The organism is Mitsuaria sp. MSU3D (genome assembly GCF_056867975.1).
This window is the reverse complement of record NZ_CP200314.1, coordinates 4,707,362-4,764,599: the sequence shown is the minus strand read 5'-3', so window position 1 is coordinate 4,764,599 and position 57,238 is coordinate 4,707,362. Positions and strand designations below refer to the sequence as shown.

Here is a 57,238-nt window from a genome sequence, read left to right as displayed (position 1 = left end):
GGCGTCATGTCCGGCTGCTCGCCCAGCACCGCGGCGATGCCCTCCCGCATCAGCGGGTGGTCGTCGACCGTCAGGACGCGGATGGGATCGGACGCGGGCACCATGGCGGCGATCATAGGGGCGCCCCCTCGCCACCGTCCCCGTTCCAGGGGGCCGATACCCTTTCGGGTAGGCGTTGTCGACTCGACCGGGGCTATCGCAGTGCAGCATCGCTTCCGATGATCGGCGCAGTCCTTCGAGAGAGCGCTTTCAGCGTCTCCCAGCGGCCCTCCTCCGGTCCGCCTTCGCCATCACCGCCCTTCAACGCCCTGGGAGCCGTCCATGTCCCTGATCGAGCGCCTTCATGCCGTCCCGGATGCCGTCCTCGACGCGATCGTCCTCCACCGCAATCCGCTGCTGCGCGCCGGCATCGCCGCCGCGTTGTCGCCGTTCTTCCGCGCCCATGACGCGGGGGATGACGCCGGCCTGATCGCCGAGTCCGGTGTGCTGCCGACACTCGCCGCCGGACCGTCCGGCCGCGCCGAGCCGATCCGGCTCGTCGTCGCCGACCACGACGGCGCGCTGCAGGCGCTGGCCGGCGAGCCACGCCGGGCCCCGGTCGGCGGCGCCGGCGCACTCGGGCGTCATGCCGGCGCCGGACTGCCCGGGCCGCATTGGCTCGTTGTCAGTCCCGTGGTGCACGGCGGCCGGGTCCGCCAGGCCATGGCCGCGGGGGTGCTCGGCTACGTGCATGCCGCCTGCGCGCTGGAGGAATTGCGCGACGCCGCGCGCGCGGTCGCGGCCGGCCGTCGCCACCTCTGCCGCACGGCGGCCGCCGCGGTCGCCGAAGGCTGGCTCGGCGACGACCTCACCCCGCGTGAGCGCGACGTGCTGCGCATGCTGTGCCTCGGCCTGGACAACAAGTCCATCGGCCTGCGGCTGGGCGTCGCGGCCGGCACGGTCAAGACGCATGTGAAGACGCTGCTGCAGAAGCTTGGCGCGCGCAGCCGCACGCAGGCGGCCACCGAGGCGCTGCGCCGCGGGCTGCTCGACGACGAGCCGCTGATCGACGACCCCTTCCCGCATCCGGTGCGCGTCGCCGTGCGCGGGGCGGCTCACGGCCTGTACGGGCTCCGTCCGCTGCCGGCCGCATGAACGGTCCAGCGCGCGCTTGACCCCGGGCGGCGCACAGGGTCACAGTCGGTGCCGGACCGGCATCGGAACAGGGAGGACGCGTGTGGCGAGGTGGTGGGCGGGACTGATCCTGGCGGCGGCGAGCCTCGTCGGCGCGGACCATGCGCCGGTGCGCGCGGCCGAGGGCGGCCTGGCCGATTTCTCCCACCGCTCGTGGAGCGTCCGCGAAGGCGCGCCGCCGGACGTCTGGACGATGGGCGGCGGGCGCGAGGGCGAGCTCTGGCTCGGCACCGGCATGGGCCTGTACCGCTTCGACGGCCTGCGTTTCGAGCGCTACCGGCCCGGCGATCCGTCGCTGCCGGCGGTCAACATCAACGCGCTGCTGGTCGACGACGACGGCACGCTGTGGCTGGGCCTCTTCGAAGGCGGCGTGCTGCAACTGCGTGAAGGGTCCGGCGCGCGCGAGGGTCAGGTCGTGCGTCACGGCGCGGCCCAGGGACTGCCGGGCGGCCGCGTGCTGCGCCTGGTGCGGGCGTCGGGCGCGCTGTGGGCCGCGACGGGCAAGGGGCTCGCGCGTTTCGACGGCCGGCGCTGGTCCCGCATCGGCGAGCAGGAGGGCTATCCGGAGCCCGCCGCCGAATACCTGTTCCGCGATCGGCAAGGCACGCTCTGGGTCAGCTCCGGCGAGCGGCTCTACCGCCTGGCCGCCGGCGCCGAGCGTTTCGAGTTCACCGGCGTGCGGACGGGGCGCTCCGCCGTGATGACGCAGGACGTCCAGGACCGGCTCTGGCTGGCGGACGGGCGCGGCGGCGTGCGGCCGCTCGGACTGCCGGGCTCGTGGCGTGCGTGGACGGCGCTGCCGGGCACGGCGCCGGCGCCGGGACCGCTGCGGGCCGACGATCTCGCCGCGGCGCCCTTTTCCCCCAGCGTGGTGTCCTCACGCGACGGCCAGCCGGTCACGCTGGTCAAGCAGATGCTGTTCGCCAGCGACGGCGGGCTGTGGGTCACGGTGAATGGCCGCGGCGTGTTCCGGACCGATGCCGCGGCCACGGCGCGGCTGCTGGCGGGCGAGCAGCTCGACTGGACGCGCGGACGCTGGTTCACCGTGGCGGACGGGCTGGGATCGTCGATCACCGTGCCCTTGCTGGAGAGCGACGACGGCGAGATCTGGGTCGGCACCAACGTCGGCGTGAGCAGCCTGCGCCAGCACCGCATCCAGCGCGTCACGCGCCTGGAGGACGCGGCCGCCACCGGCTTCAGCGTGCAGCCGGACGGCAGCGGCGTGCTGCTGTCGAGTTCCTCCGCCAGCTGGCGCGTCGACCCGCCCGGCGGCCCGGTGCGCGACAACGGCGTCGATCCCCGACCCTTGTCGCGGCGGCCGGCCACGCAGGCGATCCGCGCCACCGACGGCGCCCTCTGGCTGTGGGACAACGAGACCCTCTGGCGCTCGCTGCCCGGCGGACGCTGGGACCGCTGGGACCTGTCGCTGCCCGCCGGCGCGATGGCGGCCGCGAATGCCATGGCGGCCGATCCCACCGGCGGGCTGTGGCTGTCACTGCAGGACGTCGGCGTGTTCCACGCGACCCGCGCCGGCGTCGAACGGGTGAAGGACGCGGAACTGGACGGCGCTCCGCCGGCGGCCTTGGCGGTCGATGCGGACGGTGCGGTCTGGTTCGGACACAACGGCGTGCTCACCGGCATCGACGACCGCGGCCGACGCCTGCGCTTCGGTCCGGAGCAAGGGCTGCGGACCGGCCGCATCCACACGATGATCAACACCCGCCACGGGCTGGTCGTCGCCGGCGAGAACGGCGTGGCCCTGGGCAGGAACGGCGGCTTCGCCACGATCACGCTCGCCCGCGATCCCGCCTTCGCGCGGGTGTCCGGCGTCGTCGAGTCCCTGGACGGCGACCTCTGGCTCAACGGCGCGCGCGGGCTGGTGCGGCTGGCCGCGGCGGAGGTGCCGTCGCTGTTCGACGAGTCCGCCCATCCGCTGAGCTATCAACTGCTCGACGCCGCCGACGGGCTGCCGGGCATCGCGCGGCAGGCCTCGGCGACGCCCACCGCCGTGCGCGACGCCCGCGGCCGGTTGTGGTTCGTGACCAACCTCGGCGTGGTCTGGCTCGATCCGGCGCGGACGCCGCGCAGCTCGCGCGAGGTCCGTGTCGACGTGCAGGCGCTGATGGCCGGCGGGCAGAACTATCCGGCCGCGCAGGGCCAGCAGCTGCCCAGAGGAACCAACGCGCTGACCTTGCGCTACGCCGCGCGCGTGCTGAGCAAGGCCGAGCAGGTCCGCTACCGCTTCCGGCTGGTCGGCGTCGACGCCGACTGGCGCGACGCCGGCACGCAGCGCGAGGCGACCTACGCCAACCTCGGTCCCGGCGACTACCGCTTCGAGGTGCTCGCCTCGAATCCGGACGGCCTCTGGAGCCGCCAGCCGACGGTGCTGGCCTTCCGCATCGCGCCGATGCTCCATCAGCAGCCGGCCTTCCGCTGGGCGGTGGCGCTGGCGCTGATCGTGGCCGTCTGGGGCGGCTACCGGCTGCGCGTCCGGTCGCTGCAGGCCCGGCTGCGTCTGCGCCTGGCCGACCGCCACCGCGAGCGGGAACGCATCGCCCGTGACCTGCACGACACCCTGTTGCAGGGTTTCCAAGGCTTGTTGCTGGGCCTGGATGCGAGCGTGCGGCGCGTTGCCGACGCGGCATTGCGCCACAAGATGGAACGCGATCTGACCCGCGCGGAGGCGCTGCTCGCGGAAGGCCGCGATCGCGTCGGACAACTGCGGCAGCGCATCGACGACGAGGATGCCGCCGAGCGGCAGGAGCGGCGAGGTCGTGACCGCGATGACCGCGATGACCGCGACGACGGTGGGAGCGATGACGGCGCCGATCGCCACGGCGGCGGCGGTCATGGGGGCGGCGATGGCGATGGCGATGGCAGGCGTGATGGCCGTGCCTTGGCCGACGGTCTGGCGCGCGCCGGGCAGGATCTGATCCGCCCGCCAGGCCAGTTCCGGATCCGGGTGAGCGGAACGCCGCGCGCACTGCCGGCGCCGGTGGAGGATGAGCTGCTGCTGATCGCGCGCGAAGGCCTGACCAATGCCGATCGCCACGCCCGGGCGACCGAGGTGACGCTGGCGCTCGACTACCGGGCCGACGTCGTGCTGCTGACCGTGCGCGACAACGGCATCGGCCTGGCGCCGGACTGGGAATCGCGCCAGGCGCGAGGCGTGCGTTACGGCATGTGCGGGATGCGCGAGCGGGCGCGGCTCATGGATGCGAGCTTTACCGTGCACAGCGTGCCCGGTGCGGGCACTGAGCTGGTCCTGCGCGTGGCCGATCCGCGACACGCGGGCTGGCTCGAGCGCTGGCGGCAGGTGCGCGCGCCTGTCTCCCCGTGAAGTCCCGAAGGGTCAGGGCAAAACCCGCTCCCTAGAATCGGCCGCGCAGTCGAAGTCCGACGCATGACGAGGGAAGAGAGATGAAGAAGTTCGCCGCGCTGTCCGCGCTATGCCTGTCCTTGACCGCCGCGCTGCCGGCCTTCGCCGATCCGGCGCCGGTGCCCGACACCGCGCAGGCCCAGTCGCTGCGCGACGCCGTCCGTGCCGACCGCAAGGGCGTCGTGCTGAAGGCGCTGGCCCTGGACGAGGCCCAGACCAAGAAGTTTGTGCCGGTCTATGAGGCTTACGAGCGCGAACTCGCCGCGCTGAACCGTCAGTTCACCCGCATGTCGGTGGAGTACGTGCAGATCGGCGACAAGCCGACCAATGCGCAGTCGAAGTACTTCTCGCGCGGCTACCTCGGTTACGTCGACGCCGAGCAGAAGCTCTACAAGAAGTACCACCCGCGCGTCGTCAAGGCGATCGGCGAAGTGGGCGCCGCCCGCTTCCTCTCGGTCGAGCGCCGCATCCGCGCCCTCCAAGACTACGACCTCTGGATCTGAGAGCGGGGGCTGCTGCGCGAACGTCATGCGTCGTTGGTCGGATGCTCGGAATCCTCACGTACAGGAAGTACGTTCCGGTTCCTCCGCTCCGCCCGCCTAGCCTGACGTCCGCTCGCGACGCCCCGAGAGACCGAGCCGGATTCAAATCCAACCGAGGTCGATGGCTCTGAGGACCGCCTGGGTGCGGTCTCTCACGCCCATCTTCGCGAACACTGCCGAGCAGTGGTTCTTGATCACGCCCTCGCTGTTGCCCAGCAACGCGGCGATCTCGGTGTTGCTGCGGCCGCTGGCCACCAGACGCAGCACCTGAAGCTCCTTGGGGCTGAGCGTCTCGGGCTCGGGCGTCGCGGCGAAGGCGCGCTCGACCGGCGCGCGCTCCATGCGCTCGGTCAGCAGCGGCCGCAGCGCGGTCGATCCGCCGACCACGTCGCGCAGCGCCTGCACCAGCGTGTCCGGGCTGATCGCCTTCAGCAGGAAGCCGCGCGCCCCCGCCCGCACCGCCTCGTCGAAGGCGGCCGTGTCGTCGAAGGTCGTCAGCAGCACCACCGGGATCTTCAGCGCCCGCGCCGCCAGCGCGCGGATCAACCCGATCCCGTCCAGCCGCGGCATGCGCATGTCCGACAGGATCACGTCCGGCTGCTCGCGCGCCAGCAACTCCAGCGCCTCCGCCCCGTCGGACGCCTCGCCGATCAGGCGGATGTCGTCGTGCAGCGCCAGCAGGCCCTTCAGGCCCTCGCGCACCAGTTGCTGATCTTCCACCAGCAGCAGCTTGATCGTGTTCTCGCTCATGTCGTCTCCTTCCCTGGATGGCGCCGGCCCGCTTCAGGCGCGCCGCGGGCAGTTCAGTTCGATCAGGAATCCGGGGTGATGCCGCAGCACCTGCATCGTCCCGCCCAGTTCGGCCATGCGCTCCTGCATGCCCTTCAGACCGTTGCCCTCGCGCAGCTTGCGCGTGCCCCGGCCATTGTCGTCAACCCGCACGCGCACCTGTGATCCCGCGGACAGCAAGGCGGCCGGGCCAGGATGACCGCCGACGAAGGCCGTCTCGCCGGCCCTGACCGGTGCGACCGGCGCGGCCGACTCCACCGCTTCCAGCGTCACCCGCACATGCGTCGCGCCGGCGTGGCGCACCGCGTTGGTCACCGCCTCCTGCACGCAGCGCAGCAGCGCGTGCGCGCAGCGCGGGGTCAGGTCCTGCGCGACCGGGTCCAGCGCCAGCTCGATCTGCGTGCTGGCGATGCCGTCCGCCAGCGTGCGCAGCGCCGCCTCGAGGTTGATGCGCTGACTTTCGCGCTCGCGCGACACGGCGGCGCGGACTTCCGCCAGCAAGCCCGCCGCGCCGAGCCTGGCCTTCTCCACCGCCTGCGCCGCGCCCGGCTCGTCGTGGCGCTTGAGCAGCGCCTCGCTGAGCTGCAGGTGCAGGTTGAGCGCGGTCAGGTGGTGGCCCATCACGTCGTGCAGCTCGCGCGCCATGTGCAGGCGCTCGGCATAGCGCAGCTGCTCGATCTGCAGGCGCTCGCCGGATTCCTTCTCGGCCAGCATCGCCTGGAACCAGCGCCGGCGTTCGCCTTCAGCCGCGGCCAGCCGCCCCAGCCCGAAGGCCATGCCGTGCAGCGCTACCATCGACATCGACAAGCCCACGCTGTTCAGCCACCAGGGCATGTCGGGCTGGATCTGTTCCAGCCGCTGCGCCTCGCTGGGCAGCAGCCAGTACAGCGCGACGTTGATGACGACCTGCGCCAGCGCGAAATTGAAGGCGCGCCGCACGTTGAGCAGCAGCGCCGCCAGCACCGTGACCAGGAAGGGGAGCCCCGGCGTCACCAGCAGCGCCAGCAGGTTGAGCAGCACCACGCGGGAGAGCGCGTTGCGCGGCGGCAGGTCCAGGTGTTGCTGGCGCGCCAGGCGCCAGAAGTGCCAGGCGAACACCATGACCAGCGCCAGGCAGGTGAGGACGAAGGGTGCGTCGTGCGTGGTGCCGCCGGTGCGGCGGTAGAGGCTGGCCAGGACGCCGTCGTACGGCTCCGTCTGGTTGCCCATCAGGCCCCAGATCGCCGAGCCCAGCTCCAGCAGGCAGATCGCCAGGGCGGCGATGCGCAGCACGAAGGCGGGCTGGGCGATGCGGGCGAGGAGACGATCGAGGGGGCGATCCACAGGGCGATCCAGACGAAGCAGACACGGAGCGACAAGCCGCCAGCGTGCCACAGGCGACGTCCGGCAGGGAAGGTGCGCATTGTCATGGGACACCCACGGGGCGGTTCCGCCCATGCGACGAGTGCCCCGAATCGCTGGATGAGTTGCGGAGGTCTACGCGATCGCTTCCGCGATGACGCCGCCGCCCAGGCAGACGTCGCCGTCATAGAGCACGGCGCTCTGGCCCGGCGTGACCGCCCATTGCGCCTGCGGGAAGTCGAGCCGGATGCTGCCTTCAGCCGGACCACCCGGCTCACCCGGCGTCATCGCGCAGGCGGCGTCGGCCTGCCGGTAGCGGGTCTTGGCGCCGAAGCCGCCGAAGGCCGGCGCCTCGTCGGTCCAGCTCAGGTCCTGCGCGACCAGGCCGCGGCTCTGCAGCAGCGGGTGATCGTGGCCCTGGACGACGACCAGCGTGTTGGTCTCCAGATCCTTGCGGGCGACGAACCACGGCGCGTGCTCGCCGCCGCCGCGCGGGGCGCCCTTCTCCTTGATGCCGCCGATGCCCAGTCCCTGGCGCTGGCCCAGCGTGTAGAACGACAGGCCGACGTGCTCGCCCACCTTGCGGCCGCGGTCGTCCTTGATCGGACCGGGCTTCTGGGAGAGATAGCGGTTGAGGAACTCGCGGAACGGGCGCTCGCCGATGAAGCAGATGCCGGTCGAATCCTTCTTCTTCGCGTTCGGCAGGCCGATCTCCTCGGCGATGCGGCGCACCTCGGTCTTGGGCAGGTCGCCGACCGGGAACATCGTCTTGCGCAGCTGCGCCTGGTTGAGCCGGTGCAGGAAATAGCTCTGGTCCTTCAACGGATCGAGCCCCTTGAGCAGTTGCACGCGGCCGTCGACCTCGCGCACCCGGGCGTAGTGGCCGGTGGCGATCTTCTCCGCGCCCAGGCGCATCGCGTGGTCGAGGAAGGCCTTGAACTTGATCTCGGCGTTGCACAGCACGTCCGGGTTGGGCGTGCGGCCGGCCTGGTACTCGCGCAGGAACTCGGCGAAGACGCGGTCCTTGTACTCGGCGGCGAAGTTGACGTGCTCGATCTCGATGCCGATGACGTCCGCGACGGCGGCCGCGTCGACGAAGTCGATGTTGGAGGAGCAGTACTCGCTGTCGTCGTCGTCTTCCCAGTTCTTCATGAAGATGCCGACGACCTCGTGGCCCGCCTGCTTCAGCAGCCAGGCCGTCACGGCGGAATCAACGCCGCCGGACAGCCCGACGACGACGCGTTGCTTCTTGGGATTCATGGGGCGGCATTGTCCCAAAGGTGGACATCACCCGTCCCCCGCGGGGTTGACCCGAGCCCCGAGGCGCGGTGGTCTCCGATCCGTGACGCAGTCCTCGCCACGAGGGGCGACCCCCGATTCGCGTGTCAGGGATGGCTGACAAGGGATTGCGCCAACGCTGACAGGGGCTCGCGGCAACGCCGGCTCCACCGCCACGCGGGGCGGGAAGAAACTGGATGAAACAGGGAGCACAAGGTCATGAACATCGTCATCGTCGATGGATCCATCACGGCACGGGCGCAATGGCAGGCGCTGCTGGCACGGGAGCGCCAGATCCACGTGGTGGGAGAGGCCGGGTGCGAGCGCTCCGCCATCGAGGTGATCGCCCGGGCGCAGCCGGACGTGGTGCTGATGGACCTGGCCTTGCAGCCGGGCAGCGGGCTGCGGGTGCTGCGGGCGATCCGGCAACTGGGCGTCGGCGCGCGGGTGATCGTGATGACCCACAGTTACTACGAGGAGATGCGGCGGGCCTGCGCGGAGCACGGCATCTCGGGCTTCTTCGACAAGGGCCGCCAGACCGACGAGGCGCTGGCGATGCTGCGAGGCTGGCGCGCGCCGCTGCCGGTCGACGAGGACGAACGCCAGGCCGCCGTGGACGGGCTGGACCTGCAGTCGCGGGTGCACGTCGCCTTCGACGAACTGGCCGATCTGGCCTGCGACATCAGCGGCGGCGCCATGGCGGCCGTGGGCCTGGTCGACGGCGACCAGTTGCGGCTGATCGGCACCTCGGGCCTTCACCTGCGGCTGATGCCGCGGGCCCGGGGCCTGTGCACGCACGTGATGCACCACGGCAGCCTGCAGGAAGTGCCGGACACCTGGCATGACCAGCGATTCCTCGATCACCCGCTGGTCCAGGGCGCGCCCTACGTGCGCTTCTATGCGTCGGTGCCGCTGTCGCTGTCGACCGGCGAGGTGGTCGGCAGCCTGTGCGTGATGGACCGGCTGCCGCGCCGCCTGCGGGACCGGCAGCGCGAGTCGCTGACGACGCTGGCGCGCTGCGCGGTCAACGAGCTGGAAGCCTGCCGGCGCGAACCCCGCCACAGCCAGCAGGCCATCAGCGCCGCGATGACGCTCTGAAGCCGGCGCCGATCGCTACGACCGCGCGTGACGACAGGCCCTCCGGGGCCTGTCGGCGTTCCGGGGCCGCTCAGTGCGGCCAGGCCCGGGGCGCGTAGAGCGACGGGTGGCCGCTCACCGCCTCGATCGGCAGGCGGCGACCGGCGGCGTGATCCTCGATGCACTGCAGGATCAGCGGGCTGCGGTGGCGGTCCTGGCTGGCGCGGATCTCGTCCAGCGTCAGCCACAGCGTGCGCTGGATGGGCTCGTCGAACGGGCGGCCCGGGATCTGTTCCCCGACCCGGCCGGTGAAGGCGAGCCGGACATAGGTGACATCGTCGTTGCGGTCGGGCCGCAGGAAGCGCGACATGTAGACGCCGAGGAAGGCGTCCGGCGTGAACGGCCGGGCGGTTTCCTCGAGGACTTCGCGCACGACGGCGTCGATCGCCGATTCCGCCTGCTCCAGGTGGCCGGCGGGGTTGTTCAGCAGCAGTCCGTCGCGGGTGAGTTCCTCGACCAGCAGGTAACGGCCCTCCTGTTCGATCACGGCGGCGACGGTGACGCTGGGCTTGAATCGTTCGGTCATTGGTCCTTCCTGAAAGGGCGGCTCGAGCCGCGGCGCCAATGCCGGGAACGGCCACCTCGATGGGTGCGGGCCGCATTGTGAACGCCGAAAATGAAAAACCCCGGCAAGCCGGGGTCTTGTCATCGGGACAGGGGATCAGCGACGGCCGCGGTCGTGGTCATCGCGGTCGCGATCGGGACCGCGTCCGTGATCCCGGTCCGGGCCGCGGTCATGGTCGCGGTCATGGCCACGGCCATGACCGTGGTCGTCGCGCCAGTCGCGGCGGCCGTCCGGGCGCCAGCGGTACTCGGTGTGTTCGCGACGATATTGCGGCGCGTAGACGTCGCGATACCAGGTGTCGCGAACGAAGTACACCGGGCGGCCGCAGGCGTTGTAGCGCGCGCAATGACGCGCCCAGTTCTTCTGGTGGCCCGGGGGCACCAGCAGGTAGACGGCGGGCTGTGGCGCCGGGACGCGCTCGACCAGCACCGGCCGCTCGTACACCACCTGCGGGCGGACGTTGCCGATGTCGATCTGGCCATAGAAGCCCGGCTCGCCGATGCTGACCGACACGCCGACATCGGCCGCCCGGGAAGTCATCGGCACCAGGGCCGCGATTGCCAACGCACTGCTGAAAACCATCTTCTTGATCATGGGTGACTCCTTTCGGGGGTCATTGGACGCCCCAATTTAACGCTGCTTTCACCCCTGCGGACGACAGCGGTTCACCTTTCGAAACAGCATTGCCCCCACGTTGCGGGGTGGCGTCTCCCTGGTGAAAACCCCTGTCGCGGGCGAGGCTCGCCCAGGGCGGTCGCCCGGTTAAGCTCGCCTCGACCCGGATTCGGACGGAGGGACTCCAGATGCTGATCGGTGTGCCGCAGGAAACCGCGGCGGGAGAGACGCGCGTCGCCGCGACGCCGGAAACCGTCAAGAAGCTCGTCGCGCAGGGCCATGTGCTGCGCGTGGAGCAAGGCGCGGGCCTGAACGCCAGCGCCACCGACGAGGCCTATGCCGCCGCCGGGGCGGAGATCGTCGCCCGGGAGGCCGCCTTCGGCGCCGACCTGGTGCTCAAGGTGCGGTCCCCGGACCCCGGCGAACTGCCGCTGTTCAAGCCCGGCGCGGTGCTGGTCGGCATGCTGAACCCGTTCGACCGGGACGGCCTGGAGCGTCTGGCCGGGGCCCGCCTCACCGCCTTCGCGCTGGAGGCCGCCCCGCGGACGTCCCGTGCGCAGAGCATGGACGTGCTGTCCAGCCAGGCCAACATCGCCGGCTACAAGGCCGTGATGCTGGGCGCCTTCCACTACCAGCGCCTGTTCCCGATGCTGATGACCGCCGCCGGCACGATCAAGGCCGCGCGGGTGGTGGTGCTCGGCGTGGGCGTCGCCGGTCTGCAGGCGATCGCGACGGCCAAGCGGCTGGGCGCGGTGATCGAGGCCTCGGACGTCCGGCCCGCCGTCAAGGAGCAGGTCGAATCGCTGGGCGCCAAGTTCATCGAGGTGCCCTACGAGACCGACGAGGAACGCGAGGCGGCCGTCGGCGTCGGCGGCTACGCCCGCCCGATGCCGCCGGGCTGGCTGCAGCGCCAGCAGGTGGAGGTCGCCAAGCGCGTCGCGCAGGCCGACGTCGTCATCACGACCGCGCTGATTCCCGGCCGCCCGGCGCCGGTGCTGGTCACCGAGGAGATGGTCCGCGCGATGAAGCCCGGCTCCGTGATCGTCGACATCGCCGCGCCCGCCGGCGGCAACTGTCCGCTGACCGAGCCCGGCCAGACCGTCCGCAAGCACGGCGTCACGCTGGTCGGCGAGACCAACCTGCCCGCGCTGGTCGCGGCGGACTCGTCCTCGCTGTACGCGCGCAACCTGCTGGACTTCCTGAAGCTGGTGCTGACGAAGGAGGGCGGCTTCGCGCTGCCCGCCGACGACGACATCGTGACCGCCTGCCTCGTCGCGCACGAAGGCCAGGTGCTGCGCAAGGCCTGACCCCGGATCCGCGCCCCGTTCCCGCTGTTCCCGCCGTTCCCGTTTCCCCGGAAGGAGCTCTCCGCATGGACGCCGTCTCCCCCACCCTGATCAACCTGACGATCTTCGTGCTGGCCATCTACGTCGGCTACCACGTCGTCTGGACCGTCACGCCCGCGCTGCACACGCCGCTGATGGCCGTGACCAACGCGATCTCCGCGATCGTCATCGTCGGCGCGATGCTCGCCGCCGCGCTCACCGAGACCACGCTCGGCAAGGGCCTGGGCACCTTCGCCGTCGCGCTGGCGGCGGTCAACGTCTTTGGCGGCTTCCTCGTCACGCGACGGATGCTGGAGATGTTCAAGAAGAAGGAGCGCAAGTGACCCACCGCCGCATCGACGTGGACCGGGCCGAGCGCCGGGCCGCTCCCAAGCCGGCCCGAATCCCCTCGTGGGATCGGGCGACGTACCCATCGACCGGGGGGGCCACATGACGATGAATCTCGTCACCCTGCTGTATCTGATCGCCAGCGTCTGCTTCATCCAGGCGCTGAAGGGCCTGTCGCATCCGACGACCTCGATCCGCGGCAACCTCTTCGGCATGGTCGGCATGACCATCGCCGTGCTGACGACCGGCGCGCTGATCCTCAAGCTCGCCGGCGGACAGACGCTCGGCCTGGGCTACGTGCTCGGCGGCCTGGTGATTGGCGGCGGCATCGGCACGGTCATGGCGCAGCGCGTCGAGATGACCAAGATGCCGGAGCTGGTCGCCTTCATGCACAGCATGATCGGCCTGGCCGCCGTGTGCATCGCCGGCGCCGCGGTCGTGGAGCCGCATGCCTTCGCCATCGCGCCGCGCGGCGAGCCCATCCCCGGCGGCAACCGCATCGAGCTCGCGCTCGGCTGCTTCATCGGCGCGGTGACCTTCTCCGGTTCGGTGATCGCCTTCGGCAAGCTCAGCGGCAAGTACAAGTTCCGGCTGTTCCAGGGCGCGCCCGTCACCTTCCCCGGCCAGCACTGGCTGAACGCGCTCCTCGGCCTGGCCGCCGCGTTCTTCATCTTCGGCTTCTGGCATTCGCAGAGCTCGATGGATTTCATCCTCGTGGCGCTGCTGGGCTTCGCGCTCGGCGTGCTGCTGATCATCCCGATCGGCGGCGCCGACATGCCGGTGGTCGTGTCCATGCTCAACAGCTACTCCGGCTGGGCGGCGGCGGGCATCGGCTTCTCGCTCAACAACAGCATGCTGATCATCGCGGGATCGCTGGTGGGCAGCTCGGGCGCGATCCTGAGCTACATCATGTGCAAGGCGATGAACCGCTCGTTCTTCAACGTGATCCTGGGCGGCTTCGGCGCCGAGGCCGGCGCGGCGGCCGCCACCACGCAGCAGCGCAACGTCAAGAGCGGCAGCGCCGACGATGCCGCCTTCATCCTCGGCAATGCCGAGAGCGTCATCATCGTCCCCGGCTACGGCCTGGCGGTGGCGCGCGCGCAGCACGCGGTGAAGGAGCTCGCGCAGAAGCTCATCGACAAGGGCGTGACGGTCCGCTACGCGATCCATTCGGTCGCCGGCCGCATGCCCGGCCACATGAACGTGCTGCTTGCCGAAGCCGAGGTCCCCTACGACCAGGTGCACGAGATGGAGGACATCAACGCCGAGTTCGGCCAAACCGACGTCGCGATCATCCTCGGCGCGAACGACGTGGTGAACCCCGCCGCGCTGCAGAAGGGCAGCCCGATCTTCGGCATGCCCATCCTCGAGGCCTACAAGGCGCGAACCATCATCGTCAACAAGCGCTCGATGGCCGCGGGCTACGCCGGCCTGGACAACGAGCTGTTCTACATGGACAAGACCATGATGGTCTTCGGTGACGCGAAGAAGGTTGTCGAGGACATGCTCAAGGCCATCGAGTAGCACATCCGCGGGGCGGAGCTCGCGCGGCTCCGGTCATCTTCCAGCCTTATTGGTAGCTGGCCTACCGACTTGGGTGGGAGCTGTCGCCATTTGCTGCAAATCGAGGCTGGTGCGGGCGGGCGCTGACATGAAGAGACTGCAGGGTCCTTTCTTCTGCTGTGTCCATGATGTCCGCCAACCTAGATCTGTTGCCCGGCGCGCCTGCGCCATTGACCTCGAAGGGCAATCCTGCGCCACGCGCGCACGACCGCCGTGTCCGACCTGACGAGGACGAACGTCTGGACGAGGCAGCCACCGAGTCCGGCAGCGCCCCGCCGGACTCGCCCGCCGCCAGCACGCTGGAAACCGCGGCCACTCCGGACGCCCCTGCGGTGTCGGACGTCCCTGCGTTGCCGGACGCCGCCGCGATGCCGGATGGCGACGCCGGTGCTGCCGAAGCACTCCCCGCCGCCGCCTCGGCCAGCGGCGAACGCCATGACGACCGCTCCTCGGCGCTGCTGGCCGCGGGCCTCGGTCTGCTGGGCATCGGCGGCGCGGCGGGCCTCGCGGGTTCGTCGTCCGCAGGGGACTCGAAGCCGATCGGCGCCATCGATCCTCCGAAGTCCGATCCTCCGAAATCCGATCAACCGAAGTCGGATCCGCCCGTGTCGGAACAGAAGCCGGACCCCGGAACGTCGACGCCGGGCACGGATCAACCTTCAGCGGACCATCCGCCGGCAGATCAGTCCCACGCGGGTCAGTCTCAACAGCCGGACCCTGGCAAGTCGGATCCCGACCCCTCGCCGCCGGCCGATCCCGCTCAACAGCCACCCGCGCCCGTGCCGGTCGCACCGACGCTGTCGCTCGCGGTCGACACCGGTCGCAGCGGGCAGGATCACATCACGTCCTCGGGCGCGGTGAACGTGTCGGGGCTGGCGCCGGGGGCCACGCTCGCGGTCAGCCTGGACGAGGGCAAGACCTGGACCTCGCACAGCGGCGACGAGCAGTTGCCGGAAGCGCTGTTCGGCGCGGACGGGATGAAGCATCTGGAGGTCAGGCAGATCGACGCGAAGGGCAACGCGGGCGAGGTGGCTGAACTGTCCTTCACGCTCGACCGGACGGCGCCGGACGCGTTGCATTGGTCGATGCCGACCGACAAGACCGCGCTGGGCCTCGCTGACACGATCGCCGTCCAGGGCGTCGAAACGGACGCGATCGTCCAGTACCGCCCCGACGCGCAGACGCCGTGGCTCGCCGCCGCGGGCGGCCTGATCCCGGTCTCGATGTTCCAGCACGACGGCGCCGGGCAGGTCGAAGTGCGCCAGATCGATGTGGCCGGCAACGAGAGCGCAAGCACCACGCTGGTCGCCCGTGTCGATGTGACCGCGCCTGCGACTCCGACGCTGTCGCTCGCGGTCGACACCGGTCTCGACCGTCACGATCGCGTCACTGCTGCCGGCCCGGTGAACATCGAAGGACTGGAGCCGAACGCCACCCTCGCCATCAGTCTCGACGGCGGCCAGACCTGGACCCCGCGCAGCGGCGACGCGCAGCTGCCGGAGGCGCTGTTCGGTGCCGACGGATTGAAGCAACTGCTCGTCAAGCAGATCGACGCGAGCGGCAACGAGAGCGACGCCGCCCAGCTGTCCTTCCAACTCGACCGGACGGCGCCGGGCGAGTTGCAATGGACGATGCCGGCCGGCAAGCCCGCGCTGGGCATTGACGATGCCATCCAGGTCCACGGCGCCGAAACCAATGCGCTGGTGGAATACCGGCTTGATCCGGCGGCACAGTGGTTCCCCGCCAACAACGGCCGCATTCCGGTCTCGGAGTTCCACCAGGACGGGACGCAGCAACTCCAGGTGCGCCAGTCCGATCTGGCGGGCAACGACGGCCCGGTGACGACGTTCAACGTCCCTGTCGACGTCACCCCGCCCACCATGCCCACGCTGAAGCTGCTCAACGACACGGGTGTCAGCAGCACCGACGGGATCACGTCGTCGGGCAAGGTTCATGTCGACGGTCTGGAAGGCGGCGCGACGCTGCTGGTCAGCACGAATGGGGGCGACTGGCAGGCGTTTGCCGAGGGCACGACCGTGGTGGATTCGGATTGGCTCTTCCCCTTCGGCGTCGGCAAACCGAGCTTGCTGGTCAAGCAGGTGGACACCGCTGGCAACGCCAGTGACGCGGCCAGCTTGAGCTTCACGCTGGACAACCAGGCGCTGAATCCCAGCTGGATGTCCTCCGGCAAGGACCACAGCGGGGGAGAAGGGCCGGCGCAGGTCACCCTCGGTGCGCAGGACTTCTTCCAGGTGAATCGCTACAGCGGCTGGGACGCCCGCCAGGACGTCGTGTCCTACCGCGTCGATGGCAGCACCTGGAAAGAGGTGCCCGCCGACGGTCGTCTGCCATTGAGCGCCTTCGGCGCCGACGGCAAGCACCAATTGGAGATGCGCGAGACGGATCTGGCAGGCAATGTCGCCATCAGGCCGGTCGAGATCACCCTCGACACGTCGCCGCCGAGTGCACCGAAGCTCTCGCTGGAGCACGACGACGGCGCGAGTTCGACGGACTTGATCACTTCCAATCCGATCGTCCTCGTCGGCGGCCTGCAACTGGGTGACACCTTCCGGTCTCGAACGAACGGAGGCGAATGGGGGCCCAGCGAGCCATGGGTCCCGGGTGTCGGAACGGGTGGATGGGTCATCGGTTCCAACACGGTCGAGGTCTACGCGATCGATGCCGCCGGCAACGCGGGTCCGAGCAGCCAACTGACCTACCAGTACCAGTTCGCCGGCGCCGTGATCTGACCTGAGACGCCCCCTAGGTCCGAGGTGTCGCCCAGACCCGTGATGACCTAGCATCTCCCGCGGCCGGTTCCTCGCGGAGCCGGCCGTTCCCTTTCATGTGCGGCGTGGGGGTGATTTGGCGGTATTCACGCGATCGATGGAGGTCCGTCCGGCAGCGGCGATGGTGTCGATCCGGCGGCTGGCGCTGCTGGTGGCGCTGCCGTTGCTGATGCTCGGCGTCGTTCATCTGTTCTCCCAGCAGTACGGCACGGCGACGCCGCCGCAGGTGCTGCGACTGACCGAAGCCCGCCTGCTGCCAGGCGATGCGCTCGATCCCGCGCAGATTCCCGGAGCATTGCCCGATGCGCGGTCGGGCGCGCGACTGCGGACCGGGCCGGCCTCCGCGGACTCGGCCGCGTCGTCCGTCGTGTCCCGGCCGTTGAGTCCGACGGCCACCCCGACGCCGATGCCCTCGACGATGCCGACCACGCCCGCCGTGCCCCTCGCACCGGGCCACGTGGTCGCGCTGCCGGTCCAGATCCACGACACCGACGCGCCGGGCCCGCTCTGGCTCGCGCTCGATTTCCACCTGGACCGGTCCGCCGAGGCGCCGTACTGGCTCGTGATCCAGCACCGGCCCGCGGCGACGGTCTATCTGGACGGGCAGTTGATCGCAACTTCCAGCCCGGGCAGCGGTTATGCGTCCGAGGACGAGGACGATCTCGCGCAACGCGGCCTGCTGCTCGCAGGTCGCCGGCTGCAGGTCAGCATCCCGCCCGCGATGCTGCCGGCCGGCGAGCATCGGCTCAGCCTGCGGCTCGCACGTCCGGGCTTCGAAGGCGCGGGGCTGTCAGCGCCGCTGCTGGGCCCGTCCGCGCAGATCCGCGCCTTGCAGGAGGGGCGCCGCTTCTGGCAGGTGATCCGCGTCACCACGGCGTTGGCCGGCATCGTCATCGGTGCGTTCATGCTGATGGTGTGGCTCGCGCTCCGCCAGGAATGGCTGTATGGCGTCACCGGCCTGTTCTGCCTGTGCACCGCGCTGCTGCTGTCGCCCTACCTGCTCAACGGCGCGCTGTTCCCCGCGCCGTGGTGGCGCGTGACGCTGGACCTGGCCGACGTGCTTTCGAAGGCGGGCCTGCTCTTCCTGGTCGCGCGGCTCTCGGGCATCGGGGCGCGCTGGCCCGAGAAGATGGCCATGGCCTACCTGGTGCTCGGCACCGTGATCGACGGCGCCGCCGCCTTCCTGGGCTGGAGCTGGACCGACTTCCATCACCCCTGGCCGTGGTGGGCGCTCGGCAGTCGTGCCGTCGTGCTGGGCGCCGCGGCGGTCCTGGCGGCCCGGGCCGCGCTCGCGACGCCGCGTTACGCCCACCTGGTCGGCGCCTGCGCCGTGGCGCTGTCGGCCTGGGTCTGGCTCTATGTGAGCTGGTTCGCGCTGGTGTTGTCGAAGCAGATGAGCGTCGTCGACATCAACGTCGTGGGACACGCCGTGCTGATCGCGATCGCCGGCGTGGCGCTGCAGCGGCGCTTCGTCGGGTCGCTGCGCGACGAGGCGATGGCGCGCATCCGGCTCGAGCAGGCGCTCGATGCGCGCACCCGCGAGCTGCAGGATCGCTGGGAAGACCTGCAGGACAGCGAGCGTCAGCGCACGGCCGCGCAGGAACGCGAGCGCCTGCTGCAGGAGATGCATGACGGTCTGGGCTCGCAGCTCGTGACCGCGCGGCTGTGCGCCGAGCGCGGCGTGACTTCGCAGTCGCTGGTCGGGCTGCTCGACGAGTGCATCCGCGAGATGCGCCTGACCGTCGACGCGCTCGCCGTCACGGACGGGGATCTCACGCTGCTGCTCGCCAACCTGCGGCACCGGATGGCGCCGCGGCTGCAGGACGCGGGACTCGAGCTCGACTGGCAACTGACCGACATCCCGCTGCTGCCGACCTTGCGCGGCACCGGCGGCCGCGAGTTGATCCGCATCGTGCAGGAGGCGCTCAGCAACGTCATCCACCATGCCGGCGCGACGCGGGTCCGCTTCTCGACGCGCGTGGACGAGGCGCGGGGACAGGTCTTGCTGTCCATCGTCGACAACGGACGCGGCATGGCGGCCGACCTGCGCCAGGGCAACGGCCTGCGCGGCATGCGCCGCCGCGCCGAGCGGATCTCCGCCGACATCGACTGGCGCGCGCCGGAAGAGGCGCCGGTCGAGGGCGGCACCGAACTGCTGCTGTGGCTGCCACTGCACGTCGACCCGTGAGCGCAACGCGCGTGCGCGGGCACGTCGCGGGCCCGCAATCGCGTGGCATTCAAGCCGCATTCAAGCCGTTCCCGATGCGTTCTGGAGTCATCTCTCCACTTTGTGCGGTCTATCGAATCCCCTGATGGGGCCCCGATGGCGATCGGCGAGAATCCGCGCCGTACCTTGGAGACAGAACAATGGAGAAGAACTGGCTGAAGCACTATCCGGCGGGAGTGCCTGCCGAGATCGATGCGGACGTCTATCCCTCGCTCGTCGAGCTGATGGAAGCGGCGTTCAAGCAGTTCCCGGAGCGCGCCGCCTACAAGATGCTGGGGCGCTCGATCAGCTTCGAGCAGATCGACGAGGCCTCGCGCGCGTTCGCCGCGTACCTGCAGGGCCTGGGCCTGGAGAAGGGCGATCGCGTCGCGATCATGATGCCCAACGTGCCGCAGTACCCGGTCGCCGTCGCGGCGGTGCTGCGCGCCGGTTTCGTCGTGGTCAACGTCAACCCGCTGTACACGCCGCGCGAGCTGGAACACCAGCTCAAGGACGCCGGCGCGAAGGCGATCGTCATCATCGAGAACTTCGCCGCCACGCTGCAGCAGGTGCTCGCGAACGTGCCGACGAAGCACATCGTCCTGGCCGCGATGGGCGACATGCTGGGCTTCGCCAAGGGCATGGTCGTCAACTACGTCGTGCGCAAGGTCAAGAAGCTGGTGCCGGCGTTCGAGCTGCCTTCGGCCGTGCGCTTCAACGACGTGGTCTCGAAGGGCCGCGGTCAGACCTACAAGCGTCCGACGGTCGGCCCCAACGACATCGCGGTGCTGCAGTACACCGGCGGCACGACCGGTGTCTCCAAGGGCGCGGTGCTGCTGCATCGCAACCTGGTCGCCAACACGCTGCAGTGCGAGGCCTGGTACCAGCCCGCGCTGAAGAAGAAGCCCGCCGATGAACAGCTGATGAGCGTCTGCGCGCTGCCGCTGTATCACATCTTCGGATTCACCACCAACCTGATGCTGTCGATGCGCGTCGGCGGCTGCAACGTGCTGATCCCCAATCCGCGGGACCTGCCCGCGGTGTTCAAGGAACTCAGCCACCACAAGATCCACAGCCTGCCCGCGGTCAACACGCTCTTCATGGCGATGGCCAACCACGCGCAGTTCAACACGGTGGACTGGAGCGGGCTGGTGATCTCCGTCGGCGGCGGCATGGCCGTGCAGCAGGCCACGGCACGGCTGTGGCTGGAGAAGACCGGCTGCCCGATCGTCGAAGGCTACGGCCTGTCGGAAACGTCCCCGGTCGCGTGCTGCAACCCGACGGACAGCACGGCCTATACCGGCTCGATCGGTCTGCCGCTGTCCGGCACCGAGGTGACGCTGCTCGACGACGACGGCAACGAAGTGCCGACCGGCAGCAGCGGCGAGATCGCGATCCGCGGTCCGCAGGTGATGGCGGGCTACTGGCAGCGGCCCGACGAGACCGCCAAGGTCATGACGGCCGACGGCTACTTCCGCACCGGCGACATCGGCACGGTGGACGAGCGCGGCTTCTTCCGCATCGTCGACCGCAAGAAGGACATGATCCTGGTCAGCGGCTTCAACGTCTATCCGAACGAGATCGAGGACGTGCTGACGCAGATGCCGGGCGTGGCCGAGTGCGCCGCCGTGGGCGTGCCGGACGAGAAGGCCGGCGAGGCGGTGAAGGTCGTGATCGTGCGCCGCAATCCGGCGCTGACCGAGGCCGACGTCAAGGCCTTCTGCGAAGCGAACCTGACCGGCTACAAGCGCCCCCGGGTCATCGAGTTCCGGACCGAACTGCCAAAAACTCCGGTCGGCAAGGTGTTGCGCCGTGAATTGCGCGACAAGAAGTAGCAGTCGGTAGCAGTTTTAGGGATTGCACTTGGGCGAAACCCGCCCTTGACACCCTAAAGTTCGCCCTCCTGAGGAGGAGGCAAGGCCGTGCTCGAAGAACGTTACGAAAAGACCGAGGCCGGGCGTGCGGAAATCAAGTCGCGCGCGCTGGTGCAAGCGCGCGTGGCGCGCAACCTGCTGCTGGTGATCGACGCCAGCAAGACCGGCGGCGACTGGGTGGGGGTGGTGCAAGGCGCCACGTCCGCCGATCTCGAACTGCTGGTGCAGCATCAGCTCGTGAAGGTGACCGCCGGTGCGCCGCTGTCGCGGCCCATGGGCCCGGCATCGATCGCGACCCCGCTGGGATCGGGCGGGCCGTCGTCGCGCATGAGTGGCGCCTCGGCGTCGCGACCCGTGCCGTCGCGGCTGGCGGGCGCGCCCACCTCGTCGCTGCCCTACCAGGAGCTGTACACGGCGCTGAGCACCTTCGCCAAGCAGCAGGGGCTGCTGAAGGGCTACAAGATCGCGCTGGAGGTCGAGCAGTGCGCCGACATGAGCCAGCTGCAGACCCTGGCGCTGGACATCATCGACCGCGTGCGCGCCGCCAAGGGCGACGCCGCGGCGCACGAACTGCGTGCGACACTGGGGTTCAACTGAACCGGACCGCCTGACATCCTGGAGGCGGTCCTTCCATTGTTGGGAGCCCCTCCATGTCCACGTCCTACCGCGTCGCGGTACTGGTCGGCAGCCTGCGCAAGGCGTCGTTCAACCGCAAGCTGGCCCTCGCGCTGGCAAACCTGGCCCCCGCTGAGCTGAAGCTCGAGATCGTCGAGATCGGCGCGCTGCCTTTCTACAACGAAGACGAGGCGGCCGAGCCGCCGGCGGCGTGGGTCGACTTCCGCAAGGCGGTGAAGTCCGCGGACGCGCTGCTGTTCGTGAGCCCCGAATACAACCGCTCGATCCCCGGCGTGCTGAAGAACGCGCTGGACGTGGGATCGCGGCCCTACGGTCAGAGTGCCTTCGACGGCAAGCCGGCCGCGGTGATCACGCTGTCGCCGGGCGCGCTGGGCGGCTTCGGTGCGAACCACCATCTGCGCCAGGTGCTGGCCTGCCTGAACACGCCGCTGTTGCCGTCGCCGGAGGTCTACCTCGGCGGCGCGGCCGACATGTTCAAGGATGACGGCAGCGTCGCGAAGCCGGAGACGGAAGCCTTCCTGCGCAAGGTCCTGACGGCTTTCGCCGCCTGGGTGGGCAAGAACAAGGGGTGAGCGTTGGCGGCGAGGTTGTTTGTCGAGCAGCCGCTGGGTGCGGTGGGGCTCGACGCTGAACTGGCGCTGCCCCCCGGGGCGGCGCGTCATGTGCAGGTGCTGCGGCTGCAGCCGGGGGACGAGGTCACGCTGTTCGATGGCAGCGGCGACGAGTGGACCGCGGCGGTCACGGCGATGGGGCGCAGCGAAGTCCGCGTCGCGCTGAAGGCGCGTCAGGCGGTCGATCGTGAGCTCAAGCGCGCGGTCACGCTGGCTGTCGTGATGCCGGCCAACGACCGGATGGACGGCATCGTCGAGAAGGCCTGCGAGCTCGGCGCGGTAGCGATCCAGCCGCTGATGAGCGAGCGCTCCGTGCTTCGCCTCAACGGCGACCGCGCGGACAAGAAACGCGCGCACTGGCAAGGCGTCGCGATCGCGGCGGCCGAGCAGTGTGGTCGCTCGAAGCCCTTGCAGGTCGCGCCGGTGAAGACGCTGGCGTCCTGGCTCGCCGAGCTACCCGCCGATGCCGACGAGCAGCGCTGGCTGCTGAGCCCGGTGGCCGCGCAGCCCTTGTCGACACTGACGTCGTCATCGACCGATGCGCAACGCATCACCGTCCTCAGCGGCCCCGAAGGTGGTCTCAGCGAAGCTGAGGAGCAGTCCGCCCGATCACGCGGGTTCAGCGCTGCGAAGCTCGGTCCCAGGATCCTGCGGGCCGACACTGCGCCGCTCGCCGTTCTTGGCTGGTTAGCGCTGACCGAAGCTTGAGCGGGCTCTGCCACCGTGCCTCATCGCAGGTGAGGGTACTTCTCGAACAGTCTTTTGAAGGCTAGCTCAGCTGGAATACCGCCACCAGCGTTGATCTCGGCGAGGCCACGCTCAATCGATGCGTCGAAGGCGCTTGACTGCGCCGCTGCTGACTTCTGTGGCTTCTTATCATTGCCGAGCACTTTCGTACTTGATGAGGCATCCGCGCTCTCAATCAGATTTCGTTCGTCGACTTTCAATTCGCGTCCCTCTCCCTTCGGGCAAATTCGGCCGGCGCTAAAGAAGCTCGATCATGTTGATATCCCGCGCCGAATGGAGAACGCGGATGATCGTCACGCGGTTGAGACGAGGAATGAGCCGAAACAGGATCAGGTAGCGGCCGTGCAGCCGCCGTCGAATGTCACCGAGACCGATGAGCGGATGAGCTTCCGGCCTGTGAGACAGCGACGCGATCTTTCGGCGCAATTCGAAGATAAAAGCGTCCGCATTTCGCTCGTCGTACCTGGCGATGTACTTGTGAATATCGAGCAGATCCTTTTCAGCCTCCGCGAGGAGGTGAACGTGCATCAGGATCCTTCGGGACGCTTGCGAGTCTTAGCCACTAGTTCGTCGAAGAACTCGTCGGCAGGGCGACCGAGGCCGTTCTCCGAGTCCTCGATGCCCTTGTCGAGCATGGCCTTGAAGGCCTTCAAATGCTCCTGCTGCTGAAGGAGAAGGACGCCTTCCTTCAGCACTTCCTGCCGGGATGAATACCGACCGCTGTCGATCAACTGCTGCACGTAGGCCTCCAATTCAGGTCCAAGTTCAGCGTGAATCATCTCGGTCATTCCCTCGAAAAGAAATCGCATCGTCGGGGGAGGCGCATCCCCACCAAGGGGGCCTACCTTCGGCGGAGTTACTCGTCGGAGTCAGTGTTGCCGGCGTTCTGCTTGCGGGCCGATCCTGCGACAAGATCGAACTTGAAGAGCCGGCATTCGATCGGTCCGTTCCACATCGGGATGCGGCGCGACTCCTTGAGTCGCATCTTGCTGGGCAACTTCATTTCCGGGCACAGCAGCCACGCGGTCCATCCCGCCGGATGCTGCGTGTAGGCGCGCTTCCAATGCGCGGAGAGGCGCGGGAAGAAGTCGTCGCCCGCATCACGCTCCTCCGACAGCGCGCCGCCGTCCATGCGCTGCGTGCCGGCCTTGCCGCGCACCTCGATCCGTTCGCCGTAGGGCGGGTTCAGCATCAGCGTGCCGGGCATGTCGTCCAGCAGCGCCGGCGCAGGACGTTCGAGCGCGTCACCGCCGTTGAACTGGATGTACTGCGCGACGCCGGCGCGCTCCGCGTTGCGACGCGCGAAGTCGACCATCCGGAACGACACGTCGCTCGCGAAGATCGGCACCTCGGACGGACGCTCCGCCGCGCGCGCCTGTTCCTTGATCGCGCGCCAGGTCGGCAGCAGTGTCTGGAACGGCTTCAGCTTCTCGAACGCGAAACGACGCTGGATGCCCGGCGCGATGTTGCAGGCGATGGTCGCGGCCTCGACCGGGATCGTGCCCGAGCCGCAGCACGGATCGTGCAACGCGCCGCCGGCCTCCCGCGTGCCCTTCCAGCCCGCCGCGGCCAGCATCGCGGCCGCCAGCGTCTCCTTCAGCGGCGCGTCGCCCTTGTCCTCACGCCAGCCGCGCTTGAACAGCGATTCGCCCGAGCTGTCGACATAGACCGTCGCCAGGTCCTCGGTCAGATGCAGCTGCAGCGGCAGGTCCGGCCAGCGCGTGTCGACGCTGGGCCGCTCGCCGGTCGCGTCGCGCAGGATGTCGCAGACGGCATCCTTCACCCGCAGCGTCGCGAAGTTCAAGCTGTGCAGCGGCGAGCGCTGCGCCGTCGTGTCCACACGCAACGTCTGCTGCGGCGTGATCCAGCGCGTCCAGTCGACGGTGCGCGCGATCGCGTAGATGTCGTCCTCGTGGCGGTACTCCTCGCGCGCGACCTCGATCAGCACGCGCTGCGTGAGCCGGCTGTGCAGGTTGAGCCGCATCACCGCCGCGAGCGTGCCGTACAGGCCGACGCCGCCGCGGAAGGCCTTCGGGCCCTGCAGACACTCGTCCGGACCGAGGATGTCGCGCACCTCCGCCTCCAGCCAGTCTTCGACGCCGGCGGCGCAGGGCAGGAACAGGTGATAGGCGGAATCGGACATCGTGCGTGCAGCGTGAATCAGGCGCCGCGGCGCCCGGGAGGATCAAGCAACCGATTGTCCCACCGACGTCGACCGTGGCTTGACGCCCTCTCCCGCTTGCGGGAGAGGGCAGGGGTGAGGGCCAGCGGCGGTGGCAGTGCGACGTCAGCGCGACTTGCGCAGATTGGCCGGCGCGAGCTTGAGCGCCTCGCGGTACTTCGCGACGGTGCGTCGCGCCACGGTGATGCCCTGCTCGCCGAGCATCGTCGACAGCTGGCTGTCGGACAGCGGGCTGGTGGTGTCCTCGGCCGCGATGAACTGCTTGATCAGCGCGCGCACCGCCGTGCTGGACGCATTGCCGCCGGCCTCGGTCGACAGGCTCGACCCGAAGAAGTACTTCAGCTCGAAGGTGCCCCACGGCGTCGCCATGTACTTGGCGGTCGTGACGCGAGAGATCGTCGATTCATGCAAGCCCAGCTCGTCCGCGATCTCGCGCAGCACCAGCGGCTTCATCGCCAGCTCGCCGTGCGTGAAGAATCCGCGCTGGCGCTCGACGATCGCCTCGCTGACACGCTGGATCGTGTCGAAGCGCTGCTGGATGTTCTTGATGAACCAGCGCGCCTCCTGCAGCTGCCCGCCCAGCGGCGAGTTGCTCACGCCGCCGCGCGTCGCGCGCAGCGCCTGCGCGTAGAGATCGTTGATGCGCAGCTTGGGCAGCACGTCCGGGTTGATGGAGACGCGGAAATTACGCCCCGCCTTCTGCACGATCACGTCGGGGATGACGGGCCGGTTCTCGCTGCGCGCGTAGCGACGGCCCGGCTTGGGCTCCAGGCCGGCGATCAGCGATTGCCCGTCGCGCAGCAGCTCCTCGTCGGCGCCGGTCAGCGACATCAGCCGGCGCCAGTCGCGCTTGGCGAGCAGGTCCAGGTGCCGGCGGCAGATCACGATCGCCAGCGCCTGCTCGGGCGAGCGCGGCAGCGTGCGCAGCTGCAGCTCCAGGCACTCGCCGAGGTCGCGCGCGCCGACACCGGCGGGCTCCATCGACTGCAGCCACTTGAGCGCGACCTTGAAGCGGTCCAGCAGCTCCTCGCGCTGCTCCAGATCGGCGTCCTCGCCGAGGATCGCGGCGACCAGCTCCTCGAGCGGGTCCTCCAGATAACCGTCCTCGTTGAGCGATTCGATCAGCGCCAGCAGCGCCGCGCGATCCACCGCGCTCAGGTTCATGCCGGGGATCTGTCCGCGCAGCACGTCCTGCAGCGATTCGTCGGGCGCTTCGGTCTCGGGCCGCTCGTCGTCGTCCCCGGACGAGGAGGACGCGCTGCCCGGCGTTTCGCGGATGCCGTCGAAGTCGTCACGCTCGGTGCCGTTCTCCCAGTCGTCGCGTTCGGTGGTGCCGAATTCCTCGGCACGCATCTCGTCGCCCGCGGGCGTGTCGCCGGCGGGCGCGTCCGACTCGGTCTGCGCGACGCGCTCCTCGCGTTCCTCGCGCTCGGTCAGGCGCTCCTGCGTGGCGGTCGGCAGCGGGGCGTCGAATTCCTCGTCGGTCTCCAGCAGCGGGTTGCTCGCGAGCATCTGCTCCACCTCCTGGTGGAGCTCCAGCGTCGACAACTGCAACAGACGGATGGACTGCTGCAGCTGAGGCGTCAGCGCAAGATGCTGGGACAGGCGAACCTGTAGCGTCGGCCTCATGTCGACTCCCGGCCCTTACATCTTGAAGTGTTCGCCGAGGTAGACCCTGCGCACGTCCTGATGCTCGACGATGTGCTGGGGCGTGCCTTCGGCGAGCACCGCCCCTTCGCTGATGATGTAGGCGCGGTCGCAGATGCCCAGCGTCTCGCGCACGTTGTGGTCGGTGATCAGCACGCCGATGCCGCGCTGCTTCAGGAAGCGGATGATCCGCTGGATCTCCAGCACCGCGATCGGGTCGACGCCGGCGAAGGGCTCGTCCAGCAGGATGAAGCGCGGCTGCGTGGCCAGCGCGCGGGCGATCTCGACGCGGCGGCGCTCGCCGCCGGACAGCGCCGGCGCGGGCGTGTCGCGCAGCTTTTCGATCGACAGCTCGTTGAGCAGCTTGTCCAGCTCCGCGTCGATGCGCGACGAGGGCCAGGCCTTGCCCTTCTCGTCGAGCTGCAGCTCCAGCACGGCGCGGATGTTCTCCTCGACGTTGAGCTTGCGGAAAATCGACGCCTCCTGCGGCAGGTAGCTCAGCCCCATGCGCGCGCGCTGGTGGATGGGCATCGTCTGCACCGGCTGGCCGTCGATCTGGATCTCGCCGGCATCGGCGCGGACCAGGCCCACGATCATGTAGAAACTGGTCGTCTTGCCGGCACCGTTCGGGCCGAGCAGGCCGATCACCTCGCCGCTGTGCAGGTCGATGTGGACGTCCTTGACCACCTTCCTGACGCCGTAAGACTTCTGCAGCCCCCAGGCCTGGAGGCGGCTCCGGGGAGCGTTCGTGCGGGCTTCCGTCATTGCTGGGGGGACTGGCGAGGCGTCAGGTTGATGCTGGGGCGCAACGGCAGCGGGGCGCTGCTGGCGGGCGGCGGTTCGCTCGCGGCGTTGCGCGGCATCAGCACGACACGGCCGCGGCCGCTCGGATGCGGCGAACCGGCGCCGGTCTCGACGATCAGGCGTTCAGTGCGGTTGTCGTAGTTCAGCGTGGCGCCGGAGAGCGCCTGCTTCAGCTGGTCGCCCTGCATCACCCGCGCTTCGGCGTTGCCGACCAGGCGGATGGTCTCGGTGCGGGTGTCGTATTCGATCTGGTCGGCGCGGCCTTCGATGCGCTCGCCGGGGGTGTCACGGTCCTGGCGAAAATGCACCTGCTTGGCGGAGGTGCCGTTGGCGTAGGCCTGGTAGTAGCCGTCGCTGGTCTCCTGGACGTCCATCCGGTCGGCGCGCAGCTCCATCGAGCCCTTGGTCATGATCACGTTGCCGTTGAACTCGGACCGCTGCTTGACCTTGTCGATCGCGCCTTCACGATCGAAGACCAGGTTCAGGGGCTTGGCGCGGTCGTCCTTCGCGGCCTGCGACAAAGGCGCGGCCAAGGCCAGCGCGAGCGCGGTCGACAACAGCAAAGGGCGGCGAAGCGACATGGGGGGATCCTGACGGCACAAAACTTGCTGGCCATTCTAGCCATCGCTGGAGGAGCGAGCAGGAGGTCGTCCCGCGTGAGCGAGGGGCTAGTCTTCGCGCTTGTGGAAAGTTCGGTTTTGGTGCATTCGGGGGCGGGCGGGGGCAAGGGGTTGAGGGACCGAGCGGGAGCCGACCGAACAGGGGCCCCTTTTCTCCATGCCTGGGGCCAGAGGCCCCAGGCCTTCGCTAGGCACAAACAGTCCTCAGGACTGTTTGTGTCCGAGCGAAGTCCCTCCGCCGGCGGAGCCGGCAATTCCGTCCTTGACCTCCGAAAAGGGGCCCCTGTCCGGTCGGCTCAGGCGACGCTCGCTGTGGGCTCCGTGCCTTGATAGCCGCGTGGGACGGCACCCAACAGACGCTTGGTGTACTCCTGCTTGGGTGCTGCCAGCAGCGCGCGGGCATCGGCCTGCTCGACGACGTCGCCGTGCTGCATGACCAGGACCTCGTCGGAGATGAACTTCACCACCGCCAGGTCATGGCTGATGAAGATGTAGCTCAGGCCGAATTCGTCCTGCAGATCCTTCAGCAGGTTCAGCACCTGGGCCTGGACCGAGACGTCCAGCGCCGAGACGGCCTCGTCCAGCACCAGCACTTCCGGCTGCAGCGTCAGGCAGCGCGCGATGGCGATGCGCTGGCGCTGGCCGCCGGAGAACTCGTGCGGATACTTGTGCAGCGCCGACTCGTCCAGCCCGACCTTCTTCAGCAACGCGCTGGCCGTGGCCACGCGTTCGTCGTGGCTCTTGCCGATGCCGTGGATCTCCATCGGCTCCAGCAGCGTCTGCGCGATCGTGAAGCGCGGGTTCAGCGAGGCATACGGGTTCTGGAAGACGACCTGGATCCGGCGGCGCATCTTCTGCCAGTCCGGCCCGTTCATCTTCAGCAGGTCCTTGCCCTCGAAGAGCACCTCGCCGCCGGTGGGCTCGTGCAGCCGCAGCAGCGTCAGGCCCATCGTGGTCTTGCCCGAGCCGGACTCGCCCACCACGCCCAGCGTGTGACCCTTGCGCAGCTGGAAGTCGACACCCTTGACCGCCTTGAACTCGGTCTTGCTGAACAGGCCCGACTTGAAGAAGAAGCTCTTCCTCAGACCCTTGACCTCGAGGATCACCGGCGCATTCGGATCCTTCGCCTTGCCCGTGCCCTCGGACACCAGACGGCCGGCGATGTGGTCGTCGATGACCATCAGCCGCGCCGGGTTCTCCGTCAGCGACGGCCGGCAGGCCAGCAGCGCCTTCGTGTAGGCGTCCTGCGGGTGGTGGAAGATGTCCGCCACCGGCGCCTGCTCACGGACCTCGCCATGACGCATGACGACGACGTGGTCGGCGATCTCGCCCACCACGCCCAGGTCGTGCGAGATGAACAGCATGCTCATCCGGTGCGATTCCTTCAGGCGCGCGAGCAGCTCCATCACCTGGCGCTGGATGGTCACGTCCAGCGCGGTGGTCGGCTCGTCGGCGATCAGCAGCTTGGGGCTGCAGGCCAGCGCCACCGCGATCATCACGCGCTGTTGCTGGCCGCCGGACATCTCGTGCGGATAGCTCTTCAGGCGCCGCTTGGGGTCGGGGATGCCGACCTCGTTGAGCAGCTCCTCGGCACGCACCAGCGCCTGGCGCCGGCTCATGCCCAGGTGCTTGATCAGCGGCTCCATGATCTGGTCCGCGACCGGGAACACCGGGTTCAAGGAACTCATCGGATCCTGGAACACGCAGGCGATCTCGCGCCCGCGCACCGACTGCAGTTCGCGCAGCGAGGTCTTCAGCAGGTCGCGGCCCTGGAACAGGATCGCGCCGGTGCGCTCGGCGTTGTCGGGCAGCAGGTTGAGGATGGACATCGCCGTGACGCTCTTGCCCGAGCCCGACTCGCCCACCAGCGCCACCGTGCGGTTCTCCGGGATGTCGAAGCTGACGCCCTTGACGGCCAGCTGGCGCTGCATGGCGCCGTCGACCTTGCCCATGCGGAAGGCGACCTTCAGGTCTTGAATGCTCAACAGCATGGCGTTACTCCAGACCGCGCAGTTTGGGATCGAGCGCGTCGCGCAGCGCATCCGTGAAGAGGGCGAACGCCGTGACGAACACCGCCATGAAGCCGGTCACCGCGGCCAGCTGCCACCAGTAGCCCAGGATCAGCTCGCTCTGCGCCTCGGCCAGCATCGTGCCCCAGGACACCTGGTCCACGCTGACGCCCAGCCCGAGGTAGGACAGGATGACCTCGCTCTTGATGAAGCCCACCACGTGCAGCGAGAGCTGCACCAGCGCGACGTGCGAGACGTTGGGCAGGATGTGCTTGAACATGCGCGAGCTCTTGCTCGCGCCGATGGCCTCGGCGCTGCGGACGTATTCGCGCACCGAGTGCTTCATGAACTCGGCGCGCACCAGTCGGTAGATGCCGGTCCAGCCCGCCAGGCCCAGGATCATCACCACCGGCAGCACGCCGCGGCCGAAGACCACCGCGAAGGCGAAGATCAGCAGGATGTTGGGCATCGCCGTGAAGACGTTGTAGACCCACTCCAGGAAGTCGCCGACCTTGCCGCCGTAGAAGCCCGACAGCGCGCCCAGCACGGTGCCGATGAGCGTGGCCACCAGCGCGGCCAGGACGCCGACCATGATGGAGATCTCGGCGCCCTTGATGGCCTTGGCCAGCACGTCGCGGCCCAGGCGGTCGCCGCCGAAGGGCAGCGTCTCGGCGCGCGGCGCCTCGTCGGTCTTGTACTGCTTGGCCTTCTCGGTCCACTCGGCGTACTTGGGCGCGAGCGGGTCGATGTCGCTCAGGTCGACGTTCGGGCCCTTGGGCTGCGCGATCGCGCCGGCGCTCTCGGCCGGCGCGGGACCGACGAAGGTCGGCGGCGCGTTGGGCACGCCGGTCTCCTTCTGCCAGTCGCGGGCCACCAGGCCCAGGCCGGCGGCCAGCACCAGCAGCAGCGACAACGCGACGACGACCATCGCGAACATGCCGAGCTTGTCGGACTTCAGACGCCGCCACGAGGCGTACCAGACGCCGCGCGAGCGCTGGGGCTTCACGCCCACGGGTTGGTTGGACAGCACTGCGCTCATTTGAGGACCACCCGCGGGTCAACCAGCTTGTAGAGAAGGTCGGTGATCAGGTTGACCACCATCGTCAGCGCCGCGATGTAGATCGCGAAGGCCTGGATCACCGGATAGTCGTTGCGGTTGACCGCCAGCAGGATCTCGCGGCCCAGGCCGGGGATCGAGAAGAACACCTCCAGCAGGAAGGAGCCGACGAACACCCCCGGCAGCGCCACCGAGATGTTGGTCATGATCGGGATCATCGCGTTGCGCAGCACGTGCTTGAGCAGGATGGTCTTCTCGGTCATGCCCTTGGCGCGCGCGGTGCGGACGTACTCGTGGCCGATCTCGTCAAGGAAGAAGGTGCGGTACAGCCGCGTGTACGGCGACAGCGCGACGGCCACCGCGACCAGCACCGGCAGCGGCGCGTAGGTCGTCAGATTGGTCCACAGCGAATCGCTCCAGCCCTGCACCGGGAACCAGCCCAGGCGGAAGGCGAAGAAGTACTGCGCGACGATCACGTAGACCAGCAGCGAGATGGACACCGCGACCGTCGTGAGGATCATCACCGCGCGGTCCGTGAGGCTGCCGCGCATGTAGGCGACGGCCAGCGCGAACGGGATCGCCAGGATCACCTCGAGCACCAGGATCGGCAGCATCACCGTCAGCGTGGCCGGCATGCGCGTGGCGAAGAGGTTGGCCACGGACTCGTTGGTCGCCCAGCTCTTGCCCCAGTCGAAGGTGACGATCTGCTGCAGGAAGATCCACAGCTGTTCCCACACCGGCTTGTTCAGCCCGAGCTGATCGCGGATGGCCTCGATCTGGTCCTGGCTGGCGTTCAGGCCGCCCAGCACTTCGGCGGGATCACCGCCAAACCATTTGAAGAGGAAGAACACCAGCAGCACGACACCCAGCAAGGTGGGGATCATTTGCCACAGGCGCCTGATGAGATAGGCCGCCATACGCGCGGAACTCCAAGCAAGCGCCGCCGAGCCCGTCTTCGAACGCGGCGACCGATAAAGACAAACCCCGGACGCTTGTGACGGCCGGGGCCTGAGGGTCGAAAACCACGCGCGAGTCTACGTGAGCGCCTGCAAGCCCCGCACCGGCATTTGCCCTGAATCCATCGAAGAAAACTGATGATGGACCCTCGTGGAAACAGGTGTGTTCATCCGCAATGCGCCCCCGCTCGCCCTTGCGTTCAAGCTCTCGGGGTTGTTGGCATGGCGGGCGCGGACATCGCCCACTAGACTGGCGCGCTTTCGAATTCAAGGACGGCATCCAGATGCGACGCGGCACGGCCGGGACACAATCCCAGGCGCTCTTACTTTCGGCATCCCTCGCGTCATCCCTGGCGATCCTGGCGACCCTGACGGCGATCCCGTCGAGCGCGCAGGCCGCTGGCGATGCGCCCGTGAACACGGCCGCGACGGCCCCCGCGCCCAAGGTGCTGCGCTACGCGATCCGCGTCGCGGAGACCGGCTTCGATCCGGTGCAGGTCACCGACCTGTACTCGCGCAACATCACGGCGGCGATCTTCGACGCGCCGCTGCGCTACAGCTACCTGGGCCGCCCGTATCGCCTCGAGCCCAACATCACCGACGGCATGCCCGAGGTCTCCGACGACTTCAAGCGCTTCGTCTTCAAGATCAAGCCCGGCATCTACTTCAACGACGATCCGGCGTTCAAGGGCCAGAAGCGCGAGCTGGTCGCCGACGACCTGGTGTACACGGTCAAGCGCCACTACGACCCGCGCAACAAGAGCGGTCACCTGTATCGCCTCGAAGGCGCGAAGATCCTCGGCCTGTCCGAGGTGCGCGCCGAGGCGCTGAAGAACAAGACGCCGTTCGACTACGCGCGGCCGGTCGACGGCGTGCGCGCGCTGGACCGCTACACGGTCGAGATCCGCGTCGCCAACAGCGATCCGCGCTTCCTCATGCACTTCGCCGATCCGATGGTGGGTCTGATGGCGCGCGAGGTCGTCGAGTTCTACGGCGACCGCATCATGGAACACCCGGTCGGCACCGGCGCCTGGCGCCTCGCCGAGTGGCGCCGTTCGTCGCGCATGGTGCTGGAGAAGAATCCCAACTTCCGCGATGTGCGTTATCACGAGGAAGTCGGCGCGGACCGTCCGCCCGCGCTGGTCGAGGCGGTCAAGCGCCTGCAGGGCCGCAAGCTGCCGATGGTCGACCGCGTCGAGATCTCGGTGATCGAGGAAAGCCAGCCGCGCTGGCTCGCGTTCCTGCGCAAGGAATTCGACTTCATGGACGAGCTGCCGGAGGACTTCGCGCCGGTGGCGATTCCGCAGAACAAGCTCGCGCCCAACCTGGTCAAGGACGGCATGCGGGCGGTCCGCTACGAGCGCGCCGACATCTCGGCCTCCTACTTCAACATGGAGGATCCGGTCGTCGGCGGCTACACGCCGGAGAAGATCGCGCTGCGTCGCGCGATCGCACTGGGCGTCGACGTCGAACGCCAGGTGCGCCTGCCCCGCAAGGGCCAGGCGATCCCCGCGCAGGGGATCATCTCGCCGGGCGTGACCGGCTACGACAAGGCCTTCAAGACCGAGATGAGCCAGTACGACCCCGCACGCGCGAAGGCGCTGCTGGACCTCTACGGCTACGTCGACAAGGACGGCGACGGCTGGCGCGACCTGCCCGACGGCAGCCCCCTGGTGCTCGAGTACGCGACGCAGCCCGACGGCCGCAACCGGCAGCTGGTCGAGCTCTGGCAGAAGGACATGGACGCGCTGAAGGTCCGCATCAAGTTCAAGATCGCCAAGTGGCCGGAGAACCTGAAGGCCGCCAACGCCGGCAAGCTCCAGATGTGGGGCATGGGCTGGAGCGCCGACATCCCCGACGGCGAGAACTTCCTCGGCCTGGCCTACGGCGGCAGCAAGGGCCAGTCGAACAAGGCCCGCTTCGACCTGCCCGAATTCAACGCGCTGTTCCGCAAGCAGCACTCGATGGCCGACGGCCCCGAACGCGTCGCGGTCATGCAGGACGCGCAGCGGCTGCTGACGGCCTACATGCCCTACAAGGTCGAAGTGCATCGCATCTACACCGACATCACCCAGCCCTGGGTGATCGGCTACGACAAGAACCTCTACCAGCGCGACTTCTATACGTTCGTCGACATCGACCCGGATGCGTTGGCCAAGGCTCACGCGAAGAAGCACTGACGCCACGCCGCCGCCCATGACGATGCTCCGCGCCCGACGCTTCCCTTCGATCCTGCGCGGGGCACTCCTCGCGTCCGCGCTGGCGATGGCCGGCGCGAATGCCGGTCATGCGGCGGACGGCGCCAGCGCGCCGACAGGCGCGGCCTCTTCGGCCTCCGCGCCCAAGGTCCTGCGCTACGCCTTCCGCGTCGCGGAGACGGGCTTCGATCCCGCGAAGATCTCCGACATCTATTCGCGGACGATCACGCCCCACATCTTCGAGGGGCTCTACACCTACGACCAGCTCGCGCGCCCCGCACGCATGAAGCCGCTGACCGCGGCGGCGATGCCGGAGACCTCTGACGACTACAAGGTCTGGACGGTGAAGCTGCGCCCGGGCATCCGTTTCGCGGACGCCCCGGCCTTCAAGGGCAAGTCGCGCGAACTGACTGCCGAGGACTATGTGTATTCGATCAAGCGCTTCGCCGACCCGGCGGTGGCGTCGCCGGCCTGGAGCGAAGTCGAGGAACTCCTGCTCGTCGGCCTCAACGAGTACCACGAGCAGGTCCGCAAGTCCGGCAAGCCCTTCGACTACGACAAGCCCATCGAGGGCCTGCGCGCGCTGGACCGCTACACGCTGCAGTTCAAGTCGAAGGAGACGCGGCCGCGCCTGATGGAGGTCTTCGCGCAGGGCGACCTGTACGGCGCCGTCGCGCGCGAGGTGATCGAGGCCTATCCGGGCGATTCGATGGCGCATCCGGTGGGCACGGGGCCGTTCGTGCTCAAGCAGTGGCGGCGCAGTTCGCTGATGGTGCTGGAACGCAACCCCGTCTACCGCGAGCGTTTCTACGACCAGGAAGTGGATCCCGCGCCCGACGACGCGGAGGGCCAGGCGTTGAAGGCGCGCTTCAAGGGCCGGCGCCTGCCCATGGTCGATCGCGTCGAGATCGGCGTCATCGAGGAGAACCAGCCGCGCTGGTTGTCCTTCCTGAACGGCGAGTACGACTTCATCGAGCGCACGCCCGAGGACTTCATCACCCAGGCGATGCCCAACGGCAGGATCGCGCCCAACCTCGAGAAGCAGGGCAAGCACGCGTACCGGACCGTCGCGTCGGACGTGCTGTTCACCGTGTTCAACATGGAGGACCCGGTCATCGGCGGCTACACGCCGGAGAAGATCGCGCTGCGCCGTGCGATCGGGCTGGCGATCGACGTCTCGCGCGAACTGCGCCTGGTGCGTCGCGGACAGGCCATGCTGGCGCAGTCGTTGTACATGCCGGGCACGACCGGCTACGACCCGGACTTCCGCAGCGACATGAGCAGCTTCGACCCGGCGCGCGCGAAGGCGCTGCTCGACCTCTACGGCTACGTCGACAAGGACGGCGACGGTTGGCGCGACAGGCCCGACGGCAGCCCGCTGCTGCTGGAGAGCCTGACCACGCCCGAGCAGTTCCAGCGCCAGATCGACGAGATCGTCCAGAAGAACCTGAACGCGATCGGCCTGCGCATCGCATTCAAGCCGGCGAAGTGGCCGGAGAACCTGAAGTCGCTGCGCGCCGGCAAGTACCAGATCTGGTCGCTGGCGACGTCCGCGTCCAAACCCGACGGGCAGGACTCGCTGGCGCGCATGTACAGCGGTCAGATCGGGGCGCAGAACTACGCGCGATTCCGGCTGCCGGCGGTCGACAAGCTCTACGACGAAGCCTCTCATCTGCCCGACGGGCCGCAACGCATGAAGATCTTCGAGGAGACCAAGCGCTATGCGGTCGCCTACATGCCGTACAAGTACCGCGGCCACCGCTTCATCACCGACATCGCCCAGCCGCAGATGAACGGCTACCGTCGTCCGCAGTTCTGGCTGAACTGGTGGGAGTACGTGGACATCGATCCCGACGCCGCCGCGAAGTTCAAGCACTAGGCCCGACGTTCAAGTTCCGAGGTTCCGACTCCCATGCGCGCACGCTGCCCCGTTCCGTTCCATCGCGCGGTCGCCGCGCTCGCCGCGCTCGCCGCGTTGACACGGAGCGCCGCGGCGCTCGCCGTCGCGGTCGTCGCGGCGTCCGCCACCGTGGCGACGATGGCCCTCGCCGCGCCTCCTCCGGTGGCGAAAGCCTCCGAGGCGCCGCCGCCGGCGAAGCAGGAGGGGCAGGAGAAGGTGCTGCGCTACGCCTTCCTCGTCGCCGAGACCGGCTTCGATCCCGCGCAGTTGAGCGACCTGTACTCGCGCATCGTCACGGCCCACATCTTCGAGTCGCTCTACAACTACGACTACCTCGCGCGGCCGTTCAAGCTCAAGCCCAACACGGCGGCGGAGATGCCGGAGGTCTCGGAGGACTTCCGCACCTGGACGATCAGGATCCGTCCCGGGATCTACTTCGCCGACGATCCGGCGTTCAAGGGCAAGCGGCGCGAGCTGACGGCCGAGGACTACGTCTACAGCCTCAAGCGCTTCTACGACCCGGCGACGAAGGGGCCGCTGTACTCGAGCTTCAAGCAGGAGGGCATCCTCGGCCTGGAGGAACTGCGCGTGGCGGCGCTGAAGACGAAGAAGCCCTTCGACTACGACAAGCCCGTCGAGGGCGTGCGCGCGCTGGACCGCTACACGCTGCAGTTCAAGCTGGCGGAGCCGCGGCCGCGCTTCATCTACAACCTGGCGGGCGGCGACACCTACGGCGCGGTGGCGCGCGAGGTCATCGAGGCCTATGCCGGCAAGACCATGGAGCATCCGGTCGGCACCGGGCCGTTCATGCTGGAGCGCTGGCGGCGCGGTTCGCTGATCCGGCTGGTGAAGAACCCCGGCTACCGCGACGTCTTCTACGACGCGCAACCCAATCCCGGCGACACCGAGGGCGAGCAGATGCTCGCGCGCTTCAAGGGCCGCAAGCTGCCGATGGTGGACGCCGTCGAGGTCAGCATCATCGAAGCCGGTCAGCCGCGTTGGCTGTCCTTCCTGAACCGCGAGTTCGACCTGCTCTACCTGCTGCCCGAGGAATACGCGGACATCGCGATCCCGCACGGCAAACTCGCGCCCAACCTCGACAAGCAGGGGGTGAAGCTGTACCGCGTGCTGGCCAGCGACCGCACGATGTACTACTTCAACATGGAGGATCCGACGGTCGGCGGCTACACGCCGGACAAGGTCGCGCTGCGCCGCGCGATCGGCCTGGCCACCGACGTGCCGACCGAGATCGCCACCACGCGCCGCCACCAGGCGGTGCCCGCGCAGTCGGTCATCGCGCCGGCGACCTGGGGCTACCAGGAGGACTACAAGAGCGAGAACAGTGACTTCGACCTGGCGCGCGCCAAGGCGCTGCTCGACACCTACGGCTACGTCGACAAGGATGGCGACGGCTGGCGCGACAAGCCGGACGGCAGCCCGCTCGTGCTGGAGGTGGCGTCGACGCCGGACTCGCGCTCCAAGCCCTATGACGAGCTGTGGAAACGCGACATGGACAAGCTCGGTGTCCAGATCAAGATCCGCATGGCGCAGTGGCCGGAGAACCTGAAGTCGGCGCGCGCGGGGCAGCTGATGATCTGGCAGTTGGGCTTCAACAGCTCGACGCCGGATGCGCAGCTCGGTCTCGAGCTGCTGTATGGACCGGCGTCCGGCGGGCAGAACCTGGGCCGTTTCAAGCTCGATCGATACGACGAGATCTACCGCCGCATGATGGTGCTGCCCGACGGCCCGGAACGCGCCGAGCTGCTGCGCGAGGCGCAGAAGCTGCTCACCGCCTACATGCCGCAGAAGTTCCGCGTGCACCGCATCGTCACGGACCTCGCGCAGCCGTGGCTGGTCGGCTACCGGCGTCCATTCTTCAACCAGATCTTCTGGCCCTACGTCGACATCGAGACGGACAAGCTGCCGAAGCGCTGAGCGTTTCGCGTCGGTCACGCGCGTGACGGCAAGCCGAAGGGATCTCGGCTACCGTCAGGACTCGACAAGGAGTCCCGCATGCCCCCGACCCCGCAGATCGATCACTACCGCCGTTTCCTGCACGAGCAGCGAGGCCTGGTCTTCGACGACTACGCGTCGCTCTGGGGCTGGTCGGTGACGGAGCTGGACGCGTTCTGGCGCAGCATCTGGGATCACTTCGACCTGCGCTCGGAGACGCCGTTCGAGGCGGCGCTCTGCGAGGAGCGCATGCCCGGCGCGGTCTGGTTCGGCGGCGCGACCCTGAACGTCGCCGCGCAGGCGCTGCGGCATGTCGACGCGGCGGAAGCCGCCGGCCATCCGGCGATCGTGCATGCCAACGAGGCGATGCTCGCGCGCGGCGAGCTCGGCGAGATGCGCTGGTCGGAACTGCGTCGTCAGGTCGGCGCTCTCGCGGCCTCGATGCATGAACTCGGCGTGCGGCGCGGCGACCGCGTCGCCGCCTACCTGCCCAACGTGCCGGCGACGGCGGTCGCTTTCCTTGCCGTCGCGAGCCTCGGCGCGGTGTGGTCGGTGTGCTCGCCCGACATGGGGCCGGTGGCGGTGCTGGACCGCTTCCGCCAGATCGAACCCAAGCTGCTCATCGCCGCCGACGGCGTGCGCTACGCCGGGCAGGACATCGACCGGATGGCGATGCTCGGTCAACTGCTCGACGAGTTGCCGACGGTGACGGACGTCGTGCTGCTCGGCAACCTCGATCCCGAGGCGGACCCGGCGCCGTTGGCCACATCCTCGGGCGCTGCGGGCGCTGCGGGCGCTGCGGGCGCTGCGGGTGCAACGGGTGCAGCGGGTGTGACGAAGACGGCACGCGGCGCGCATCGATGGGACACGCTGATCGCCAACACGCGATCGCACGCGCCGGAGGCGGTGCCCTTCGACCATCCGCTGTGGATCGTCTATTCGAGCGGCACGACCGGTCTGCCCAAGCCGATCGTGCACGGTCACGGCGGCGTGCTGCTGGAGATGCTCAAGGGCTCGATCCACAACAACGTCGGCGCGACGGTGGAGACGGGCGATCGCTTCCACTGGTACAGCTCGACCGGCTGGATCATGTGGAACTGCCAGGTCGGTGCGCTGATGGGCGGCACGACGATCTGCCTGTTCGACGGCAGCCCGGCCGGACCGAAGGAGGCGCCGGACTGGAGCACCTTGTGGCGCTTCGTCGCGCTGTCCGGGGCGACCTTCTTCGGCGCTGGCGCGGCGTTCTACGCGAGCTGTCTGAAGGCCGGCGTCGAGCCGTTGAAACACGGTGACCTGAGCCATCTGCGCGCGATCGGCAGCACGGGCAGTCCGCTGGCGGACGAGAGCTACGACTGGATCTGGGCGAACTGCCCGAAGCCCGACGGCCAGCCGATCTGGATCTGCATCATCAGCGGCGGGACGGACTTCGCCGGCGCGTTCCTGACGGGGCTGATCACGGAGCCGCTGGTGCGCGGCCAGATGCAGGTGCGCAGCCTGGGCGCGGCGGTGCATGCGTTCTCCGAAGTGGATGCGGACGGTCAGGGCCGGCCGCTGATCGACGAGGTCGGCGAGCTCGTCTGCACGCGGCCGATGCCGTCGATGCCGTTGTACTTCTGGGGCGACAAGGACCACGAGCGCTACCTGTCGAGCTACTTCGACATGTACCGCGGCCCCAACGGCGAAGCAATCTGGCGCCACGGCGACTGGCTGCGCGTCACGCCGTCGGGCGGCGGGATCATCTACGGGCGATCGGACGCGACGATCAATCGCCACGGCATCCGGATGGGCACGTCGGAGCTGTACCGCGCGGTGGAGGCGCATCCGGAGGTGCTGGACAGCCTGGTCGTGGACCTGGAGTACCTGGGCCGGCCGAGTTGCCTGCTGCTGTTCGTCCAGCTCCGGGACGGCCTTCCGCTGGACGAGGCGCTGCAGCTGCGCTTGAAGACATCGATCAAGAAGGCGCTGTCGGCGCGCCACGTGCCGGACGAGATCCATCAGGTCGAGGCGATCCCGCGCACGCTGTCAGGCAAGAAGATGGAGCTGCCGATCAAGAAGCTGCTGCTCGGCGCGGCGGCGGAGCAGGTGATGAAGCGCGATGCGATGGCGAACGCCGATGCGGTGGCCTGGTATCAGCGGTTTGCCAAGGACCGCGCGTAGTCCGCGCCCCGACGCCACCTTTCAACGTGTGAGACGTTGGGGGGTCAGAGATGGCGAAGTCACCTCCTCGCAATCGGTCATCAGTTGATGCGCCGCTTTCAACTGTTTGTCGACCAGAGCTTTCGAGATCGGGGCATCCAACTCGTAGTCGGCGATCGCTCGTAGCTCCCGCTGCTGCCTGAGCAACTTGCTGATGGCTACCGATCGCTCCGATTCGACAGCGCTGCAGGCCTGGTCGGGATGCCGAAGCCGCGAGATCAATTGAGCGTGGACGCCACTGAGTGGATCGCATGAGCCGCGCGCCGGAAGGCGACCCTCCCAGGCCAGACATCGGTGGTACGACGCGTAGTACGCGCGCTGGGACGCCTCATCCGAGCGGCATCCGAGTTCACGTGCGAGCCTGTGCCAAGCGCTGGGTTTGTTGGACATGACGAGCTCCAGGAATCTGCGTGGACAAGCTATCAGCAGGGGCCACCATCGGTCAGACGAAGGTAGAACGAATCGCGATCCAGGCGGCGACTTCGGAGGACGTCGTCGAGTCGTTTGTCCCAGGTGTTCGCATCCTCGTAGTCCAGCGAGGTATGCACGTCATATCGCGCCCAAGATCCTTCCTCGGTTTGGAAGGTGCAGAGCCAGGGCTCGCCGTCGAGGCGAATCCGATGGCGCCTCAGGAACTCTCCGGTCAGGTGCAGCATGGCCAATGCATCCGAAGCTGAAATCCTGTGGTGCTTCAGGACTTCCTTCAATGCCTGCGCGGAGGCGTCCCAGTCTTCCATTGCACATCGGGCGATGAGGTCGGCGTCGGCTGCAGCGCCAACGGCGACATGGGGGTGTCGCAACGCGTGAATCAGCGCGTCGAAATCTGCCTCGCTCGAATGGGTTCGTTGAACAAGCAGTGACGTCGTCGCGATCTCGGCATCAGTACGATCGTTCTTGAATTTCACGCTCATTGTTCGCTCACTTTCGTCGGTGGGTTCTGTGATCCGATACCTGCAGTTTCGGCAAGTGGGGACCTCGCGTCTTTCCTCCAAATTGCGGTCTCGACGGGGGAACTGGTCCGGGTAGGTCATTCCCCCTCCCGATACTGATCAAAGCCATTGCGCCTCAGCGTTACATGACGCCTTCGCGTCGCTCCCGCGACGCGCCCCTGCTTCCAGGGACGACGGCCCCGCGGGCAAGTTCCGGGCCCGTCGCTGACACCGACCGGTCACCGGTCTGTCACCCCGCCCTCTGAACATCCGCCCCGTCCAACCGCGACCGCAGCGTCAAGACCTGACCCCCCGGGCAGATCGACGCGCGGGCGCGGCGCTTCCCGTCCGCCCGACCTCCCTGGAGTCTCCATGCGCAAGCCCTTCGCCCGCTCCCTCGCCCATGCGTTCACGCACGCCATCCCCCGCGCCTGCGTGCCGCTGGTGCTGGCCATCGCCGCGCCGTTCGCGTCCGCCACCGTCGTCACCTTCGACGACCTGACCGACGACGGCCTCGTCCCCGCCAACTACGCCGGGCTCGACTGGTCCGCCAGCTCCTGGTTCCAGTACGGCGGCGAGCAGGCGCCGTACACGCCGCATTCCGGCGACCGCCGCGCCACGCTCGGCTTCGATGGCGGCAGCGCCACCAGCGCCATCGGCTTCCTCACGCCCAGCACCTTCCAGGGCGCCTGGTTCGCCGGCTTCGACGGCGTCAACGTTGCGATCGACCTGTACTTCGGCGGCTCGCTCGTCGCGTCGACCTCGCTGCTCGACCTGAGCGACAGCCCCGCGTTCCTCGGCAGCGGCTACGCCGGACTCGTCGACCGCCTCGTGTTCCGCAGCAACGATCCGGCCTTCTTCGTCATGGACGACCTGACCTTCGCCGCCGTGCCGGAACCCGCCTCGGGCGCGCTCGCGCTCGGCGGCCTCGCCGTCGCCGCGCTGGTGATCCGCCGCCGCAAGACCTCGGGACACGCCGACGTCAATGCCAACGCCACCGCCACCGCCACCGCCTGAGGAGCCCGCCATGACGCAACAGCAACCGCCCCGCCGCCAGTTCCTCCGCGCCGTCGCGGGCGCCGCCGGCGCCACCGCCGCGATGACCAGCTTCCCGCCGGCCATCGCCCGCGCGCTGTCCATCAAGGCGGCCGTGCGCACCGGCACGATCCAGGACGTCGAGCACATCGTCATCCTGACCCAGGAGAACCGCTCCTTCGACCACTACTTCGGCACGCTGAACGGCGTGCGCGGCTTCGGCGATCCGTTCCCGGCGCCGGTGGCCGACTCGGCCAACGTGAAGGGCCGCTCGGTCTGGGTCCAGCCCACCGTCAACAACGCCGCGCCCGGCGCGATCGCACCCTTCCACCTGAACACCGCGCAGAACTTCGCCTTCATGCGCGTCAGCGGCACGCCGCACTCGTGGACCGACGCGCAGGCCGCATGGGACCACGGCCGCATGAACAACTGGCCCAAGGCCAAGCAGAACCATTCGATGGGCCACTTCAAGGAGCAGGAGCTGCCCTTCCAGTTCGCCCTGGCCAACGCGTTCACGCTGTGCGACGCGTACCACTGCGCGACGCAGACCGGCACCAACACCAACCGCCTGTTCATCTGGACCGGCACCAACGATCCGCTGCGCCTGGGCAACGGCCCGTCCACCGACAACAGCCACGACTGGTTCAACCCGAATCCGCTCGACGACTACACCTGGACGACCTACCCCGAGCGGCTGCAGTCGGCCGGCATCAGCTGGCAGGTCTACCAGAACATGGCGGACAACTTCACCGACAACTCGCTGGCCGGCTTCAAGGTCTTCCGCGACGGCTGGTACAACCGGCCGGGCTTCTCGCAGGTGCTCAAGGACCGCGGCATCTCCACGCGCGACCTCGACCTGCTGCGCGACGACGTGATCAACAATCGCCTGCCACAGGTGTCGTGGGTCGTCGCGACCGCGGAAGGTTCCGAGCATCCCGGTCCGTCCAGCCCCGCGCAGGGCGCCGACTACACCGCCAAGGTGCTGGACGCGCTGACCTCGAATCCCGACGTGTGGGCCAAGACCGTCCTGTTCATCAACTTCGACGAGAACGACGGCTTCTTCGACCACGTGCCGCCGCCGGCCGCGCCCTCGTACGTGACCTGGAACGTGAACCCGGCGCAGGCCGTGATCGCCGGCGCGTCGACCGTCGACACGACGGGCGAGTACTGCGAGATCCTCAACGGCGCGTCGGCCACCTACCTGCACCGTCCCTACGGCATGGGCCCGCGCGTGCCGCTGTACATCGTGTCGCCGTGGAGCAAGGGCGGCTGGGTCAACTCGCAGGTGTCGGACCACACGTCGGTGCTGCGCTTCATCGAGGCGCGCTTCGGCGTGAAGGAGACCAACATCGGCCCGTGGCGCCGCGCGGTCGCGGGGGACCTGACCTCGTGCTTCAACTTCGCGGATCCGGAGGACAGCGAGTTCTTCTCGAAGCTGCCCGACACCGTGGCGCTTGCCAACAAGGCGCGCGCGCTGCCCGGCACGACGACGCCGGCGATTCCCGGCGCGTTGCAGCTGCCGTCGCAGAACGCCGGCGTGCGTCCGGCGCGTGCGCTGCCGTATGACCTGCAAGCCACCAGCGCGCTGACGCCGGGCGCGGGCCCGAATGCGACGTCGATCGCGGTCACGTTCCAGAACACCGGCAGCGCCGCCGCCGTGTTCCATGTCTACGACCGCACGCGCCTGGGCGAGATCCCGCGACGCTACACGGTCGAAGCCGGCAAGCAGCTCACCGGCAGCTTCGCGCCGCAGGCTGCGGGCGCCTACGACCTGTGGATCCTCGGCCCCAACGGCTTCCACCGTCATCTCGCCGGCAATGCACGGCGCGCGGCCGCGGCGGGTCAGCCCAATCCGGATGTCATCGCGAAGTCCGCGCCGGCCACCGGCGAGCTGGTGCTGACGCTGGTGAACACGGGGCCTGTTGCCGCGACCTTTACCGTCGCGCACAACAAGTACCAGGGCACGGCGCCGCGCACGGTGAACGTGCCGGCGCGCAGCAGCAGCGAGCTGCGGATCGGTGTCGCCGTCGCGGCGCATTGGTACGACGTGTCGGTGCGCGTGAACGGCCAGGCCGATTTCCTGCGCCGCTTCGCCGGCCACATCGAGACCGGCGCGCCGTCGGTCAGCGATCCCGCGATGGAAGGTGTGGCGAAGGCGGATCAGTACCGCGTGCAGGGCGCGTGAAGGCGCGCTGAGCGGTGCAGCGGGGCGTGAGCCCCGCCGCAGGTTGGGCGAGCCGCGGGAGCGATGCTTGCCCAACCCGGGCCTCCCCATGAAAACACGGAGGTCCTCATGTCCGTCATGCGTCTTCGTCTCCAACGACAACCGCGTTCCGTTCTCCGATCCACCCTGACCGCGGTCGCGGCCACGGCTGCGTTCTGCGGTGCAGCAGCCGGCGCGTTTGCGCAGTCCGCAGGCGTCCCTCAGGACGCGATCGGCTTCACCGAGTACGTCGCCTCGCAACTGCGTCAGCAACTGGGCGATGGCACCGTCGTCGTCCGCGAGCCGCTGACGCTCGGCGTCGCGGACCAGCGCACGCGGCTCGACAAGCTCTATGCGGGCTGCCAGACGAATCGCGGTAACTGCGCCGACGATGTGAACGTGTTTGTGAAGACGACGACGCAGCAGTTCCGCGCGTCGACCATCCCCGCGACGCGCGAGTCGCTGCGGCTGGCGGTGCGCACGGCCGCGTCGGTGCAGCAGGCGCAGCGCGAGGCCGGCGGCGACGCGACGACCTTCCGGCCGCGGCCCTTCATCGGTCCGCTGGTGACGGTGCCGGTCTTCGACACGATGCGCGCCTCGCGGCTGGTCAGCGAGAAGGACTACAAGACGCTGAACCTGTCGGTCGACCAGGTGCGCGAGACCGCGCGCAAGAACACCTATGACGCGATGCCGCAGGTGCTGCAGCAGGCCAAGCCGGTGCCCGCGGGCGAGGTGGGCAAGCTCGACGGCGCGGTGCCGCAGCCGAGCCGGCTGCTCTTCATCGACGACTGGAAGCCGCTGGCCGATGCGCAGAAGGGCAAGCTGATCGTCGCCGCGCCGGCCAACGACACGGTGCTCTACGTCAGCGACGACGACGCGTCGACGCTCGATGCGCTGCGGGCGCAGGTGCGCGAGCTGATGGGCAAGTCGCCCAATCCGTTGACGGACGTGCTGCTGCGGTGGTCGCCGTCCGGATGGGTGCCGGTGCAGTGAGCGCGTCGGCGGTGTCCATGGCGGCGCTCAGGCCCGGCTCATGTGCGGACGGACCAGCCGCCGGCCCAGCGCCCAGCCGACGCGCTGCAGCGCGAGCAGCCATCCCCCGCTGAGCCACAAGGCGCCGAGGGCCGCCAGCGCGAGCACCGTCGGCGGACTGCCCGCGGGCAGCAGCGGCGGCAGCACGCTGGCGAGCAGCAGGGCGCCCAGCGTCATGCGCAGCCCCGCGATGCCGGACAGCCAACTCGTGAGCACCGGCAGGCCGACCGTCATCAACACGGGGATGGCCGGCCAGCCGCCGTGCGGCCGCGCGGGCTGCAGGCGCCAGACCGGATTCGGCGTATACAGCCCGGCGCGCAGCACCATCGGGCCCGCCAGGACCCACGCGGCGAGCAGACCCGCCGGCAGCGGCGCGACGGCGCCCGGCAGCGTCAGCAGATAGAGGTAGAGCCCCGTCTGCGTCATGCCGGTGGCGAGGTCGTCCGGCATCGCCAGCATCACGCCGAGCAGGGCAGCGAGGATGGCCAGCGGCACCAGCCACGCGTGGATGGGGTCCCTGATGGGGACCAGGCTGTCGAGGTAGCCGGCCACGCCGCTCGCCGCCAGCAATCCCACGCCGATCCAGGACCACAGGTGCGGCAGACCTCGAACGCGCAGGCGTCCGAACGGCGACTCGGCGACCCGCTTCCGGCCCTCGCGCAGCGAGCCCATCAGCGTGTCGAAGACGACGATGCCCAGCGGCACCGAAATGCCCAGGACCACCGCGTGGCTCACCGCGCGCGGCCAGTCGTGGCCGATCGCGAGGTGCAGGCCGAAGAGCAGGATCAGCAGGAGCAGGAAGTGCCATCCCTGCACGCGCTTGATCAGCGTGAGCGCCGCCTGCTGGTCGCCACGATCGGCGCCGAGCCGGCGCAGCAGGAAGCCGCCGGCCTGATGCAGGTGCAGGTGGAAGGCGTAGCCCATCATCGCCGCGGCCAGCGAGGCGATCGAGCGGTCCCGGTCGCGCACCGATCCGGCCAGCCGCGCGACGGCGGCCGTCGGGCCGAACTCGCGCAGTACCGCCGGATCGGTCACCGGGCGCGGGAACTCGCGCAGCAGTTCCATCAATCCCGCCATGCGCTCGGGGCCGAGGCGGCGCTCGGTGCGGAAGTCCTGCTCCCACGCGAAGTGGTCGCGCAGCAGGTCGATCATCGCCACGGGCAGTTCGGCGTGGGTCTCGAGGATCAGGTGCGCGAAGCAGATCGACGCGTGGTCGCGTGCCTCCAGCGGCATCGCGAGCAGTTCGTCGCGCAGCGCCGGGACGGCAGCGGCCAGGCGCGGCTGGCCTTGGCGGCGCAGCTGCATCAGTTCCTCGCAGATCACCTCGGGCGCCCGCCATGCCGGCAGCGTCGGGGTGTCGGGTGCCGGATCCGCGTGGTGGAGAGGTCTGTCGCGCTGCAGCACGTCGTCGTCGCGCGGCAGCGGCAGCGGCGGCAACTTCGCCAGAGCCGCCTCGCGCGTTGCCGCGTCCTGGTCGGACGACGTCGGAGGCTTCGCGGGCGGCTCGTCGGTCGCGATGGCGGTCGTCAGGGCGTCGGCCACGTCGGCCACGTCGGCCACGGCGGGGGGCTGGGCCGCCGCTTCAGCTTCGGCGCGCTCCACGGACTGCTGATGCCACCGCGCATGCCCGACGACCCGGTCATACGCCTCGCGCAGCGCCTGGTAGGCCTGCGCGTCATCGTCGGGTCGCGTCTTGCGCAGCGTCTTCGCGTAGGCGCGCTTGATCTCGCCGAGGTCGGTGCTCGGCGCTGCAAGCCCCACCGTCTCGCAGTCCTGACGCCAGGCCTCCTGCCAGTCTTCCATCGCGACGCTCTCCGTCAGAAGCGGAAACCGCCGTCGATGCTGTCCAGCGCCTCGCGCATCTGCTGGCGGGCGTGGCGGATGGCGCGCGGATCCTGCGTGTCCAGCGCCTGCTCGAACTCGCCCAGCCACGACTGGATCGCGCTGCGCTGCTCGCCGAGCCGGTCCTCGTAGAGCCGCTTCGCGCGCTCGACCAGATAGCGGTTCTCTTCCTCGTCGCGCGGATGCCGCTTGAGCGCGCGCAGCTGCTTGAGCGCCTCGGTCATCTGCGCCTCGCTCATCTCGGTCGCGGTGTTGCGGATCAGCGTGCTGGCGGTGTGGCCGCCCAGCACGTCGCGCACGTCCGCCTCCAGCAACCCGTTGGCGTCGTAGGTGAAGCGCACTTCGATCGAGGCCTCGCCGGCCGGCGCCGGCGTCAGCGCGATCTCCAGCTTGCCCAGGTGCAGGTTCTCGCTGCCGATCGGGGACTCGCCCTGGCGGATGTCCAGCTCCACGGACTTCTGCTGGTCGCTCACGCTGAAGTAGCGCTGCATCCGCGACACCGGCACCGGCGTGTTGCGCTCGATGATGGGACTGAAGCGGTCGTCCACCCGCTGCTGGCCGACGCGCTGCGACGTGATCACGCCCAGCGAGAACGGCATCACGTCCGTCAGCACGACCTCGTCCAGCGCCGCGTCGCGGGCCTTCAGGCCCGCCTGCACGGCCGCGCCCTGCGCGATCGCCTGATCGGGATCGATGGTCCGCAGCGGCAGGCGCTGGAACAGCCGCGTGATCATCTGGCGGATCATCGGCATGCGCGTCGCGCCGCCGACCAGCACCACCTCGTTCAAGGCGCCCGGCGACAGCTGCGCGTCCTGCAGCGCGCGCTCGATCGGACGGCGCAGGCGTTGCAGCAGCTCGGCAGTGGCGGACTCGAAGTCGGCGCGGGTGATCTCCAGTTCGGCGCGGCGCCCGTCCAGCATCAGGCCCATGACGGCGCTCTCGCGCTCGCTGAGGTCGCGCTTGGCCTGCTCCGCGGCGCGCCACCACAGCGCGGGATCCTTCTGCAGCCGCTCGCGCTCGGCCAGCGACAGCGCGCCGCAGCGTTCGATGAACAGCTTGCCCATGGCATGCGCGAAGTCCTCGCCGCCCAGGCGTGTGTCGCCGGCGCTGGCGCGCACCTCGACGACGCCGTCGAAGTACTCCAGCACCGACACGTCGAAGGTGCCGCCGCCCAGGTCGAAGACCAGGAAGGTGCTGTTGTCCGGCCGGTCCTGCAGGCCGTAGGCCAGGCCGGCGGCGGTCGGCTCGTTGAGCAGCCGCTCGACCTTGAGTCCGGCGAGCTCGCCCGCGGCGCGCGTGGCGCGGCGCTGGGCCTCGTTGAAGTAGGCGGGGACGGTGATGACGGCCTCGGTGACCGGCTCGCCGAGGAAGGCCTCGGCATCGGCCTTCAGCGACTGCAGCACCAGCGCGGACAGCTCTTCGGCGCGCAGGTTCCGGTCGCCGAGCCGCACCGTGCGGTCGGTGCCCATCAGCCGCTTGAAGGCCTGCGCGGTGCGGGCCGGATCGGTGGCGGCGCGCTCGCGGGCGGCCAGGCCCGTGATCAGCTTGCCCGCGTCGTCGATCGCGACCGCCGAGGGGGTCGCGAAGTCGCCCAGGGCGTTGGGGATCAGCTGGGGACGGCCGTCGCGGAAGACCGCGATGAGGCTGTTGGTCGTGCCGAGGTCGATGCCGACGATCATGGAATTCGGAGGGGTCGGGTGTTGCGCGGCGGAGGGCCGCAGGCGCGCCTGAGCGCGAGGCGGCGGCAGGATATCAGCGCCCCGCCGCCGCGGGCCCCTCGTCCACCCGGAGGCCCCCCCACGGGGGAGGCCTTGCGTGGCGAATCCGGCGACCTGTCACACCGCGGTGGCGCCGGCGTTGCGCACCGTCAACAGGTCGCCGAGCTGGACACGGCGCAGGAACTCCGACCGGATGCGGTCGGCGACCGCGCTGACGACGTTGCTGCCGTCCTCCGACGGGTCGATGTGGACGCGGAACGGCCGCTTGCCGAAGGGTGTGCCGACGACGTCCACGACGGCGCGGGCCACCTCGGTCGGATCCGCGTCCGCCGGCTCGGCGGCGGCGAGCTTGGTCATGATCTCCTGGGCCAGGCCTTGCGTCGGACCGCTGTCATAGGCCGCGACGCGCTCGACGTCGCCCGGCGAGCCCGAGTGCACGAAGTGGTTGGTGCCCTTGGTGAAGGCGCCTGGAACGACGATCGCGGTCTCGATGCCCCAGCGCGCCAGTTCGCCCGCATAGCTGACGGCGACCGCGTCCATCGCCGCCTTGGCCGCGAAGTAGGGCGCGAGGTACGGTGGCGTCCCGCCGCGCGTGCTGCTGCTGCCGATCCACAGCAGCAGGCCGCGACCCTGGCGGCGCAGCTGCGGCAGCGCCGCGCGGTTGACGCGCTGCGCGCCGATCACGTTGACGTCGTAAAGCTGCGCGTACTGCTCCGGCAGGAAGGCCTCCGCCGGGCCGAAGGCCATGTGGCCGGCGTTGTGCATGACGACGTCGAGCCGGCCCTGCTCGGCCACGATGCGCGCGATGGCGGCGTCTGCGGACTCCTGCGACTGGACGTCGAGCTCCAGCGCATGGAGCTTCACGCCGTGCTCGCGGGCATAGGCGTCGACGGCCGCGACCTGCGGCGCGTTGCGGCCCTGCGTGGCGCGCATGCTGGCGTAGACGATGTGGCCGGCATCGGCCAGCGCGCGGGCGCTCATGGCGCCGAAGCCGCTGGAGGCGCCGGTGACGAGGATGACCTGGGAAGAAGAGGTTGAAGTGCTCATGACAGTGCTCCCATTTCTCAGGCGAAGCCGCCGTTGGCGCGCAGGACCTGGCTGTTGATCCATCCGCCGTCCGGGCCGACGAGGAAGGACACGGCGTTGGCGATGTCCTCGGGCGTGCCGAGGCGTTCCAGCGGAGCGACCTTGGCGACGCTGTCGATCTGCTCCTGCGACTTGCCCTTGAAGAACAGCTCGGTGCCGACCGGCCCCGGAGCGACCGCGTTGACGGTGATCGAGCGGCCGCGCAGCTCGTTGGCCAGCACGTGCACCAGGCCTTCGACGCCGGCCTTGGACGCGATGTACGGGCCGTAGTTGGGGAAGGACTTGGCGATCACGCTGGTCGACAGCGCCACGATGCGGCCGCCGGCGGCGACCTTCTCCGCGGCGTGCGCCAGCACCAGGAAGGCGCCGCGCAGGTTGGTGTCGATGACCTGGTCGAAGGTCTCCAGGCTGGACGGCTTGATCGCGGCCATCGGCATCACGCCGGCGCTGTGCACGACGGCGTCGAGGCGGCCGTAGCGACGCAGCGTCTCCTCGAACAGCGCGGCCACCTGGCCGGCGTCGGACACATCAGCCTGCACGGCGGTGGCACGACCACCGGCGGCCTCGATGGCGGCAACGGTCTCCTGGGCTGCTGCGGCGTTGCCGGCGTAGTTGACGACGACCGAGTAGCCGTCGGCGGCCAGCCGCTTGGCGATGGCCTGGCCGATGCCGCGTGAGGCGCCGGTGACGAGGGCGGTGCGCAGTCCGTGGTCGGTGGAGATCGAGGTCGGGATGGAAGTGGCGGTCATGGTTCGCTCCAAGGGTTGAGGGAAGCGCCTGAGAGGGGGAGGCGGGAGGGGGAAGGGCTTCCGGGTTGCGATGGAACGAATTCTGGTTGTTGATCTGATCCGGAAAAAGGCGTGACAATTGACTTGTCAGTTCAACCTGACTCAACAAACGCCTGCGAGGATGCTGGCATGGACCGATTCGAGACCCTTCAGTTGTTCACCCGGATCGTGGAGCTGCGCAGCTTCACGCAGGCCGCCGCCCACCTGGACATCCCCCGGGCGACGGCCACGCACGCCATCAAGGCGTTGGAGGCCCGTTTGGGCACGCGACTGCTGGACCGCACCACGCGGGACGTGCGGCCGACGCTCGACGGCCAGGCGTATTACGAGCGCTGCGTGCTCGTGCTCAACGAACTCGACGACGCGGAAGCCTCGTTGAAGCAGGTGGCGGCGAACCCGCGCGGCGTGCTGCGCGTGGACATGCACGGGGTGCATGCGTCGCACATCGTGTTGCCGCGCATCGATGAGTTCCGCGAGCGCTTTCCGCAGATCGAGCTGGTGGTCAGCGGCGGCGACCGGCTGGTGGACCTCGTGCGCGAGGGCGTCGACTGCGTGCTGCGCGCGGGCACGCCGCGCGACTCGACGCTGATCGCGCGCAAGCTGGCCTCAATGCCGCAGGTCGTGTGCGCGAGCCCCGATTACCTCGCCCGCGTCGGCACGCCGCGGCATCCCGACGATCTGCCATGGCACCAGACGGTGCGCTTCTTCGCCAGCGGCGGCGGCGCGGACTATCCGCTCGAACTCACGGTGGATGGACAGTTGCGGCGCTATCCGCTGCCGGGATGGATCTCGGTCAACGACGCGCAGAACTACGTCGCCTCCGCGCTGCGCGGCTGCGGGCTGATCCAGGTGCCGCGCTTCCACGTCGAGCAGGAACTCGCCGACGGGCGACTCGTCGAAGTGCTGTCGGACTGGGAGAGTCCGGCGATGACGTTGTCAGCGCTCTATCCGCAGCATCGGCAGCTGTCGCCGCGCGTGCGGGTGTTCGTCGACTGGCTGGCGCAGCTCTACGCGGAGAAGTTCCCGGCGCCGCCGGCTGCGGCCTGACCGAGCGCCCACGGCGTCCTCTGCCGCCGAGATCGCAAGGGCCAGGTTGCCCAGGCCGATGCGCGACGTCCCGGAGCGCCGCGGCCTCACCCCCACTTCATCTCGCCCTTGGCCACCTTGGCGCCAATCTGCAGCGCCACGCCCATGCCCGCATTCGGATAGCGCCGGGTCATGGCGGCGATCAGTGCGGCGCTGTCGGCGGCCTTGGCCAGCTCTTCCTCGAACGCCACGAGATAGTCGCGCGTGTATCGGATCGCCGAGATGTCTGTCGCCGCGCCGGGTGCCAGGTGGCCGGGGACCACCACGGCCGGCTTGCGCGCGGCCATGGCATCGAGCGTCCTGATCCACGCCGCACGCGCCTGCGCACCCTGCGTGTCGGCCGTCCAGACATGAACGCCGGAGAACACCAGCACCCCGCCGACAACGGCGTTGAGCGAGGGCACCCAGAGGTAGCGCCGGTTCTCGAGACCCTCGGCATCCACGATCTCCAGCGGCTGGCCCTCCACCGTGAGGGTCCGGCCGTCGAAGGGCTCGGGCATGACGATGTCCGCCAGGACCTGCGGACCGTTTTCCTTGAGCTGCGGCCCCCAGGTCGCCAGCTTCTTGGCCACATTGCCCTGGATGGCCGCGATCGTCGCCGGCGCGGCGATCACCTTGGCGGCGGGAAACGCTGCCTGGATGGGCGCGAGGCTGAAGTAGTAGTCGGGGTCGCTCTGGCTGATGTAGACGGTCGTGAGCTTCTTGCCGCTGGCCTTGATGGCCTCGGCCAGCGCCCTGCCGTCGGGGAGCGTGAAGCCGCCGTCGATCAGGATGGCGTCGTTGGCGCCGGAGATCAGCACGGGAGCACGGAAGAAGCCGTTCTCGCCGGCAGGGAAGTGCTTCCAGGTCAGTCGTGTCGTTGCAGCCAAGGCGTTCTTCACGCCCAGCATGGCCGTCGCGACACCGGCGGCGCCTGCCGTCTTGATCACATCTCTGCGCGTCGTCATGGGGGTCGTGCCTTCTTCAAAAAGTGGAGGGGGAGGGTCTGGACCCCATCGTAGGCACCGAGAATTGATCATCAAATACACACGTGATAAACACAATGTATGTTCAAGGCAAACAATCTGGCTGAGAACCGCACGGGAAGCCACGGCAACCTGAGGCGGCTGACCTACTTCGTGGCTGTGGTGGAAACCGGCTCGTTCACGGCGGCGGCAGAGCGCCTGGGCATCACCAAGGCCGTGGTCAGCCAGCAGGTGGCGCGGTTGGAAAGCGAGTTCCGGACCTCACTGCTGGTGCGGACCACGCGCCGGGTGCAGCCGACCGAAACCGGGCGCGCCTTCTACCTGCGTTGCGCCACGATCCTGCGCGAAGCCGAGGAGGCCTTCGACGAACTGGCCGAGGGATCGACCGAGCCGTCGGGCGTCCTGCGCTTGACGGCGCCGTTCGACTACGGCGTCGGGATCGTCGTACCGGTCATCGCCGCTTTCATGCAGCGGTACCCCGCCTGCAAGGTCGACGCCATCCTGAGCGACCAGACGCTCAACATCATGGACGGCAACATTGAACTGGCGATCCGTGTCGGCTGGCTGGCGGAAACCGGGCTGCAGGCGCGCAAGATCGGCTCGTTCAGACAAGTGCTTGTCGCCGCCCCCGCGATGGCGCCGCAGCTCGCGCCGCTCACCGGACCGGAAGACATCGCCCGGCTTCCTTTCGTCGCCAACACCGCGTTGCGCGATCACCTCCACTGGGACTTCTCCCTCGGCGAGACCGAACGCCGGAACGTGACCGTGCAAGCGTCCGTCCGCCTCGATGCGACGCTGGCCGTGCGCGAGGCCGTGCGCCATGGCATGGGACTCTCCGTCCTTCCGGATTTCGCCGTCGAAGAAGACCTGGCCGCAGGGCGTCTCATCGAAGTCCTGCCGCAATGGCGCCTGCCTTCCGGCGGCATTCACGCGGTGTTTCCGTCGGCGCGCTTCCGCCCCGTGAAGGTGAGAGCCTTCGTTGATCTGTTGGCGGACAGCGAGCAGCGGCGACGGGCCCTCAACGGGTCACAGGCATAGGCGCGATGGTCGATGTCGGATGCAGCCCACTGCGCTTCAGGGCGTCCGCATTCGCTGTCGCGGCCAGATAGCGGATGAATGCCTGTGCTGGCCCGTGATTCCGACTGGAGCTCACCACGCCGGCCGCATAGGGCGTGACCTTCTGAATCTCCTCCGGCAGCTCGCCGACGATGCGGATGCCCTTCACGGCCTGGAGTTCGCTGCGCTGCTGGCATCCGAAGGCTGCCTGGCGTGAGGCCACGATCTCGCCCACAGGCGTCGCCGGGATCTGGCGGCCCTTCGCCTTCACTTCTTCCTCGATGCCGAGCCGCTTCAGCAGCACGTGCTGGATGTACTCACCGCTCGCGCTGTCCGACCAGGCGATGGAGGCGGCGCCCAGGAACGCTGCCTTGACCTTCTCGACCGTGTCCAGCTCAGGCGCCGGCTCCCCGGCCGGCACGGCGCAGGCGATGTACGAATCGGCGAGGACGACCTTCGTCGCCCCGTCGACCAGCCCTTGCGCGATCAGCTTGTCCAAGGCCGGGCCCACCATGATCACAACGTCCAGCGGCTCGCCGCGGGCGAGCCGTGCCGGAATCGCCTGCTTCGTCTCTCCCATGGAAGGCCCGAACTGCCGATCGACGATCGCGCCGGGCACGTCCTTCTCATAGCGGACGGCCAGCTCCTTGAACGCCTCGGCGAAGCCGCCCGAGGACACCGCGACGATGCGGTCCGCGGCTTGCGCCAGCGGCGCGGCGGAGAGTGCCGCCACCAGGACGGCAGGGAGAACGAGACGGCGGCGGCTGGACGAGGACGGGCGTTGCATGGGGAGGTCCGGAATCAAGATGCCTGGATCTTGAGGACCCCCTGCCGATGCGTCCAGTGCAAGGTTCAGCACATTCATTGCGCGGCATGCATCACGCCCACCGCGTCAAGCCGCTGAAGCGCCCTTTCGGCTGTCCTTCGGCGTCGCGTCCTGCGCCACGCCCGCCTTCTTCAGCGCCTGCACGAGCAGCTTCGCCAACACCTCGGCCTGGGTGGAGAGCCGATGCCCCTTGCGCGTGATCAGGCCCAGCGTCCGGCTCACCAGCGGCCGCGTCAGCGGCACGCCCACCAGGTCCTTCGACGAGGTGCCGGTCAGCGCGAGCCGGGGAATCGCGCTGACGCCCAGCCCCGCCCGCACGAGCGCCAGCGCCCCTTCCACGTGATTCACCTCGACATGCGTCGTCGGCCGAGCCTTGGCCTGCGCCACCGCGTTGTCCAGCAGCATCCGGTTGCCGCTGTCCGCCGCCAGCGAGATGAAGCGCTCGCCGACGAACTCCTCCCACCCGACCGACCGCAGCGTCGCCAGCCTGTGCCGCGCTGGCACCGCCAGCACGTAGCGCTCCTTCACGATGGCGGCGAAGTCGATCGACGGCTCTTGCGCGCCGAGGAAGTTGACGCCGAAGTCGGCCTGCTTCTCCACGACGGCCTTGAGCACCTGCGGCGCGCTGAGGTCCAGCATCTTGATCCGCGTGTCTGGCTGCAGCTTCGCGAATTGCGCCAGCACCTCCGGCAGCAGGTGATTCGCCACCGACGGGATGCAGGCCACGGTCACCAGCCCCGCCCGGCGCTCCGCCCGGTCGCCCACGTCGGAGATCGCGTTCTGCAGCGCGGCCAGCGCCTCGCCCGCATGGGTCAGGAACTGCTCCCCGTCCTCGGTCAGGCTCACCCGCCGCGTCGTGCGGTCGAAGAGCCGCACGCCCAGCGCCTCCTCGATGCGGTCGATGCGCCGACTCAGCGCCGACGGCGAGATGAACAGCGCCTCCGACGCTGCCCGGAAGTTCATCCGCTCCGCCACCGCGACGAAGGCCGCGAGCTCACCCAGGTCGAAATTGATTCTCATGGCGCATCAATCGTTCCGTTCTTTGCACTTCCCGCAACTTTGAAGGAAAAGCATGATGCCCCACAAGAGAAAAACCGATTCCGGAGACTGCCATGACCTCTCTGACCGCGTCGGCGACGACCGCGATGCCGCCCAGGATGCCCCGTCGCGCTGCCCTCGGCGCGGTGCTCCGCGTGACCAGCGGCAACTTCCTGGAGATGTTCGACTTCTTCCTGTACGGCTTCTACGCGACCTACATCGCGCAGACCTTCTTCCCCAGCGACAGCGAATACCTCTCGCTGATGCTCACCTTCGTGACCTTCGGCGCGGGCTTCCTGATGCGGCCGCTGGGCGCGATCATCCTCGGCGCCTACATCGACAAGATCGGCCGCCGCAAAGGCCTGATCCTGACGCTGGCCATCATGGCCTGCGGCACGGTGTTGATCGCCTTCACGCCGGCCTACGCGACCATCGGCGTGCTGGCGCCGGTCCTCGTGCTGACCGGCCGCCTGCTGCAGGGTTTCTCCGCCGGGGTGGAACTGGGCGGCGTGTCGGTCTATCTCGCGGAGATGGCCACGCCGGGCCGCAAGGGCTTCTACGTCAGCTGGCAGTCCGCCAGCCAGCAGGCCGCCATCATGGTCGCCGCCGCGCTGGGTTACGGCATCAGCCAGTGGTTCTCCACCGCGCAGATCAGCGAGTGGGCCTGGCGCATCCCCTTCCTGATCGGCTCGCTGATCCTGCCCTTCGTGTTCCAGATCCGACGATCGCTCGCGGAGACGGAAGCCTTCCTCGCCCGCAAACACCACCCGTCGATCGGGGAGATCGTCGCCTCCATGCTGCGCAACTGGGCCCTGGTGGGGGCGGGGATGATGCTGGTCGTCATGACGACGGTGTCCTTCTACCTGATCACCGTGTACACGCCGACCTTCGGCAAGTCCGTCCTGCACCTGTCCGCCACCAGCGCCTTGCTGGTGACCTTCTGCGTCGGCCTGTCCAACTTCGTGTGGCTGCCGGTGATGGGCGCGGTGTCCGATCGCATCGGCCGCTGGCCGCTGCTCGTCGTCTTCAGCCTGCTCACGCTGCTGACCGCCTACCCGGCGATGTCCTGGCTGGTCCAGGCGCCCAGCTTCGAGCGCATGCTCGCGGTCGAGCTCTGGCTGTCCTTCCTCTACGCCAGCTACAACGCCGCCACCATCGTCGCGCTCACGGAGATCATGCCGGTGGAAGTGCGGA

General features: G+C 69.0%; 48 protein-coding genes and 1 other RNA gene (2 of these 49 cut by a window edge). 24 read left to right on the top strand and 25 right to left on the bottom strand.

Going from position 1 to position 57,238, the window contains the following annotated elements; translation table 11 throughout:
- Positions 1-104 carry the start of a response regulator gene (locus AC1VNM_RS20920; RefSeq protein ID WP_377159188.1) on the bottom strand. 529 nt of this gene lie to the left of the window's left edge, so the window shows 104 of its 633 coding nt (coding positions 1-104); the start codon lies at positions 102-104; the stop codon falls past the left edge of the window.
- A 217-nt stretch (positions 105-321) separates the two neighbouring features.
- On the opposite strand from AC1VNM_RS20920, the gene AC1VNM_RS20915 reads away from it, so the two are divergent.
- From AC1VNM_RS20915 to AC1VNM_RS20900, 4 genes are all read left to right on the top strand, one after another.
- Entirely contained in the window at positions 322-1,134 is an 813-nt protein-coding gene (locus AC1VNM_RS20915) for a helix-turn-helix transcriptional regulator (RefSeq protein ID WP_483108172.1), read from the top strand.
- Between the two features lie 82 nt (positions 1,135-1,216).
- Positions 1,217-4,513, top strand: a complete 3,297-nt coding sequence (locus AC1VNM_RS20910) for a sensor histidine kinase (RefSeq protein ID WP_483108171.1) — start codon at positions 1,217-1,219, stop codon at positions 4,511-4,513.
- An 80-nt stretch (positions 4,514-4,593) separates the two neighbouring features.
- The gene (locus tag AC1VNM_RS20905) at positions 4,594-5,055 is read left to right on the top strand and encodes a hypothetical protein (protein WP_377159191.1); all 462 of its coding nucleotides are present in this window, start codon (positions 4,594-4,596) and stop codon (positions 5,053-5,055) included.
- Between the two features lie 56 nt (positions 5,056-5,111).
- A non-coding RNA gene (locus AC1VNM_RS20900) (sX9 sRNA) lies at positions 5,112-5,186 on the top strand.
- A gap of 10 nt (positions 5,187-5,196) precedes the next feature.
- Here the strand turns inward: AC1VNM_RS20900 and AC1VNM_RS20895 are convergent.
- The 3 genes from AC1VNM_RS20895 to mnmA all read right to left on the bottom strand — a co-directional run bounded on the left by AC1VNM_RS20895 (position 5,197) and on the right by mnmA (position 8,484).
- Complete coding sequence (locus tag AC1VNM_RS20895; protein WP_067280760.1) at positions 5,197-5,844, bottom strand: response regulator; 648 nt, start codon at positions 5,842-5,844, stop codon at positions 5,197-5,199.
- 33 nt (positions 5,845-5,877) lie between these two features.
- Entirely contained in the window at positions 5,878-7,206 is a 1,329-nt protein-coding gene (locus AC1VNM_RS20890; protein ID WP_377159192.1) for a sensor histidine kinase, read from the bottom strand.
- A gap of 153 nt (positions 7,207-7,359) precedes the next feature.
- Entirely contained in the window at positions 7,360-8,484 is a 1,125-nt protein-coding gene (mnmA, locus tag AC1VNM_RS20885) for a tRNA 2-thiouridine(34) synthase MnmA (protein ID WP_483108170.1), read from the bottom strand.
- Between the two features lie 237 nt (positions 8,485-8,721).
- On the opposite strand from mnmA, the gene AC1VNM_RS20880 reads away from it, so the two are divergent.
- Entirely contained in the window at positions 8,722-9,600 is an 879-nt protein-coding gene (locus AC1VNM_RS20880) for a response regulator (protein WP_377159196.1), read from the top strand.
- Between the two features lie 70 nt (positions 9,601-9,670).
- Here the strand turns inward: AC1VNM_RS20880 and AC1VNM_RS20875 are convergent, their stop codons facing one another.
- Both AC1VNM_RS20875 and AC1VNM_RS20870 read right to left on the bottom strand, forming a co-directional pair.
- Positions 9,671-10,165 carry an NUDIX hydrolase gene (locus tag AC1VNM_RS20875; protein ID WP_377159198.1) on the bottom strand — a complete coding sequence of 165 codons (495 nt, stop codon included), beginning with the start codon at positions 10,163-10,165 and terminating at the stop codon, positions 9,671-9,673.
- Between the two features lie 135 nt (positions 10,166-10,300).
- On the bottom strand, positions 10,301-10,798 hold the full coding sequence (locus AC1VNM_RS20870; RefSeq protein WP_483108169.1) for a hypothetical protein: 498 nt from the start codon (positions 10,796-10,798) through the stop codon (positions 10,301-10,303).
- Positions 10,799-11,007: 209 nt separating this feature from the next.
- Here AC1VNM_RS20870 and AC1VNM_RS20865 point away from each other — a divergent pair, with 209 nt between their 5' ends.
- The 9 genes from AC1VNM_RS20865 (at position 11,008) to AC1VNM_RS20825 (ending at position 22,879) form a co-directional block, all read left to right on the top strand.
- Positions 11,008-12,126, top strand: coding sequence for a Re/Si-specific NAD(P)(+) transhydrogenase subunit alpha (locus AC1VNM_RS20865; RefSeq protein WP_377159202.1), 1,119 nt, complete (start codon positions 11,008-11,010; stop codon positions 12,124-12,126).
- Positions 12,127-12,191: 65 nt separating this feature from the next.
- A complete protein-coding gene (locus tag AC1VNM_RS20860; protein WP_377159204.1) occupies positions 12,192-12,488 on the top strand; it encodes an NAD(P) transhydrogenase subunit alpha part 2 in 297 nt (98 codons plus the stop codon).
- Positions 12,489-12,594: 106 nt separating this feature from the next.
- On the top strand, positions 12,595-14,016 hold the full coding sequence (locus AC1VNM_RS20855) for an NAD(P)(+) transhydrogenase (Re/Si-specific) subunit beta (protein WP_483108168.1): 1,422 nt from the start codon (positions 12,595-12,597) through the stop codon (positions 14,014-14,016).
- 167 nt (positions 14,017-14,183) lie between these two features.
- The gene (locus AC1VNM_RS20850) at positions 14,184-16,805 is read left to right on the top strand and encodes a hypothetical protein (protein WP_483108167.1); all 2,622 of its coding nucleotides are present in this window, start codon (positions 14,184-14,186) and stop codon (positions 16,803-16,805) included.
- Positions 16,806-16,941: 136 nt separating this feature from the next.
- Positions 16,942-19,032 (top strand): sensor histidine kinase, encoded by a 2,091-nt coding sequence (locus AC1VNM_RS20845; RefSeq protein WP_483108166.1) that lies wholly within the window; start codon positions 16,942-16,944, stop codon positions 19,030-19,032.
- A gap of 179 nt (positions 19,033-19,211) precedes the next feature.
- Entirely contained in the window at positions 19,212-20,885 is a 1,674-nt protein-coding gene (locus AC1VNM_RS20840) for a long-chain-fatty-acid--CoA ligase (protein ID WP_483108165.1), read from the top strand.
- A gap of 87 nt (positions 20,886-20,972) precedes the next feature.
- Positions 20,973-21,521 carry a hypothetical protein gene (locus tag AC1VNM_RS20835; RefSeq protein ID WP_483108164.1) on the top strand — a complete coding sequence of 183 codons (549 nt, stop codon included), beginning with the start codon at positions 20,973-20,975 and terminating at the stop codon, positions 21,519-21,521.
- A 53-nt stretch (positions 21,522-21,574) separates the two neighbouring features.
- Positions 21,575-22,132 (top strand): NADPH-dependent FMN reductase, encoded by a 558-nt coding sequence (locus AC1VNM_RS20830; protein ID WP_431100675.1) that lies wholly within the window; start codon positions 21,575-21,577, stop codon positions 22,130-22,132.
- 3 nt (positions 22,133-22,135) lie between these two features.
- A complete protein-coding gene (locus tag AC1VNM_RS20825) occupies positions 22,136-22,879 on the top strand; it encodes a 16S rRNA (uracil(1498)-N(3))-methyltransferase (RefSeq protein WP_483108163.1) in 744 nt (247 codons plus the stop codon).
- Between the two features lie 20 nt (positions 22,880-22,899).
- Here the strand turns inward: AC1VNM_RS20825 and AC1VNM_RS20820 are convergent, their stop codons facing one another.
- The 10 genes from AC1VNM_RS20820 to AC1VNM_RS20775 form a co-directional block, all read right to left on the bottom strand.
- Positions 22,900-23,118: a hypothetical protein gene (locus tag AC1VNM_RS20820; RefSeq protein ID WP_483108162.1), complete on the bottom strand. Its 219-nt coding sequence runs from the start codon at positions 23,116-23,118 to the stop codon at positions 22,900-22,902.
- A 37-nt stretch (positions 23,119-23,155) separates the two neighbouring features.
- Complete coding sequence (locus AC1VNM_RS20815; RefSeq protein ID WP_377159221.1) at positions 23,156-23,446, bottom strand: type II toxin-antitoxin system RelE/ParE family toxin; 291 nt, start codon at positions 23,444-23,446, stop codon at positions 23,156-23,158.
- On the bottom strand, positions 23,446-23,706 hold the full coding sequence (locus tag AC1VNM_RS20810) for a type II toxin-antitoxin system ParD family antitoxin (RefSeq protein ID WP_377159223.1): 261 nt from the start codon (positions 23,704-23,706) through the stop codon (positions 23,446-23,448). The genes AC1VNM_RS20815 and AC1VNM_RS20810 overlap by 1 nt, the downstream gene beginning before the upstream one ends.
- A 68-nt stretch (positions 23,707-23,774) precedes the next feature.
- The gene (locus tag AC1VNM_RS20805; RefSeq protein ID WP_483108161.1) at positions 23,775-25,061 is read right to left on the bottom strand and encodes a THUMP domain-containing class I SAM-dependent RNA methyltransferase; all 1,287 of its coding nucleotides are present in this window, start codon (positions 25,059-25,061) and stop codon (positions 23,775-23,777) included.
- 144 nt (positions 25,062-25,205) lie between these two features.
- Positions 25,206-26,729: an RNA polymerase factor sigma-54 gene (locus tag AC1VNM_RS20800; protein ID WP_377159227.1), complete on the bottom strand. Its 1,524-nt coding sequence runs from the start codon at positions 26,727-26,729 to the stop codon at positions 25,206-25,208.
- A 15-nt stretch (positions 26,730-26,744) separates the two neighbouring features.
- Positions 26,745-27,512: an LPS export ABC transporter ATP-binding protein gene (lptB, locus tag AC1VNM_RS20795; protein ID WP_377159229.1), complete on the bottom strand. Its 768-nt coding sequence runs from the start codon at positions 27,510-27,512 to the stop codon at positions 26,745-26,747.
- Positions 27,509-28,132, bottom strand: coding sequence for a lipopolysaccharide transport periplasmic protein LptA (lptA, locus tag AC1VNM_RS20790; protein WP_377159231.1), 624 nt, complete (start codon positions 28,130-28,132; stop codon positions 27,509-27,511). The genes lptB and lptA overlap by 4 nt, the downstream gene beginning before the upstream one ends.
- A 335-nt stretch (positions 28,133-28,467) precedes the next feature.
- The gene (locus AC1VNM_RS20785; RefSeq protein ID WP_483108160.1) at positions 28,468-30,162 is read right to left on the bottom strand and encodes an ABC transporter ATP-binding protein; all 1,695 of its coding nucleotides are present in this window, start codon (positions 30,160-30,162) and stop codon (positions 28,468-28,470) included.
- 4 nt (positions 30,163-30,166) lie between these two features.
- Complete coding sequence (locus AC1VNM_RS20780; RefSeq protein WP_377159235.1) at positions 30,167-31,219, bottom strand: ABC transporter permease; 1,053 nt, start codon at positions 31,217-31,219, stop codon at positions 30,167-30,169.
- Entirely contained in the window at positions 31,216-32,154 is a 939-nt protein-coding gene (locus AC1VNM_RS20775) for an ABC transporter permease (protein WP_377159237.1), read from the bottom strand. Before AC1VNM_RS20775 ends, AC1VNM_RS20780 begins: the two co-directional genes overlap by 4 nt.
- A gap of 452 nt (positions 32,155-32,606) precedes the next feature.
- On the opposite strand from AC1VNM_RS20775, the gene AC1VNM_RS20770 reads away from it, so the two are divergent.
- The 4 genes from AC1VNM_RS20770 to AC1VNM_RS20755 all read left to right on the top strand — a co-directional run bounded on the left by AC1VNM_RS20770 (position 32,607) and on the right by AC1VNM_RS20755 (position 40,401).
- On the top strand, positions 32,607-34,373 hold the full coding sequence (locus AC1VNM_RS20770; protein WP_483108159.1) for an ABC transporter substrate-binding protein: 1,767 nt from the start codon (positions 32,607-32,609) through the stop codon (positions 34,371-34,373).
- A gap of 16 nt (positions 34,374-34,389) precedes the next feature.
- On the top strand, positions 34,390-36,270 hold the full coding sequence (locus AC1VNM_RS20765; RefSeq protein ID WP_483108158.1) for an ABC transporter substrate-binding protein: 1,881 nt from the start codon (positions 34,390-34,392) through the stop codon (positions 36,268-36,270).
- 33 nt (positions 36,271-36,303) lie between these two features.
- Complete coding sequence (locus tag AC1VNM_RS20760) at positions 36,304-38,226, top strand: ABC transporter substrate-binding protein (protein ID WP_483108157.1); 1,923 nt, start codon at positions 36,304-36,306, stop codon at positions 38,224-38,226.
- A 78-nt stretch (positions 38,227-38,304) separates the two neighbouring features.
- Positions 38,305-40,401, top strand: a complete 2,097-nt coding sequence (locus tag AC1VNM_RS20755) for an acetoacetate--CoA ligase (protein ID WP_483108156.1) — start codon at positions 38,305-38,307, stop codon at positions 40,399-40,401.
- A 21-nt stretch (positions 40,402-40,422) separates the two neighbouring features.
- Here AC1VNM_RS20755 and AC1VNM_RS20750 read toward each other — a convergent pair whose 3' ends face one another.
- Both AC1VNM_RS20750 and AC1VNM_RS20745 read right to left on the bottom strand, forming a co-directional pair.
- On the bottom strand, positions 40,423-40,830 hold the full coding sequence (locus AC1VNM_RS20750) for a hypothetical protein (RefSeq protein ID WP_483108155.1): 408 nt from the start codon (positions 40,828-40,830) through the stop codon (positions 40,423-40,425).
- Between the two features lie 32 nt (positions 40,831-40,862).
- Positions 40,863-41,351: a hypothetical protein gene (locus AC1VNM_RS20745; RefSeq protein WP_483108154.1), complete on the bottom strand. Its 489-nt coding sequence runs from the start codon at positions 41,349-41,351 to the stop codon at positions 40,863-40,865.
- Positions 41,352-41,741: 390 nt separating this feature from the next.
- On the opposite strand from AC1VNM_RS20745, the gene AC1VNM_RS20740 reads away from it, so the two are divergent.
- The 3 genes from AC1VNM_RS20740 to AC1VNM_RS20730 all read left to right on the top strand — a co-directional run bounded on the left by AC1VNM_RS20740 (position 41,742) and on the right by AC1VNM_RS20730 (position 45,600).
- Complete coding sequence (locus tag AC1VNM_RS20740) at positions 41,742-42,386, top strand: PEP-CTERM sorting domain-containing protein (RefSeq protein ID WP_483108153.1); 645 nt, start codon at positions 41,742-41,744, stop codon at positions 42,384-42,386.
- A gap of 10 nt (positions 42,387-42,396) precedes the next feature.
- Positions 42,397-44,589: a phosphocholine-specific phospholipase C gene (locus tag AC1VNM_RS20735; RefSeq protein ID WP_483108152.1), complete on the top strand. Its 2,193-nt coding sequence runs from the start codon at positions 42,397-42,399 to the stop codon at positions 44,587-44,589.
- Positions 44,590-44,697: 108 nt separating this feature from the next.
- The gene (locus tag AC1VNM_RS20730; RefSeq protein WP_483108151.1) at positions 44,698-45,600 is read left to right on the top strand and encodes a DUF1444 domain-containing protein; all 903 of its coding nucleotides are present in this window, start codon (positions 44,698-44,700) and stop codon (positions 45,598-45,600) included.
- Between the two features lie 27 nt (positions 45,601-45,627).
- Here AC1VNM_RS20730 and AC1VNM_RS20725 read toward each other — a convergent pair whose 3' ends face one another.
- The 4 genes from AC1VNM_RS20725 to AC1VNM_RS20710 form a co-directional block, all read right to left on the bottom strand.
- A complete protein-coding gene (locus tag AC1VNM_RS20725) occupies positions 45,628-47,442 on the bottom strand; it encodes a hypothetical protein (RefSeq protein WP_483108150.1) in 1,815 nt (604 codons plus the stop codon).
- Between the two features lie 14 nt (positions 47,443-47,456).
- The gene (locus AC1VNM_RS20720; RefSeq protein WP_431100654.1) at positions 47,457-49,160 is read right to left on the bottom strand and encodes an Hsp70 family protein; all 1,704 of its coding nucleotides are present in this window, start codon (positions 49,158-49,160) and stop codon (positions 47,457-47,459) included.
- 156 nt (positions 49,161-49,316) lie between these two features.
- Positions 49,317-50,246, bottom strand: coding sequence for an SDR family NAD(P)-dependent oxidoreductase (locus AC1VNM_RS20715; RefSeq protein ID WP_483108149.1), 930 nt, complete (start codon positions 50,244-50,246; stop codon positions 49,317-49,319).
- A gap of 17 nt (positions 50,247-50,263) precedes the next feature.
- Entirely contained in the window at positions 50,264-51,034 is a 771-nt protein-coding gene (locus tag AC1VNM_RS20710; RefSeq protein ID WP_483108148.1) for an SDR family oxidoreductase, read from the bottom strand.
- 168 nt (positions 51,035-51,202) lie between these two features.
- Here AC1VNM_RS20710 and AC1VNM_RS20705 point away from each other — a divergent pair, with 168 nt between their 5' ends.
- A complete protein-coding gene (locus AC1VNM_RS20705; RefSeq protein WP_483108147.1) occupies positions 51,203-52,120 on the top strand; it encodes a LysR family transcriptional regulator in 918 nt (305 codons plus the stop codon).
- A gap of 86 nt (positions 52,121-52,206) precedes the next feature.
- Here AC1VNM_RS20705 and AC1VNM_RS20700 read toward each other — a convergent pair whose 3' ends face one another.
- Positions 52,207-53,106, bottom strand: coding sequence for an MBL fold metallo-hydrolase (locus AC1VNM_RS20700; protein ID WP_483108146.1), 900 nt, complete (start codon positions 53,104-53,106; stop codon positions 52,207-52,209).
- A gap of 99 nt (positions 53,107-53,205) precedes the next feature.
- On the opposite strand from AC1VNM_RS20700, the gene AC1VNM_RS20695 reads away from it, so the two are divergent.
- The gene (locus tag AC1VNM_RS20695; RefSeq protein WP_483108145.1) at positions 53,206-54,162 is read left to right on the top strand and encodes a LysR family transcriptional regulator; all 957 of its coding nucleotides are present in this window, start codon (positions 53,206-53,208) and stop codon (positions 54,160-54,162) included.
- Here AC1VNM_RS20695 and AC1VNM_RS20690 read toward each other — a convergent pair.
- Complete coding sequence (locus AC1VNM_RS20690; protein WP_483108144.1) at positions 54,143-54,967, bottom strand: substrate-binding domain-containing protein; 825 nt, start codon at positions 54,965-54,967, stop codon at positions 54,143-54,145. The two genes, AC1VNM_RS20695 and AC1VNM_RS20690, sit on opposite strands and share 20 nt — an antisense overlap.
- A 105-nt stretch (positions 54,968-55,072) precedes the next feature.
- Entirely contained in the window at positions 55,073-56,026 is a 954-nt protein-coding gene (locus AC1VNM_RS20685; RefSeq protein ID WP_483108143.1) for a LysR substrate-binding domain-containing protein, read from the bottom strand.
- 125 nt (positions 56,027-56,151) lie between these two features.
- Here AC1VNM_RS20685 and tcuC point away from each other — a divergent pair, with 125 nt between their 5' ends.
- Positions 56,152-57,238, top strand: the 5' portion of a protein-coding gene (tcuC, locus tag AC1VNM_RS20680; RefSeq protein ID WP_483109312.1) for a tricarballylate/proton symporter TcuC. The gene runs 188 nt beyond the window's last position; the window shows 1,087 of its 1,275 coding nt (coding positions 1-1,087); the start codon lies at positions 56,152-56,154; its stop codon lies off the right edge, out of view.

Bases quoted from the DNA above. Each gene is read 5' to 3' on its own strand.
- AC1VNM_RS20805 (WP_483108161.1), bottom strand. From the start codon at position 25,061: ATGTCCGATTCCGCCTATCACCTGTTCCTGCCCTGCGCCGCCGGCGTC.
- AC1VNM_RS20710 (WP_483108148.1), bottom strand. From the start codon at position 51,034: ATGACCGCCACTTCCATCCCGACCTCGATCTCCACCGACCACGGACTG.
- AC1VNM_RS20800 (WP_377159227.1), bottom strand. From the start codon at position 26,729: ATGAGGCCGACGCTACAGGTTCGCCTGTCCCAGCATCTTGCGCTGACG.
- AC1VNM_RS20775 (WP_377159237.1), bottom strand. From the start codon at position 32,154: ATGGCGGCCTATCTCATCAGGCGCCTGTGGCAAATGATCCCCACCTTG.
- AC1VNM_RS20745 (WP_483108154.1), bottom strand. From the start codon at position 41,351: ATGAGCGTGAAATTCAAGAACGATCGTACTGATGCCGAGATCGCGACG.
- AC1VNM_RS20915 (WP_483108172.1), top strand. From the start codon at position 322: ATGTCCCTGATCGAGCGCCTTCATGCCGTCCCGGATGCCGTCCTCGAC.
- AC1VNM_RS20730 (WP_483108151.1), top strand. From the start codon at position 44,698: ATGTCCGTCATGCGTCTTCGTCTCCAACGACAACCGCGTTCCGTTCTC.
- AC1VNM_RS20875 (WP_377159198.1), bottom strand. From the start codon at position 10,165: ATGACCGAACGATTCAAGCCCAGCGTCACCGTCGCCGCCGTGATCGAA.
- AC1VNM_RS20870 (WP_483108169.1), bottom strand. From the start codon at position 10,798: ATGATCAAGAAGATGGTTTTCAGCAGTGCGTTGGCAATCGCGGCCCTG.
- AC1VNM_RS20760 (WP_483108157.1), top strand. From the start codon at position 36,304: ATGCGCGCACGCTGCCCCGTTCCGTTCCATCGCGCGGTCGCCGCGCTC.
- AC1VNM_RS20905 (WP_377159191.1), top strand. From the start codon at position 4,594: ATGAAGAAGTTCGCCGCGCTGTCCGCGCTATGCCTGTCCTTGACCGCC.
- AC1VNM_RS20780 (WP_377159235.1), bottom strand. From the start codon at position 31,219: ATGAGCGCAGTGCTGTCCAACCAACCCGTGGGCGTGAAGCCCCAGCGC.
- AC1VNM_RS20880 (WP_377159196.1), top strand. From the start codon at position 8,722: ATGAACATCGTCATCGTCGATGGATCCATCACGGCACGGGCGCAATGG.
- AC1VNM_RS20725 (WP_483108150.1), bottom strand. From the start codon at position 47,442: ATGGAAGACTGGCAGGAGGCCTGGCGTCAGGACTGCGAGACGGTGGGG.
- lptA (WP_377159231.1), bottom strand. From the start codon at position 28,132: ATGTCGCTTCGCCGCCCTTTGCTGTTGTCGACCGCGCTCGCGCTGGCC.
- AC1VNM_RS20895 (WP_067280760.1), bottom strand. From the start codon at position 5,844: ATGAGCGAGAACACGATCAAGCTGCTGCTGGTGGAAGATCAGCAACTG.
- AC1VNM_RS20850 (WP_483108167.1), top strand. From the start codon at position 14,184: ATGTCCGCCAACCTAGATCTGTTGCCCGGCGCGCCTGCGCCATTGACC.
- AC1VNM_RS20815 (WP_377159221.1), bottom strand. From the start codon at position 23,446: ATGCACGTTCACCTCCTCGCGGAGGCTGAAAAGGATCTGCTCGATATT.
- AC1VNM_RS20785 (WP_483108160.1), bottom strand. From the start codon at position 30,162: ATGCTGTTGAGCATTCAAGACCTGAAGGTCGCCTTCCGCATGGGCAAG.
- AC1VNM_RS20740 (WP_483108153.1), top strand. From the start codon at position 41,742: ATGCGCAAGCCCTTCGCCCGCTCCCTCGCCCATGCGTTCACGCACGCC.
- AC1VNM_RS20735 (WP_483108152.1), top strand. From the start codon at position 42,397: ATGACGCAACAGCAACCGCCCCGCCGCCAGTTCCTCCGCGCCGTCGCG.
- AC1VNM_RS20840 (WP_483108165.1), top strand. From the start codon at position 19,212: ATGGAGAAGAACTGGCTGAAGCACTATCCGGCGGGAGTGCCTGCCGAG.
- AC1VNM_RS20765 (WP_483108158.1), top strand. From the start codon at position 34,390: ATGACGATGCTCCGCGCCCGACGCTTCCCTTCGATCCTGCGCGGGGCA.
- mnmA (WP_483108170.1), bottom strand. From the start codon at position 8,484: ATGAATCCCAAGAAGCAACGCGTCGTCGTCGGGCTGTCCGGCGGCGTT.
- AC1VNM_RS20700 (WP_483108146.1), bottom strand. From the start codon at position 53,106: ATGACGACGCGCAGAGATGTGATCAAGACGGCAGGCGCCGCCGGTGTC.
- AC1VNM_RS20860 (WP_377159204.1), top strand. From the start codon at position 12,192: ATGGACGCCGTCTCCCCCACCCTGATCAACCTGACGATCTTCGTGCTG.
- AC1VNM_RS20705 (WP_483108147.1), top strand. From the start codon at position 51,203: ATGGACCGATTCGAGACCCTTCAGTTGTTCACCCGGATCGTGGAGCTG.
- AC1VNM_RS20715 (WP_483108149.1), bottom strand. From the start codon at position 50,246: ATGAGCACTTCAACCTCTTCTTCCCAGGTCATCCTCGTCACCGGCGCC.
- AC1VNM_RS20685 (WP_483108143.1), bottom strand. From the start codon at position 56,026: ATGAGAATCAATTTCGACCTGGGTGAGCTCGCGGCCTTCGTCGCGGTG.
- AC1VNM_RS20750 (WP_483108155.1), bottom strand. From the start codon at position 40,830: ATGTCCAACAAACCCAGCGCTTGGCACAGGCTCGCACGTGAACTCGGA.
- AC1VNM_RS20695 (WP_483108145.1), top strand. From the start codon at position 53,206: ATGTTCAAGGCAAACAATCTGGCTGAGAACCGCACGGGAAGCCACGGC.
- AC1VNM_RS20830 (WP_431100675.1), top strand. From the start codon at position 21,575: ATGTCCACGTCCTACCGCGTCGCGGTACTGGTCGGCAGCCTGCGCAAG.
- AC1VNM_RS20810 (WP_377159223.1), bottom strand. From the start codon at position 23,706: ATGACCGAGATGATTCACGCTGAACTTGGACCTGAATTGGAGGCCTAC.
- AC1VNM_RS20865 (WP_377159202.1), top strand. From the start codon at position 11,008: ATGCTGATCGGTGTGCCGCAGGAAACCGCGGCGGGAGAGACGCGCGTC.
- AC1VNM_RS20755 (WP_483108156.1), top strand. From the start codon at position 38,305: ATGCCCCCGACCCCGCAGATCGATCACTACCGCCGTTTCCTGCACGAG.
- AC1VNM_RS20845 (WP_483108166.1), top strand. From the start codon at position 16,942: ATGGAGGTCCGTCCGGCAGCGGCGATGGTGTCGATCCGGCGGCTGGCG.
- AC1VNM_RS20690 (WP_483108144.1), bottom strand. From the start codon at position 54,967: ATGCAACGCCCGTCCTCGTCCAGCCGCCGCCGTCTCGTTCTCCCTGCC.
- AC1VNM_RS20720 (WP_431100654.1), bottom strand. From the start codon at position 49,160: ATGATCGTCGGCATCGACCTCGGCACGACCAACAGCCTCATCGCGGTC.
- lptB (WP_377159229.1), bottom strand. From the start codon at position 27,512: ATGACGGAAGCCCGCACGAACGCTCCCCGGAGCCGCCTCCAGGCCTGG.
- AC1VNM_RS20855 (WP_483108168.1), top strand. From the start codon at position 12,595: ATGACGATGAATCTCGTCACCCTGCTGTATCTGATCGCCAGCGTCTGC.